This window comes from Nesterenkonia sp. PF2B19 (assembly GCF_001758425.2).
GTDB classification, from domain to species: Bacteria; Actinomycetota; Actinomycetes; order Actinomycetales; family Micrococcaceae; genus Nesterenkonia; species Nesterenkonia aethiopica.
Map to the genome: position 1 here is coordinate 1 of NZ_MDSS02000030.1, position 41,765 is coordinate 41,765.

At 69.7% G+C, this 41,765-nt stretch carries 44 protein-coding genes and 4 pseudogenes; 23 read left to right on the forward strand and 25 right to left on the reverse strand.

The window, feature by feature from the left end; translation table 11 throughout:
• The 4 genes and pseudogenes from BCY76_RS10115 to BCY76_RS10130 all read right to left on the reverse strand — a co-directional run.
• Positions 1–1,360, reverse strand: a pseudogene (locus BCY76_RS10115) (dihydroxyacetone kinase family protein); the annotation flags it as partial.
• Positions 1,361–1,383: 23 nt separating this feature from the next.
• The gene (locus BCY76_RS10120; protein ID WP_070158800.1) at positions 1,384–2,787 is read right to left on the reverse strand and encodes a GntP family permease; all 1,404 of its coding nucleotides are present in this window, start codon (positions 2,785–2,787) and stop codon (positions 1,384–1,386) included.
• A 5-nt stretch (positions 2,788–2,792) separates the two neighbouring features.
• Positions 2,793–3,773: a 3-hydroxyacyl-CoA dehydrogenase family protein gene (locus BCY76_RS10125; protein ID WP_070158801.1), complete on the reverse strand. Its 981-nt coding sequence runs from the start codon at positions 3,771–3,773 to the stop codon at positions 2,793–2,795.
• A 30-nt stretch (positions 3,774–3,803) separates the two neighbouring features.
• Positions 3,804–4,757, reverse strand: a complete 954-nt coding sequence (locus BCY76_RS10130) for a sugar phosphate isomerase/epimerase family protein (RefSeq protein ID WP_070158802.1) — start codon at positions 4,755–4,757, stop codon at positions 3,804–3,806.
• A 146-nt stretch (positions 4,758–4,903) separates the two neighbouring features.
• Here BCY76_RS10130 and BCY76_RS10135 point away from each other — a divergent pair, with 146 nt between their 5' ends.
• Together BCY76_RS10135 and BCY76_RS10140 are read left to right on the forward strand one after the other, a co-directional pair.
• The gene (locus BCY76_RS10135; protein ID WP_085437612.1) at positions 4,904–5,446 is read left to right on the forward strand and encodes a GntR family transcriptional regulator; all 543 of its coding nucleotides are present in this window, start codon (positions 4,904–4,906) and stop codon (positions 5,444–5,446) included.
• On the forward strand, positions 5,346–5,696 hold the full coding sequence (locus BCY76_RS10140; RefSeq protein WP_085437614.1) for an FCD domain-containing protein: 351 nt from the start codon (positions 5,346–5,348) through the stop codon (positions 5,694–5,696). The genes BCY76_RS10135 and BCY76_RS10140 overlap by 101 nt, the downstream gene beginning before the upstream one ends.
• Positions 5,697–5,712: 16 nt before the next feature.
• On the opposite strand, the gene BCY76_RS19325 is transcribed toward BCY76_RS10140, so the two are convergent.
• From BCY76_RS19325 to BCY76_RS20725, 4 genes and pseudogenes are all read right to left on the reverse strand, one after another.
• A complete protein-coding gene (locus tag BCY76_RS19325; RefSeq protein ID WP_237090088.1) occupies positions 5,713–5,868 on the reverse strand; it encodes a hypothetical protein in 156 nt (51 codons plus the stop codon).
• A 1-nt stretch (position 5,869) separates the two neighbouring features.
• Positions 5,870–6,997 (reverse strand): ABC transporter substrate-binding protein, encoded by a 1,128-nt coding sequence (locus BCY76_RS10145; protein ID WP_237090089.1) that lies wholly within the window; start codon positions 6,995–6,997, stop codon positions 5,870–5,872.
• A gap of 100 nt (positions 6,998–7,097) precedes the next feature.
• Positions 7,098–7,733, reverse strand: coding sequence for an ROK family protein (locus BCY76_RS19330; protein WP_237090090.1), 636 nt, complete (start codon positions 7,731–7,733; stop codon positions 7,098–7,100).
• Between the two features lie 419 nt (positions 7,734–8,152).
• Positions 8,153–8,392 (reverse strand): annotated as a pseudogene (locus BCY76_RS20725) (hypothetical protein); the annotation flags it as partial.
• A 50-nt stretch (positions 8,393–8,442) separates the two neighbouring features.
• Here BCY76_RS20725 and BCY76_RS10155 point away from each other — a divergent pair.
• The 4 genes and pseudogenes from BCY76_RS10155 (at position 8,443) to BCY76_RS10170 (ending at position 13,343) form a co-directional block, all read left to right on the forward strand.
• A complete protein-coding gene (locus BCY76_RS10155) occupies positions 8,443–9,711 on the forward strand; it encodes an ABC transporter substrate-binding protein (protein WP_085437617.1) in 1,269 nt (422 codons plus the stop codon).
• Between the two features lie 24 nt (positions 9,712–9,735).
• Complete coding sequence (locus BCY76_RS10160; RefSeq protein ID WP_070159736.1) at positions 9,736–10,695, forward strand: carbohydrate ABC transporter permease; 960 nt, start codon at positions 9,736–9,738, stop codon at positions 10,693–10,695.
• A 2-nt stretch (positions 10,696–10,697) separates the two neighbouring features.
• Positions 10,698–11,561, forward strand: a complete 864-nt coding sequence (locus tag BCY76_RS10165; RefSeq protein ID WP_070159734.1) for a carbohydrate ABC transporter permease — start codon at positions 10,698–10,700, stop codon at positions 11,559–11,561.
• Positions 11,562–11,631: 70 nt separating this feature from the next.
• Positions 11,632–13,343: pseudogene (locus BCY76_RS10170) on the forward strand (glycoside hydrolase family 13 protein).
• 130 nt (positions 13,344–13,473) lie between these two features.
• On the opposite strand, the gene serS reads toward BCY76_RS10170, so the two are convergent.
• A complete protein-coding gene (gene serS / locus BCY76_RS10175; RefSeq protein WP_070159732.1) occupies positions 13,474–14,763 on the reverse strand; it encodes a serine--tRNA ligase in 1,290 nt (429 codons plus the stop codon).
• 67 nt (positions 14,764–14,830) lie between these two features.
• Here serS and BCY76_RS10180 point away from each other — a divergent pair, with 67 nt between their 5' ends.
• Complete coding sequence (locus tag BCY76_RS10180) at positions 14,831–15,991, forward strand: diacylglycerol/lipid kinase family protein (protein WP_070159730.1); 1,161 nt, start codon at positions 14,831–14,833, stop codon at positions 15,989–15,991.
• 17 nt (positions 15,992–16,008) lie between these two features.
• Here BCY76_RS10180 and pheA read toward each other — a convergent pair whose 3' ends face one another.
• The 3 genes from pheA to BCY76_RS18115 all read right to left on the reverse strand — a co-directional run bounded on the left by pheA (position 16,009) and on the right by BCY76_RS18115 (position 17,639).
• Positions 16,009–16,956: a prephenate dehydratase gene (pheA, locus tag BCY76_RS10185; protein WP_272896834.1), complete on the reverse strand. Its 948-nt coding sequence runs from the start codon at positions 16,954–16,956 to the stop codon at positions 16,009–16,011.
• Entirely contained in the window at positions 16,953–17,282 is a 330-nt protein-coding gene (locus BCY76_RS10190; RefSeq protein WP_070159728.1) for a rhodanese-like domain-containing protein, read from the reverse strand. Before BCY76_RS10190 ends, pheA begins: the two co-directional genes overlap by 4 nt.
• A gap of 198 nt (positions 17,283–17,480) precedes the next feature.
• Positions 17,481–17,639 carry a hypothetical protein gene (locus BCY76_RS18115; protein WP_170922655.1) on the reverse strand — a complete coding sequence of 53 codons (159 nt, stop codon included), beginning with the start codon at positions 17,637–17,639 and terminating at the stop codon, positions 17,481–17,483.
• On the opposite strand from BCY76_RS18115, the gene BCY76_RS19940 reads away from it, so the two are divergent.
• Together BCY76_RS19940 and BCY76_RS10200 are read left to right on the forward strand one after the other, a co-directional pair.
• On the forward strand, positions 17,640–18,083 hold the full coding sequence (locus tag BCY76_RS19940) for an amidase family protein (protein WP_170922656.1): 444 nt from the start codon (positions 17,640–17,642) through the stop codon (positions 18,081–18,083).
• Positions 17,993–19,024, forward strand: coding sequence for an amidase family protein (locus BCY76_RS10200; RefSeq protein WP_272896837.1), 1,032 nt, complete (start codon positions 17,993–17,995; stop codon positions 19,022–19,024). The genes BCY76_RS19940 and BCY76_RS10200 overlap by 91 nt, the downstream gene beginning before the upstream one ends.
• A 117-nt stretch (positions 19,025–19,141) precedes the next feature.
• On the opposite strand, the gene BCY76_RS18120 is transcribed toward BCY76_RS10200, so the two are convergent.
• From BCY76_RS18120 to BCY76_RS10210, 3 genes are all read right to left on the reverse strand, one after another.
• Positions 19,142–19,363: a hypothetical protein gene (locus BCY76_RS18120; RefSeq protein ID WP_170922657.1), complete on the reverse strand. Its 222-nt coding sequence runs from the start codon at positions 19,361–19,363 to the stop codon at positions 19,142–19,144.
• Positions 19,364–19,723: 360 nt separating this feature from the next.
• Positions 19,724–19,855 carry a hypothetical protein gene (locus BCY76_RS19945; RefSeq protein ID WP_272896835.1) on the reverse strand — a complete coding sequence of 44 codons (132 nt, stop codon included), beginning with the start codon at positions 19,853–19,855 and terminating at the stop codon, positions 19,724–19,726.
• A gap of 223 nt (positions 19,856–20,078) precedes the next feature.
• Positions 20,079–20,294, reverse strand: coding sequence for a CsbD family protein (locus BCY76_RS10210; RefSeq protein ID WP_070159724.1), 216 nt, complete (start codon positions 20,292–20,294; stop codon positions 20,079–20,081).
• A gap of 223 nt (positions 20,295–20,517) precedes the next feature.
• Here BCY76_RS10210 and BCY76_RS10215 point away from each other — a divergent pair, with 223 nt between their 5' ends.
• Positions 20,518–21,081, forward strand: coding sequence for a TIGR03086 family metal-binding protein (locus BCY76_RS10215; protein WP_070159722.1), 564 nt, complete (start codon positions 20,518–20,520; stop codon positions 21,079–21,081).
• Positions 21,082–21,183: 102 nt separating this feature from the next.
• On the opposite strand, the gene BCY76_RS10220 is transcribed toward BCY76_RS10215, so the two are convergent.
• Positions 21,184–21,705 carry a GNAT family N-acetyltransferase gene (locus tag BCY76_RS10220; RefSeq protein WP_070159720.1) on the reverse strand — a complete coding sequence of 174 codons (522 nt, stop codon included), beginning with the start codon at positions 21,703–21,705 and terminating at the stop codon, positions 21,184–21,186.
• Between the two features lie 54 nt (positions 21,706–21,759).
• Between BCY76_RS10220 and BCY76_RS10225 the strand changes: the two genes are divergently transcribed.
• Positions 21,760–22,053: an antibiotic biosynthesis monooxygenase family protein gene (locus tag BCY76_RS10225; protein WP_070159718.1), complete on the forward strand. Its 294-nt coding sequence runs from the start codon at positions 21,760–21,762 to the stop codon at positions 22,051–22,053.
• Entirely contained in the window at positions 22,050–22,739 is a 690-nt protein-coding gene (locus BCY76_RS10230) for a DJ-1/PfpI family protein (RefSeq protein WP_070159717.1), read from the forward strand. The genes BCY76_RS10225 and BCY76_RS10230 overlap by 4 nt, the downstream gene beginning before the upstream one ends.
• A 24-nt stretch (positions 22,740–22,763) precedes the next feature.
• Here BCY76_RS10230 and BCY76_RS10235 read toward each other — a convergent pair whose 3' ends face one another.
• Positions 22,764–24,104: a uracil-xanthine permease family protein gene (locus BCY76_RS10235; RefSeq protein WP_070159715.1), complete on the reverse strand. Its 1,341-nt coding sequence runs from the start codon at positions 24,102–24,104 to the stop codon at positions 22,764–22,766.
• Between the two features lie 49 nt (positions 24,105–24,153).
• Here BCY76_RS10235 and BCY76_RS10240 point away from each other — a divergent pair, with 49 nt between their 5' ends.
• From BCY76_RS10240 to BCY76_RS10255, 4 genes are all read left to right on the forward strand, one after another.
• A complete protein-coding gene (locus tag BCY76_RS10240; RefSeq protein ID WP_070159713.1) occupies positions 24,154–24,870 on the forward strand; it encodes a copper homeostasis protein CutC in 717 nt (238 codons plus the stop codon).
• Between the two features lie 248 nt (positions 24,871–25,118).
• Positions 25,119–25,655, forward strand: coding sequence for a diaminobutyrate acetyltransferase (gene ectA, locus BCY76_RS10245; protein ID WP_070159711.1), 537 nt, complete (start codon positions 25,119–25,121; stop codon positions 25,653–25,655).
• Between the two features lie 91 nt (positions 25,656–25,746).
• A complete protein-coding gene (gene ectB, locus BCY76_RS10250; RefSeq protein ID WP_070159709.1) occupies positions 25,747–27,033 on the forward strand; it encodes a diaminobutyrate--2-oxoglutarate transaminase in 1,287 nt (428 codons plus the stop codon).
• Between the two features lie 115 nt (positions 27,034–27,148).
• On the forward strand, positions 27,149–27,538 hold the full coding sequence (locus BCY76_RS10255; RefSeq protein WP_070159707.1) for an ectoine synthase: 390 nt from the start codon (positions 27,149–27,151) through the stop codon (positions 27,536–27,538).
• A gap of 82 nt (positions 27,539–27,620) precedes the next feature.
• Here the strand turns inward: BCY76_RS10255 and BCY76_RS10260 are convergent, their stop codons facing one another.
• Both BCY76_RS10260 and BCY76_RS10265 read right to left on the reverse strand, forming a co-directional pair.
• On the reverse strand, positions 27,621–28,562 hold the full coding sequence (locus BCY76_RS10260) for an ROK family protein (protein ID WP_336582077.1): 942 nt from the start codon (positions 28,560–28,562) through the stop codon (positions 27,621–27,623).
• Entirely contained in the window at positions 28,559–29,716 is a 1,158-nt protein-coding gene (locus BCY76_RS10265; RefSeq protein WP_070159705.1) for an ROK family transcriptional regulator, read from the reverse strand. The genes BCY76_RS10260 and BCY76_RS10265 overlap by 4 nt, the downstream gene beginning before the upstream one ends.
• Before the next feature lie 229 nt (positions 29,717–29,945).
• Here BCY76_RS10265 and BCY76_RS10270 point away from each other — a divergent pair, with 229 nt between their 5' ends.
• From BCY76_RS10270 to BCY76_RS18125, 7 genes are all read left to right on the forward strand, one after another.
• A complete protein-coding gene (locus BCY76_RS10270) occupies positions 29,946–30,776 on the forward strand; it encodes an extracellular solute-binding protein (protein ID WP_201791113.1) in 831 nt (276 codons plus the stop codon).
• Between the two features lie 50 nt (positions 30,777–30,826).
• A complete protein-coding gene (locus BCY76_RS18610; protein WP_201791114.1) occupies positions 30,827–31,216 on the forward strand; it encodes a hypothetical protein in 390 nt (129 codons plus the stop codon).
• Complete coding sequence (locus BCY76_RS10275; RefSeq protein ID WP_083277448.1) at positions 31,216–32,199, forward strand: carbohydrate ABC transporter permease; 984 nt, start codon at positions 31,216–31,218, stop codon at positions 32,197–32,199. The genes BCY76_RS18610 and BCY76_RS10275 overlap by 1 nt, the downstream gene beginning before the upstream one ends.
• Positions 32,196–33,050, forward strand: coding sequence for a carbohydrate ABC transporter permease (locus BCY76_RS10280; protein WP_070159704.1), 855 nt, complete (start codon positions 32,196–32,198; stop codon positions 33,048–33,050). Before BCY76_RS10275 ends, BCY76_RS10280 begins: the two co-directional genes overlap by 4 nt.
• Positions 33,051–33,137: 87 nt before the next feature.
• Positions 33,138–35,060 carry a beta-N-acetylhexosaminidase gene (locus BCY76_RS10285; RefSeq protein WP_139827729.1) on the forward strand — a complete coding sequence of 641 codons (1,923 nt, stop codon included), beginning with the start codon at positions 33,138–33,140 and terminating at the stop codon, positions 35,058–35,060.
• Positions 35,061–35,116: 56 nt separating this feature from the next.
• Positions 35,117–36,265: an ABC transporter ATP-binding protein gene (locus BCY76_RS10290; RefSeq protein ID WP_070159702.1), complete on the forward strand. Its 1,149-nt coding sequence runs from the start codon at positions 35,117–35,119 to the stop codon at positions 36,263–36,265.
• Between the two features lie 110 nt (positions 36,266–36,375).
• The gene (locus tag BCY76_RS18125; RefSeq protein ID WP_170922658.1) at positions 36,376–36,546 is read left to right on the forward strand and encodes a hypothetical protein; all 171 of its coding nucleotides are present in this window, start codon (positions 36,376–36,378) and stop codon (positions 36,544–36,546) included.
• 13 nt (positions 36,547–36,559) lie between these two features.
• Here the strand turns inward: BCY76_RS18125 and BCY76_RS10295 are convergent, their stop codons facing one another.
• The 6 genes and pseudogenes from BCY76_RS10295 to BCY76_RS10310 form a co-directional block, all read right to left on the reverse strand.
• On the reverse strand, positions 36,560–38,068 hold the full coding sequence (locus tag BCY76_RS10295; RefSeq protein WP_070159700.1) for a mannitol dehydrogenase family protein: 1,509 nt from the start codon (positions 38,066–38,068) through the stop codon (positions 36,560–36,562).
• 532 nt (positions 38,069–38,600) lie between these two features.
• Complete coding sequence (locus BCY76_RS19340; RefSeq protein ID WP_070159698.1) at positions 38,601–39,098, reverse strand: ATP-binding cassette domain-containing protein; 498 nt, start codon at positions 39,096–39,098, stop codon at positions 38,601–38,603.
• Entirely contained in the window at positions 39,047–39,424 is a 378-nt protein-coding gene (locus tag BCY76_RS19345) for an ATP-binding cassette domain-containing protein (RefSeq protein WP_237090092.1), read from the reverse strand. Before BCY76_RS19345 ends, BCY76_RS19340 begins: the two co-directional genes overlap by 52 nt.
• Positions 39,354–40,352: an ABC transporter transmembrane domain-containing protein gene (locus BCY76_RS19350; protein ID WP_237090093.1), complete on the reverse strand. Its 999-nt coding sequence runs from the start codon at positions 40,350–40,352 to the stop codon at positions 39,354–39,356. The genes BCY76_RS19345 and BCY76_RS19350 overlap by 71 nt, the downstream gene beginning before the upstream one ends.
• A 166-nt stretch (positions 40,353–40,518) precedes the next feature.
• Positions 40,519–40,965 (reverse strand): annotated as a pseudogene (locus tag BCY76_RS20730) (ATP-binding cassette domain-containing protein); the annotation flags it as partial.
• A partial coding sequence (locus BCY76_RS10310) for an ABC transporter transmembrane domain-containing protein (RefSeq protein ID WP_272896836.1) occupies positions 40,952–41,765 on the reverse strand: 814 nt, incomplete at its 5' end. The pseudogene BCY76_RS20730 and the gene BCY76_RS10310, both read right to left, overlap by 14 nt.

Here is a 41,765-nt window from a genome sequence, read left to right on the forward strand (position 1 = left end):
CCCACAGGGCTCCGGAGGTGCCGCCGGCGGATCGGCCCAGGCGGAGCCGGCCCGCTCCAGCAGCGCGCGCACCCCGGAGCCGCCGTCGAGGGCTTCCTGGGCGGCGGCCACGGCACCCCGGGTGCCCAGGCGCATGCCCTGACCGTGGTCGCCGTCTCCGGCGATCGCGTCGATGCGGCCCAGCTCCTCCTCGTGCGCCGCGCAGGTGGCCTCGAAGCGCTCCACCAGCCGCAGCACCTGGGCGGCGCAGGCCCGGGAGGCCTCGGCGGCCTCCGGAATCGCCTCGGCGCCGGGAGCGTAGATCTCATCGCGGGCAGGGGCCTCAGCACTGGGTCCGACGACGGCGCCGCCGCGCCGGAGCGCGGGTGTGTCCACGGGGGCGAGCCAGTGGCGCTCCAGCTCCTCGTCGAGGACCACGAGGGTCAGCGAGAGACCGGCCATGTCGAGGCTGGTGACGAACTCACCGACCTCGGGACGCACCACGGTGAGCCCGGCGTCGGCAAGACGTTCCGCCACCCGCCGGTGGACCACGAAGAGCTCCTCGTATTTGACCGTGCCCAGCCCGTTGAGCAGCATCGCCACCCGGCCGGAGTGTCCGGCGGGAGCGACCGCGGCCTGCACGGCGGGGAGCTCGGCGAGCAGGCCGTCCACCAGCAGGTCCGCGACCTCGTCGGCGGTGCCGAGGGCACGGTCCTCCACTCCCGGTTCGCCGTGGATGCCCAGGCCGACCCCCATGGTGCCGGGTTCCACGTGGAACAGGGGCTCCTGGGCCCCGGGCAGGGTGCAGCCGTCGAAGGCCACGCCCAGGGAGATCGTCGCGCTGTCGGCCCGGCGGGCGATCCGCTCGGCCTCGTCCAGGTCGGCGCCCGCCTCGATGGCCGCACCGGTGATCTTGAAGACCGGCAGGTCCCCGGCGATGCCGCGCCGGGTGCGCCGCTGGTCGGCGGGCCCGGAGCGACGTCGTCGGTGACGGCCACGATACGGGTATCGATGCCCTCGGCGCGCAGCTTCTCGGCGGCCGCCCCGAAGTGGAGCACATCGCCGGCGTAGTTGCCGAAGCCGAGGATGACCCCTCCCCCGTTGTCGGCGTTGCGGGCCACCGCATGCACCTGGGAGGCCGAGGGGGAGGCGAAGATGTTGCCGCAGGGGGCGCCGTGGCCATCCCTGGGCCGACCCAGCCGGCGAAGGCCGGGTAGTGGCCGGAGCCGCCGCCGATCACCAGGGCGGGCTGGCCGGGCGGGGTCTGCCGCGCCCGGACCACCCCTCCGTGGACGGCGGTCACGTGCTCAGGGTGGGCGGCGACGAAGCCGGCCACCGCCTCGGCGGCGAAGTCGGAGGAGTCGTTGATCAGGTAGGTCATCAGGTGTCCTCGGTTCTGTTCTCTCAGACGACCAGCGCGTAGGCCGCCCAGCTCAGCAGGAAGGCCATGACGCCGATCGCGGTGCCGATGACGCTCCAGGTCTTCAGCGTGGTCATGGTGTCGAAGCCGCAGAAGCGGCCCACCAGCCAGAAGCCGGAGTCGTTGAAGTGGGAGCAGGTGATGGAGCCCGCCACGATGGCCACCACCACGGTGGCCAGCGCGAAGCCGTCCAGGCCGAGCCCGGCCACAGCGGGGGCCATGATGGAGCCGGCCGTGGTGGCCGCGACGGTGGCCGAGCCCTGGGCGACGCGGATGACCACCGCCACCAGGAACCCGGCGAGGATGACCGGCAGCCCCATGGCGTCGAGGCCGTCGGCGATGGACTCCCCGATGCCGGTGGCGGTCAGCACGGCGCCGAAGGCACCGCCGGCTCCGGTGATCAGGATGATCGAGCAGACCGGGGCCAGGGCGTTGTCGGTGAGGTCGGACAGCGCCGAGCCCACCGTGGCGCCGCGGGCCCGGCGGGGGCGGATGTACAGCAGGTACATGGCTACCAGAGAGGAGATCAGCAGCGCCACCGGGGTGGGGCCGATCAGCTGGGACAGCGCGTAGACGGGACTCTCGGTGGGCAGCGTGCCGTCGGCCTCCAGCGTGGAGGACAGCGTGTTGAAGAAGATCAGCACCAGCGGAAGCACCAGGCAGCCGATCACCGTGCCGAAAGCCGGCAGCTCGTCCTCCTCCTTGACTTCGGGTTCACCAAACAGCGTCGGCACCGGGTAGCCGGGGTATCGCCTGGCCAGCACGAGGCCGAGTCGGTAGCCGGCCAGGTACCAGGTGGGCAGACCCACCAGCAGGGCCACCAGCAGCACGGTGCCGACGTCGGCGCCCATCACGGTGGCCGCCGCCGTCGGGCCCGGATGCGGCGGGGTGAGCGCATGCATCATCAGGAACGCCCCGATGGAGGGCAGCACGTAGAGCATGAAGCTGCCGCCCAGTCGGCGGGCCACCGTGTAGATGATCGGCAGCATCACGATGAACCCGGCGTCCAGGAAGATCGGGAAGGCGTAGAACAGGGAGGCCACGGCGAGCGCGAGCGGCGCCTTGCGCTCGCCGAAGGTGCGCAGCATGCGGTCCGCCAGCACCTGGGCGCCGCCGGAGGCCTCCACGAGGCGGCCCAGCACCGCGCCGAAGCCGATGAGCAGCGCCACGTTGCCCACGGTGGTGGAGAATCCGCTCACGACGACGTCGAGGACGTCGCCGATGCCGATCCCGGCGACCAGTGCGGTGAGCAGGGAGACGATGATCAGGGCGAAGAAGGCGTGGAGCTTGACCTTGACGATGAGCACCAGCAGGGCCGCGATGGCGGCGACCGCGATGAGCATGAGCGCCCAGGTGGGGTGCTCCACGGCGAGGGTGATGCCGTCCATGGGACTCAGTCCGTCCCCTCGGGGCGGGTGCCCGTCGGCGCCGGGCCGAGCTCGCGCAGCAGGTCACCCATCCGCGCGTAGGCCTTGTTGCGGTAGGCGATGAGCTCGGCGGCGGTCTGCTCGTCGAAGTCGCCGGTCCAGCCCTTGCCGTTCTTCACCCCGTGACGGCCGGACTCCACCTGGTCGAGCAGCATCTGCGGGGTGGCCATGCGCTCTCCGAAGGCCTCTTCGACGATGCGGAAGCACTTGGCGTAGACGTCCAGGCCGGCCTGGTCGGCGATGGCGAAGGGCCCGAAGAAGCCCAGCCGGAAGCCGAAGGTGGTGCGGACGATGATGTCCACCGCCTCCGGGGTGGCCACGCCCTCCTCCACGACGGTGACGGCCTCTTTGAGCAGAGCGTACTGGAGGCGGTTGAGCACCATGCCGGGCACGTCGGCGACCTCAGCGCCCTCCTTGCCGATCCGCGGCAGCAGCTCTTTGACCGCCTCGACGGCCCAGGCCTCGGTGGCCTCTCCGGAGACGAGTTCGACGCCCGGGATGAAGGGGGCGGGGTTGGAGAAGTGGACCGTGAGGAACCGCCCGGGGTTGGTCACATGCGGGGCGAGCACGTGGACGGGAATGGTGGAGGTGTTGGTCCCGATGATGGCGTCCTCACGGGCGTGCTCGGAGATGCGCCCGAGGACCTCCTGCTTGACCTCGGGGGACTCGAAGACGGCCTCCTCGATGAGGTCGGCCCGGGCGACGGCGGCCTCGAAGCTGGTGCCGGCGCTCAGGTGGGTGCGGATGGTCTCCGTGGAGCCGGCCGGGTAGAGGCCCTGGTCTTCGAACTGCTGGGCCTCGGCGAGCAGGCGCTCCAGGCCGCGGGCGGTGGTCTCGGAGTCGACGTCGACGATCTGGACGTCCAGGCCAGCCAGGGCCATGGACTGGGCGATGCCGCCGCCCATGTAGCCGGCGCCGACGACGGTGACGGTGCTGATGGTGGTCATGCGGGTGTTCTCCTTGGGTCAGGGACGGGATCAGCCGGTGGGCAGCGCGGAGCGGAGCACCTGGCGAATGTAGTCACGGTTCTCGGCGCAGACGCCGATGGAGTCGGAGCCGTAGTGCTCGCAGCAGAACGGCCCGGTGAAGCCGAGCTCCAGGGCCCGGCGGATGATGCGCCGGTAGTTGATGTAGCCGTGCTTCAGCGGCAGCGGCGCGGTGGCATAGGCCCCGGTGGCGGGGTCGAAGTCCCTCGAGTAGTTCTTGATGTGCCAGAAGTTGGTGTGCGGCAGGACCTTCTCGAACATCGCGTCGGGGTCCTCCACGGGGCGGTGGAGCCGCACCAGGTTGCCGAGGTCGGGGTTGAGCCCGACGGCCGGGTGGTCGACGTCGCGGAGGAAGGCCACGGCCTCATCCGGAGTGCCGACGAACGTGTCCTCGTACATCTCCAGACTCAGTTCGACGCCGTTGGCCTGCGCGTGGTCGCCGAGCTCGCGGATGCGCTCGATCGCCAGGGGCCGCAGGGCAGGGTCGTCCACGTGGCCGTCGGCCAGCCAGAACCACAGGGCGTCGGCCTGAGCGGGGGTGAAGGCCTGCATGAATCCGGTGTTGACGATGGTGGCGCCGAACTCCGGAGCCAGGTCGAGGAGCCGGTGGGCGTCGGCGAGGTTCCGTTCCCCGTGCTGGACGTCCACCACGGAGTTCCGCGTCATGGAGATCGAGGGGATCTGCAGGCCGTGGTCGGCCAGGACCGCTTTGAACTCGGCGATCCGGGCGTCGCTGAGCCGGTGCAGCGGCAGCCAGGCGTCGGTGGGGTCGATGTGGGTGAAGCCGAGGTCGCGCATCTGGGCCAGGCAGTCGGCCCAGGCGGAGGCGGGCTCGTCCCACCAGGGGCGCCCGCTGGGGCCGGTGGGGCCGAAGGCGAGCATGTTGCCGGCGATGGGCCAGGTCTCCGCCGCGTGCGGGACAGGTCTCGGGGTCTGGACGGGCATGGGCGGGTCCTCTCTGCCGGGGCATCGGACGACCATCCCCGGAATGTGACGCAGGTCCTGTGGCTCGGACCACATGCTCGCATATCCTATAGGAAATAGGAAGATGCAGGACCGTGTCGCCGTCGACCCGCTAGGATCACCAGACGATGAACCGCTCGCTCAGCCCTCGCTCCGGCCGCCGCTCCGACCTCCGCGCCGGCGACTCCGATGCCACCGACCCCGGCGCCCGGGTGGCCCGGCGCGCGTTGCGCGATGAGGTCTACTCCGCCCTGTTCGACCGCATCCTGGACGGCTCGGCGCCTGCGGGCAGCTCGATGAGCATCGACGCCCTGGCCCGGGAGCTGGACGTCTCCCCCACCCCGGTGCGGGAGGCTCTGGTGCAGCTGGAGCACACCGGGCTGGTGACCCGGGTGGCGCTGAAGGGATACCGGGTGGCGCCCCAACTGAGCGGCCAGCAGCTGCGCGAACTGTTCGAGATGCGCATGATCGTGGAGATGGCCGCCGTGGAGCGCGCCGCCGAGCGGGCCGCCGCCCTGACCCCCGTGCTGCGTGCCGCCCACGATCGGCACGGTCCGCGCCGCCCAACGGGTGCGCGCCCTGCGGACCCAGGAGGACCACGCCGAGAGCCACACGGCAGGCGACGCCGCCCCGCAGGACTTCGAGGACCTGCGGGAGTACTTCGAGGCTGACCGTGACTTCCACCGGGTCATCCTCGAGGCGGCCGGGAACCGCTATCTGCTGCAGACCAGTGAGTCACTCAGCGCCCATGTGCAGCGCCTCCGCCAGACGGTGGACCACGGGGAGCTGGATCTGGACGAAGCCCTGGCCGAGCATGAAGCGGTGCTGGAGGCCTTCGAGTCCGGAGACCCGGAGCTGATGCGTCGTACGCTGCGCACGCACCTGCAGGCCGTGGCCTCCCGCGTGCGCAGCGACGACTGATCACTGACTCCGGCCCTCACTCCGGCTGAGTGGCATTCATGTTCTCGGCGAACTCCTCCGGGGTGATCTGCCCCAGGAAGACGCTCTCCAGGTTCTCCAGCAGCGGCTGCTCCTGGCTCGGGTCCACCGCCTGGTCCCAGGACAGCTGGAAGCTCGGGGCGTCCCGCACCATGTCATAGGCGAAGCCAGGAACTCCTCGTCCTCCGTGTCGGCGATCTTCTCCTCGAGCCCTTCCAGCGGCGGGATGTTGCCCGTCTCCAGCATGGCGTCCACGGACTCGTCGTTGAACAGGTGCTCGCTGAGGTAGTCGATCCCCGCCTGCTGGTCCTCCTCGGAGCGTCCCCGGACACGGACCAGAAGTTCGCCGGGTTGCCCACGATGTTGGCCGGGTCCCCCGCCCCGCCCGGGATCTCCGGGAAAGTGGTGAACGCCAGGTCCCCGGAGGCGGCGAAGTCGGGGACGTCCTCGAGCATGCGCGAGTACACCCAGGATCCCTGCAGCACCATGGCGGCCCGCCCGTCGGCGAGCATCTGAGCATCCTCGTTCTGGTCGGCCACCACGGAGGAGAAGTTCGGGTCGAAGGCCTCGGCGTCGAGCAGCTCCTGGACCCGCTCGAGCGCCTCGAGGATCGCCGGATGGGACCAGGCGTCGGGCTCGCCGGCGACGACGGCGTCGAAGGCCTCCGGACCGCCGATCCTGTCGGTCAGGTACGAGGCCCACATCAGCATCGGCCATCGGGAGCCGCCCGCGAGTGCGAAGGGGACGATGTCGGCGTCGTTGAAGGCCTCCACGGCCTCGAGCATCTCGTCCCAGTCGGCGGGGACGTCGACGCCGACCTCGTCGAAGACGGCCTGGTTGACGTACATGACCACCGGCTGGACGTTGTTCATCGGCACCGCGTAGGTGCTGCCGTCCACCTCCCCGTTGGCGACCACGGAGTCGATGAGCCGCTCGCGCAGGTCTTCGGTGGACTCGGTGAGGTCGACGACGTAATCGTGCTCCACATACTCCAGCAGTGTGCCGCCGGTCCAGCCGACGATCAGCGTGGGCGCCTCGCCCGAGCCGACGGCGGTGCGGATGCGCTCCTTGTAGACGTCATTGGCGAAGGAGTCCACGGTGATCGCCTGATCCGGATTCTCCTCGTTCCAGGCCTCGAAGTCCTCCTCGACGACGGGCCAGACCCCTCCGTTGAGCACCCAGGCATTGGCCTCCCCTCCCCCGCCGCCCCCGCCGCAGGCCGTGAGGCCGAGCAGCAGAGTCGTCGTCGTGGCGCCGATGGTGGTGATCCGTGATGCCTGCATGGCGATGCCTTCCCTGGGTGATGTGACTCACAGGGATTATGGCCTCTTCGAGAGACAAAAGAAAGGGCCCCGTCTGGACGGCCCTGCGACGCGCCGATGGTCAGTCCAGCAGCGCCCGCTCCCTGACGACGTCGACCGCCCGCGAAACGGCACCGCGCAGGATCACGTCACCGCCGGCAGTGGAGGCCACGAGCTCCGGGCAGCGGAAGACGACCGAGGCCTCCAGGATCTCCCGGGTGCGACTGAGCAGCGGTTCGGCCGAAGCGGCGAAGGGGCCGGCCAGCACAACGCGATCCAGGTCCAACAGGCCGGTGAGCAGCGTGACCACGGGCGCCAGGCGTCGCGCCAGACGGTCCACGATCTCCAGGGCGACGGGATCGCCCCGCGTCGCCGCCTCGAGCAACGCCTCCGCGCCCCAGTCCTCCGGCGGAAGGTCCGCCAGCTCGCCGGCCAGCAGGCCGGCGTCGGCCATCCGCTGGATCTCCCATCGCGTGCGGCGCCCCAGGCCGTGCGGCGCATCGACGCCGGAGACATCTCCGCACGCGCAGCTCGCCCACGCGGCCGCGCGTGCCGCGCAGCAGCGCGCCGTCGACCACGATGCCGGCGCCGAACCGCTCGGCCGCCAGCAGCACGGCGAAGGAGCGCGCCCCCACCCCGCCCCGTCGGCGGCCTCGTAGAGCGCTCCGAGGTTGGCGTCGTTGTCCAGTCGGACGATCCAGCCCCGGTCCTGGAACATGTCGCGTAGCCGGGGTTGGCGATGCTCCAGTAGTGGGCGTCGTCGTCGGGCGGGGGCGAGGCGCCCTGCAGGTCCACCGGTGCGGGCACACCGATGACGACGGCGGCCACGCGCTCCCCGGCCACACCCGCCGCCGCGAGCGCGGCATCGACGAGCGCCTCGAGCTCCTCCCTCCGCAGACCAGGATCCCGGAGGGCGCGCACCTCCCGGCGGACGCGCGCCAATTCCTCTCCGTGCAGATCCGCGACGACGGCGGTGAAGACGTCCTCATCGGCGTCGCAGCCGACCACATAGGCGGCCTCCGGGCAGAAGGCATGCCGCAGCGCCGGCCGCCCCTTCACATACCGGCCCGCAGCACGGGCGTCGGCCACCTTCCGCAACCATCCGGCCTCGACCAGGTCACGGCACAACGAAAGCACGGTGGCGCGCGTCAGTCCCGTGCCCTCCATGAGCTCGGTGGCCGTCATCGGCTCGCCCGACCAGGCGTACTCGAGCAGACGTCGGCCGTTGAGCACGCGCTGGGACACACCGTTCACGGCCAGTCCGCCCGTCTGCCTCGATTCCTGATCATCCACGCCGCCATCATAGACAGCCTTAAATATAGATGCTAAATTTACGCACCACAGGATGTGGCGGAGATCACCAGGCTTCTCCCGCATGGATTCCCTGCTCGCACCACAGGTTCGATTCGCACCTCAGGAGGACAAGCATGGGCGCACCCCCACCGTCGGTGTCCCGGCGGAGTCTCATCGCCGGAGCGGCAGGCCTCGCCGCACTCTCCCTGGCCGGCTGCGGCGGCGGCCGCAGCGACGCCACGGAGCTCCGCTTCTACCAGACCAAGCGTGAGGTCATCCCCTACATCCGCGACCTCCTCGGCGACTTCCGCGAGGAGTTCCCCGGGATCCGCCCCATCCATGACACCGCCGAAGGCACGCTCAACGGCATGTTCGTCCGCAACTCGCCGCCGGACATCGCGCTGCAGCTCTACAACTTCGAGATGGCCCGCTTCGTGGAGCGCGGCGAGCTCAGCGATCTCTCCGACCTGCCCGAGACTCAGGCCATCGCCGCACCGGTGATGGAGCAGGTCCAGCTCTATCCGCAGTACAAGGACCACGTCTCCGTGCTGCCGTATTCGATGATGGCCGCCTCGGTCATCTACAACCGGGAGATCTTCGCCGAGCACGGCGTCGAGGTCCCCACCACCTACAGCGAGTTCATCGCCGCCTGCGAGACCTTCCAGGACGCCGGCGTCACTCCCGTCTACGGCACCTACGCCGACGCCTGGACCGTGAAGCAGGGCCTGGTGGACTACGCGGTGGGCGGGATGGTCGACGTCATCGACTTCTTCCAGCAGCTCCGCGCCCAGGGCCCCGACGTCACGCCCGACTCCCCGGTCTCCTTCAGCCAGGTGCTGCACGAGCCGCTGGAGAAGATGCTGGAGATCTCCGAGTACACCCAGCATGATGCGCTGAGCCGCAACTACGGCGACGGCAACAACGCCTTCGCCAACGGCGAGGCGGCCATGTACTTCCAGGGCCCCTGGGCGCTCATCGAGATCGGACAGATCAACCCGGACCTGGAGGTCGGCACCTTCCCGCTGCCCATGACCGAGGACCCGGCGGACAACAAGGTCCGAGTCAACCTGGACCTGGCCCTGTGGATCCCCGAGGGAGCCCGGCACCCCCAGGAGGCCCGCCAGCTGCTGCAGTATCTGGCCCGCCCGGAGATCCAGGACGCCTACAACGAACACGCCCTGGGGTTCGGAGTCCGCGAGGACGCCCCGGACGTCACCGACGAACGCATCGCCGAGATGCAGCCCTACGTGGACAGCGGCGCCATCTACCAAGGCGTCTCCCAGGGCATCCCGCTGACCATCCCCTTCGAGAGCTACTGCCAGGACCTCGTCTTCGGAGCCGACCTCGAGCAGATGCTGCGCACGCTCGACGCCGACTGGGCACGCCTGGCCCAGCGCACCTGACCGGCCGCTCGACCAAGGAGCATCATGTCTCACAGCACCGCTGACACTCGGACACCCGCAGACACCCCCGCCCCAGCCTCGGGACCCTCCGGCACCCGCCGAGCGCCCCAGCCCTCCACGTCGGGGCCCCGGCGGGGCCCGGACCTCACCCATTGGCTGTTCCTTCTGCCCACGCTCATCGCCTTCACCCTGGCCATCGCCCTGCCGGCGGTGATGGGCATCTTCTTCAGCTTCACGAACTCGGTGGGCTACGGCGACTGGGACTTCGTGGGTCTGGCCAACTACCGGCTCATGCTGACCGACCCGGCCATCCTGTGGTCCTTCGGCTTCACGCTGGGCTTCGCCGCGGTGACCGTGGTGGTCACCAACATCATCGCTTTCCTCCTGGCGGTGGGGCTGACGTCCCAGATCCGCGCCCGCATCACCATGCGGACCATCTTCGTCATCCCCATGGTCGTCTCGCCGATCATCATCGCCTTCGTCTTCCAGTTCCTGTTCGCCCGCTCCCTGCCGGCGGCCGCCCAGACCGTCGGGTTCGGTCCGCTGGAGTCGAGCATCCTGGCCGACGCGGACCTGGCCTGGGTCTCGATCGTGATCGTCACCGCCTGGCAGGCCATCCCCGGCACCATGCTCATCTACATCGCCGGACTCGTGGCCATCCCCGACGACGTCTACGAGGCCTCCGCCCTCGACGGCGCCAGCCCGTGGAAGCAGCTGCTGAAGATCACCGTGCCGCTGATGAGCGGGTACATCCTCATCAACGTCATCCTCACCTTCAAGAACTTCCTCAACGCCTACGACATCATCGTGGGCCTCACCGACGGAGGACCCGGCACGGCCACCCGCTCGGTCGCGATGACCATCTTCTCCGGGTTCACCGACGGCGACTACGCCTACCAGATGGCCACCGCCACCATCTTCTTCCTCATCACCCTCGCCATCGCCCTCATCCAGCTGCGCCTGATGCGCCGAAAGGAGAAGTGATCATGTCCACCCAGGAGATCACCTCGATCAAGGCGTCACGCACCAGGCGCCGGTACAACCTCCCGCTGACCGTCGTTCTGGCCCTGTGCACGCTGACGGTGCTGGTCCCGCTGTTCGTGACGGTGTCCATGGCGTTCAAATCCGGGGCCCAGGCCGTCCAGGGTGAGGCGTTCACCCTGCCCAACCCGCTGAGCATCGAAGGCTTCATCGAGGCTTGGCGGCTGACGGACTTCCCGGTCAGCTTCGGCATCTCGGTGTTCGTCTCCGCGATCGCCGTGGCCGGTGCGGTGCTGATCAGCAGCATGGCCGCCTACGCGATCCACGCCAACTGGGAGCGACGGTTCTTCAAGTTCGCGTTCTTCTACATCCTGGCCGCCATGTTCCTGCCCTTCCCGGTGCTCGCCCTCTCGCAGATCAAGCTCACCGGGATGGTCGGGCTGGACACCCCACTGGGTGTGGGCATCCTGCACATCATGTTCCATCTGGGATTCAACGTGCTGCTGCTGACCACCTTCCTGCGCAACATGCCCCATGAGCTGGAGGAGGCGGCCAGGATCGATGGCGCGAGCACCTGGCAGACGTTCTGGCGGGTCATCTTCCCCGTGCTGGCCCCGATGAGCGCCACGGTGGGCATCTTCGCCTTCCTGTTCTCCTGGAACGACTTCATGATGCCCTCGATGATCATCTCCGACCCGTCCCTGCAGACGCTGCCCGTGGTGAACCAGCTCTTCCAGAGCCAGTTCAGCAGCAACTACCACGTCTCCTTCGCCTCCTACCTGATGGCGCTGGCCCCCTCGATCCTGGTCTTCGTCTTCACGCAGCGCTGGGTGCTCTCCGGAGTCACCCAGGGCGCGGTGAAGTCCTGAGGCCCCCGCAGTCCGTATCGTGACCATCTGACACCCACATCTGACACCCGCTGAGAAAGGAACCCGCCCTGTGACTTCCACCCCGCAGACCGACGTCGTCGGTTCGCCGCAGCACCTTGCCGCCGAGGACCCCACCTGGTGGCGGCAGGCCGCTGTGTATCAGATCTACCCGCGCAGCTTCGCCGATGCCAACGGCGACGGCATCGGCGACCTGCAGGGCATCATCTCCCGCGTCCCCTACCTCTCAGGCTGGGGATCGACGCGGTCTGGCTGAGCCCGTTCTACCCCTCCGCCCTGGCCGACGGCGGGTACGACGTCGCCGACTATCGCGACGTCGACCCCCGGATCGGCACGCTCGAGGAGTTCGACCAGATGGTGGCCGCCCTGCACGCCGAGGGCATCAAGGTGGTGGTGGACATCGTCCCCAACCACTCCTCGGACGATCACGTGTGGTTCCGCCAGGCACTGGCCGCCGGGCCGGGCAGCCCGGAGCGGGAGCGCTACATCTTCCGCGACGGCGCCGGAGACGACGGCTCGGAGCCGCCCACCGACTGGACCAGCATCTTCGGCGGCCCCGCCTGGACCCGAGTCACCGAGCCGGACGGCACGCCGGGCCAGTGGTACCTGCACCTCTTCGCCCCGGAGCAGCCCGACTTCAACTGGGCCAACCCCGAAGTCCGTGCTGACTTCCTGAAGACTCTGCGCTTCTGGTCCGACCGCGGCGTCGACGGCTTCCGCATCGACGTCGCCCACGCGCTGACCAAGGACCTCACCGACCCACTGCCCTCAGAGGCGGAGCTGGACGCGATCCCGCGCGGCGAGGGCCAGCACCCGATCTGGGACCGCGACGAGGTCCACGAGATCTACGCGGAGTGGCGCAAGGTCTTCGACTCCTACGACCCGCCGCGCACCGCCGTGGCCGAGGCCTGGGTGGAGCGCCACCGGCGCCCGCGCTACGCCAGCGCCGAGGGCCTGGGGCAGGCCTTCGAGTTCGACCTGCTCACCCAGGAGTTCGACGCCGCCGCGTTCAAGGAGGTCGTCGTCGACAGCCTCACCCTCGCCGCGGAGTCCGGCTCCTCCTCCACCTGGGTGCTCTCCAATCACGACGTGGTCCGGCACGCCACCCGCTACGGGCTGCCCCCGCTGGCCGACCAGGTCGGCAGCACGGAGCAGGACCAGAAGCAGGGCGCCGCCTGGGTGCTCGCCGGCGGGCCGGAGGATCAGCTGGACCGGGAGCAGGGTGAGCGGCGTGCGCGTGCCGCGACGCTCTTCGAGCTCGCCCTGCCCGGGTCGGCCTACCTGTACCAGGGTGAGGAGCTGGGCCTGCACGAAGTCGGCGACATCGCCGACGACGCCCGGCAGGACCCGACGTTCTTCCGGAACCCGGGCGTGGACAAGGGCCGTGACGGCTGCCGCGTCCCGCTGCCGTGGGCCCGTACGGGCTCCTCCTTCGGCTTCGGCCCCGGCCCGGCCCACCTGCCGCAGCCGCAGTGGTTCGCCGAGTACTCCGTGGAGGCCCAGGACGGTCAGCAGGACTCTACTCTGGAGCTCTACCGGTCCGCGCTGCGGCTGCGCCGCCAGCTGCAGACCGCGGAGACTCTCGAGTGGGTCGACACCGGGCGCGACGACGTCCTCGCCTTCCGCCGTCCGGGCGGCTGGGTGACCGTCACGAACTTCGGCACCGCCGAGACTCCGCTGCCGGCAGGCGAGGTGCTGCTGGCCAGCGCCCCGCTGCGGGACGGCCAGCTGCCCGGCGAGGCCACCGCCTGGATCCGCCAGTAGCTCCCTTCTACGCAGTGACGCAGCGCTGACGCAGCAGACGGCGGCGGACCCTGACCGGGTCCGCCGCCGTCTGCTGTGCTGCGATGTGCTGCGGTGCGGGGCGCTCCACTGTGCGGGGCGCTCCGCCCGGTCAGCGGACCGGCTCGAGCACCTCCAGGCCGCCCAGGTAGGGACGCAGCGCCTCGGGCACGCGCACTGAGCCGTCGGCCTGCTGGTGGTTCTCCAGGATGGCGACCAGCCACCGAGTGGTGGCCAGCGTGCCGTTCAGGGTGGCCACCGGGCGGGTGGGCCCCTTGGAGCCGTCCGGGGTGACGGTGCGCTCCCGGATGTTCAGCCGCCGTGCCTGGAAGGTGGTGCAGTCCGAGGTGGAGGTCAGCTCGCGGTAGGTGCCCTGGGTGGGGACCCAGGCCTCGCAGTCGAACTTCCGGGCCGCGGAGAGGCCGAGGTCCCCGGCGGCGATGTCCACCACCCGGTAGGGCAGCTCGAGCGCGGAGAGCATCTCCTCCTCCCAGCCGAGCATGCGGCGGTGCTCGGCCGCCGCGTCCTCCTGGGAGCAGTAGATGAACATCTCCAGCTTGTTGAACTGGTGCACGCGCAGGATCCCGCGGGTGTCCTTGCCGTGCGAGCCGGCCTCCCGGCGGTAGCAGGAGGACCATCCGGCGTAGCGGATCGGGCCGCCGGTGAGGTCCATGATCTCGTCGGCGTGGTACCCGGCGATCGCCACCTCAGAGGTGCCCACCAGGTAGAGGTCGTCCCGCTCGAGCCGGTAGATCTCCTCGTCGTGCTCGACGTCGAAACCGGTGCCCTGCATGGTCTCCGGACGCACCAGGGTGGGGGTGATCATCGGAGTGAAGCCTGCGCCGAGCGCCTTGTCCAGGCCCATCTGCAGGATGGCCAGCTCCAGGCGGGCTCCGAAGCCCTTGAGGAAGTAGAACCGCGCACCGGAGACCTTCGCCCCGCGCTCCATGTCGACGGCATCCAGCCCTTCTGCCAGGGCCAGGTGGTCCTTCGGCTCGAAGCCCTCGCCGGCGAAGTCCCGCGGCGTGCCTTCCTCGCGCAGGACCACGAAGTCCTCCTCCCCGCCGGCGGGGACGCCGTCGTGGATGAGGTTCGGAACCCGGCGCTGCAGGTCGCGCAGCTGATCCTCGGCCTCCCCGGAGGCCGCCTCAGCGGCCTTCACCTGGGCGGCCAGGTCCTTCACCTCGGCGAGCAGCCGCTGCTTCTCCTCGCCCTGGGCCTGAGCCACCTTCTTGCCGAAGGCCTTCTGCTCCGCGCGCAGGGACTCGAACCGGGAGATCGCCTCGTTCCGGGCCTGCTGCGCGGAGATCAGCTGATCCACCACGGACTCGTCGGCCTGCCGCGCGCGCTGGCTGGCCCTGTAGGCGTCGGGGTTCTCGATGAGGTCCTTGATGTCGATCACGGGCCCCAGCCTATCGGGTCACGCCGGTTTCAGGCGCTCCCCAGGTCAGCCTGGATAGACTGGCCCGGTGAGCCTGGAGCTGCTGACCACCCTGCTGATCGTCTCCGCCGTCGTGCACGTCATCGCGCTGGCGGTGATCGTCCGCGCCCTGGTCACCACCCGGCGCCTGCAGGGGGAGATCGCGGAGATCGGTCGCCTCCGTGATCAGCAGGAGGCCGCACCGACCGCCCCGGCCCGTGCCGGCCGCCAGGTGGCCCTGGTGGTCAACCCCACCAAGGCAGAAGCCGACGAGGTCGTCCGGCTGGTGCACTCGGCATGCTCCCGGGCCGGAATGCCCGCCCCGCTGCTGCTGGCCACCACCGCGGAGGACCCCGGCCAGCGGATGGCCGCCGAGGCCCTGGAGAAGGGCGCCGACATCGTCGTCGCCGCCGGCGGCGACGGCACCGTCCGGGCGGTGGCCAAGGAGCTGACCGGCACCGACGCCGCTCTGGGCATCATCCCCATGGGCACCGGGAACCTCTTCGCCCGCAACATCGGGCTCCCCCACCATGACCTGTCCGCCTGCGTGGACGAGGCCCTGCACGGGCTCGCCCACCGTGTGGACACCCTCGACCTGGCCCTGCATCGCGAGGACGGCTCCACGGAGAAGGAGAACTCGCTGGTGATCGCTGGCGGCGGGCTCGACGCCGAAGTCATGAGCGACACCCGCGAGGCGCTGAAGGCCCGGGCGGGGTGGCTCGCCTACGGCGAGGCCGGCATGCGACACGTGATGGGGCGCCGTCGTGCCATCACCGTGGCCGTGGACGACGCCGAGCCGGAGACCCACCGGGTCCGTTCGGTGCTGCTGGCCAACTGCGGGATGCTCCAGGCCGGGATGGTGCTGGTCCCCTCGGCCCGCTTCGACGACGGCATGCTCGACGCGGTGCTGTTCACCCCGCGGCACGCCTGGGACTGGGCGAAGATCATCGCCAAGACCGTCACCCGGTTCTCCGCCGAGATCCCGGTCATGACCGTGCGTCAGGCCCGGGTGAGCACCTTGACCATGGCCGAGCCGCTGCCCTTCCAGATCGACGGCGACGCCGTCGGGGAGGTGGTCGCGGTCGAAGCCCGGGTGCGGCCGGCGTCGTTGACCGTCAACGGGGTGGCGGCGGTGCCGTGGCTGGAGTCCGGACGTTTCACCGTGGACCCCGCCGAGGACTGGGAGCCCACGCACGAGACGCGCGCCTGATCACCGCGAGCGACTGATCACCGGCGGCGCAGCGCCTCGATCCAGGTGCGCGCCGCGGAGAAGGCGGCTTCGCTGACGTCGGCGGTCACCTGCTGGGGACGCTGATCCGCCCGGGGGTAGGAGCCCAGGAAGCGGATCTTCGGCGAGATCCGGTGGACCCCGGCGAGCGCGTCAGCCACCCGGGCCTCGTCGATGTGACCCTCTAGGTCTATGGAGAAGAAGTACTTCCCCAAGCCGTCTCCGGTGGGGCGGGACTCGATGCGGCACAGGTTCACCCCGCGGGTGGAGAAATGCTCCAGCAGCTCCATCAGCGCGCCGGCGCGGTCCTCCGGCAGCGGGATCATGATCGTGGTCTTGTCGGCCCCGGTGGCCTCCGGCACGGGTCCGGGCTTGGAGACCAGCACGAAGCGGGTGACCGCCCCGGCGACGTCCTCCACACCGTGGGCGACGACGTGCAGCCCGAGCTGCTCCGCCACCAAGGGAGCACAGATGGCCGCGTCGGCGGCGTGGTCCTCCTGGAGCAGGGCCCGCGCCCCCGCCGCGGTGGAGGAGGCCGGGATGAACTCGGCATGCGGCACGGACACCTCGGCCCAGCGGCGCACCTGCGCCCACGCGTGGGTGTGGGTGGTCAACGAGCGGATGCGGCTCAGTGTGGTGGGCTCGCGGGAGGCGACCACGAAGGTGATGGGCACCAGCGCCTCGGCGACGATGTGCAGCTGGTGCGCCACCGAGACGGCGTCGAGGGTGGCGGTCACCCCGCCCTCGACCGAGTTCTCGATCGGCACCATGGCGGCGTCGACGGTGCCGTCCTCCACCATGGTCAGCGCGGAGAGCACCGAGGCGGCGGGGACCCGTTCGGCCTCGTGCGCTCCGGGCATCTGCAGCAGGGCGGCCTCGGTGAAGGTCCCGGCGGGCCCCAGGTAGGAGTAGCGGGCGAAGGGCAGGTTCTCAGGCGGCTGGCTCACAGGACCCGGGGCTCCTCTCCGCCGTCGGTCTCCAAGGGCCGGCCGGCCTCCACCCAGCCGTCCATGCCGTCGGCCACGAAGACCGCCGAATACCCCTGGGCGGTGAGCCACTGGGTGATCTGCACCGACCGCCCCCCGGTGCGGCAGATGACGTGGTAGTCCTCATCCGGGTCCAGCTCCGCGTCAAAACGCGCCGGGATCTGGTCCACGGGGATGTGCAGCGCGCCCGGCGCATGGCCGGCGGCGAACTCGTAGTCCTCACGGACGTCCAGCAGGTGGGCGCCCGCGGGCACATCAGCGGCGCGCACGGTCTCGAAGTCCGACATGACTGCCTCCCTGGTGACGGGGACGGGGTCCCGGCATGTGACGATCTGCTCCGCGACGAGACTACCGGCTCCGCCTGTGCGGGCGTGGGCGCGACGCCGTCGGCCCAGCATCCGAGACGGGTGCCGCCCCTGCCGTTTCGGGGCCCGTGGTGCATAGGGTGGCGTCATGAGCCATCGCCCCGATCCGCCCGCCCCTGATCAGGCCCACACCACGGACACCTCCATGACGGACTTCCGCGCCGCGACGGCCGCCCACTGGCGGGCGGCGTTCCTGGCCGGAGACGTGACGGCGGTGGAGCTGGCGACCACCGCACTCACCGCTGCGGCGGCGGCTCCCGGCTGGGCGCGTTCCTCCACGTGGACGCTGAGGCGGCGCTGGCCCGCGCCGCTGAGATCGATGCGGTGCGCGGCCTCGTGCTGGGCACCGGTCGGGACAGGACGGCGCGGCTGAGCGAGCTCTCCGCCCATCATCCGTTGCTGGGGCTGCCCACGGCCTTCAAGGATCTGGTGGACGTCGCCGGGATGCCCACCACGATGGGCACCACGGCGCTGCCTCCCCGAGTGCCGGGCCGGGACGACCCGCTGGCCCGCCGGGTCCACTTCGCCGGCGCGGTCTCCGTGGGCAAGACCCAGGTGCCGGAGTTCGGCCTGCCCTGCTATTCGGAGACGCCCTGGCCGCCCCGTCTCGGAACCCGCTGGACCCAGCCCGGATCTCGGGCGGCTCCACCGGCGGTGGGGCCGCCGCAGTGGCGGCCGGAATGCTGCCGCTGGCCCCGGGCAGCGACGGCGGCGGTTCGGTGAGGATCCCTGCGGCGGCCTGCGGGCTGGTGGGGCTGAAGCCGGGGCGGGGTCGCCTCCCCGATGACGCCGCCTCCACCCGGGTGGAGGACCTGGTGGTCTCCGGACCGATCGCCGAGACCGCCGAGGACGCGGCGCTGCTCTTCGACGTCATGGCCGGGCACCGCTTCGAGGTTCCGGACCGGCCGCGCGGTCGGCGGGCCCGACGGCGCGAGGCAGAGGCCGGCGTCGTGCTGGCGCAGGGGCCGGCTGAGCGCCCAGTGCGACAGGCCCTGGACTCGGGGCTGAGCCCCCTGCGGGTGGGCGTCACCACGGAGTCGCCGTTCAGCCCGGACCTGGACATCGTGCTCGACGAGGATGCGGTGCGAGCCCTGGAGGTGGGGCTCGGACGACTCGAGGCTCTCGGGCACGCACTGCAGGGTCGTTCGCGAGGGGGTCAGGCCGGCGGCCTCACGGGCGACCTCCGGGACCGCCTCTGGCCTGCCGACTATCACCGACATTTCCAGGCGCTGTGGACCTCTCGCCTGGGGCAGGCCGGGTTCACCGGAGACCAGCTGGAGCAGCTCGCTCCGCTGACCCGGCATTTCGTGGAGCTCTCCGCCGAGCGTCCGGAGGAGGAGACGGCGCAGGCCAGGGCCGCGCTGCAGCAGGCCTCCGACCACGCGGAGGATGTTCTGGGCGACTGGGATGTGCTGGTCACCCCGATGCTCGCCTTCCGGGCACCGCCGGTGGGCTGGTTCGCCTCCCTCGACCCCGCCGAGGACTACATTCAGCAGTGCCGGTTCACCCCGTACTCCTCCGTGGTGAACGTGCTGGGCCTGCCCGCGGTCACCGTGCCGGTGCACACCGATGCGGACGGAATGAGCTGGTCGGTGCAGATCATCGGCCGGCACGGGCAGGAGGAGCGGCTGCTCGCCCTGGCGGCGACGATGCAGGCCGGCTGAGCGCTGCGCGGTCTGGAGCATGGCCGGTCTGGAGCATGGCCGGTCAGGAACGTGACGACGCCGGGCCGCCCGGTGGGGCGACCCGGCGTGCCGGATGGTGAGGCATCACAGATGCGGTCAGAACTGGCGGGGGAACGTGAGCACGCGCAGGGCGGCCTGCTCACGGCGCTCCTCGGCCTCCTGGCGCACCATGCGACGACGGTGGACCTCCTGCGGACTCAGCCGCGGGACGCGGCGCACCTGCTCACGCTGGGTGCGCGTCGCCCACTCCACCATGGCGGAACCCACGGAGTGGGCGGCCCGGCGCAGAAGAGACTGATGGAAAGAACTGCTGTGCACGACAGACACTGATGAACTCCAGAGAAGAAAAAGGGCATGAGTAGGCCCAGAAAAAGATGTGTGAGAAGAAAAACTGATCCGGACAGGCGGAATTCAGCTCAAAGTGAGTGAAGACGGCCTGGGCGATGAGGCGTGGAAGTCTCCGCGCACTGCTGCGGAAGAGGACCAAGGACCACGGGGATCAGACGAGCGCAGTCCGTGGAAGCACGGACTTCGCGGGACCGACCGACCGCAGAGGATCTGCGGGAGCCTCAGGCTGGCCGTCCCCGCACACGGGGCCGAACGCGGACGCCGGGGCGCCACGATTCGTGCCGGTGCTGCGGGAAGGCGGCGAGCGTCAGCTCTGCCGTCGCGCGAGAATCACGCGGTGCATCCCTGATAGATGCCGCCGAGGACTCCGCGGGGGTGGGCGATCGCTCGATCGGTCCCGACATCACGCCCGGTCATGCCGGTCGCGCCGGTGCTGTGAGCCAGCTTCTGTGTGATCTTCATGGTGATCGCCCCCTCCTCTCGTCGGATCCTGCGGCACAGGAATGATGCGCTCAACAATAACAGCCCATTCGGCGGTTGTGAACATCTTCGCCGATATTTCCTGGAAATTCTTCGGAAGATTCTTGTGGGTCGCGCGGAAACCTTCCGGACATGACGACGCCGGGACCGCATCTGCGATCCCGGCGCCGCTCAGAGTTCGAGGTTCACACCCCGAAGGACGGACTCACTTCTTGAAGTTGTCGGTGAAGCCCTTGGCGGCATCCTTGAGGTCGCCCGCCGTGTCCTTGACGTTCTCGGCGGTCTCCTTGACCTTGCCCTGGAGGTCCTGGGCCTTGCCTTCGCCTTCGGTGCGCTTGTCACCGGTGGCCTTGCCCGCCGCCTCCTTGGCCTGGCCTGACACCTGGTCCTTCGCGGCGTCGAACTTGTCTCCGAGTCCCATAGTGAACTCCTCTCCGTCGGTGACATGTGGACACGCGTCACGTTACCGGTCAGAAGTTTCGGCGTCATCAGGTGCCGGCAGATTCACAGGAAACGCGCAGACAGCTCCCGACGGCGGCGGAGCCGTGACGCACACGTTCCGGGCACAGGGCGGCCGCGACCCCTCGCCGCCCGGGTCGAGGCGTCAGTACACTCGTCGCACCGCCGCAGACCTCAGGAGCGCCATGAGCCTTCCCGCCGCCCCCGCCGCGCGCCACCGCCGCGTCGCCGAGGACTTCACACGAGTGAGTGCTGCCGTCACGGACTGGGACGCGCCCACTCCTGTGCCCGAGTGGCGAGCCCGCGACGTCCCGCGCCACCTGGTGGAGTGGTCCAGTGAGTTCCTTCGGTCCGTGGACGTCATCCTGACCGCCGGCCCCTCCCCGCTCCATGATCCGCACGGCGCCTGGCGCCACCACCGGGAGCAGATCCAGAGCCTGGTGGACGCCGAGGACGCCGACCGGGATGTCACCCACCCGCAGCTGGGCACGCTGCCGCTGCAGGACATGGTGGATCGCTTCTACACCGCCGACGTCTTCATGCACACCTGGGATCTCGCCGTCGCCACAGGCCAGGACCCGGCCCTGGACGAGGAGCACGCCGAGGCCCTGCTGCAGGGGATGCGCCCGATGGAAGAGGCGATGCGCTCCTCGGGACAGTTCGGCCCGCCGGTCCCCGTCGACGACGACGCCCCCGCCTCCGCGCAGCTCATGGGGTTCATCGGACGTGACCCCCACTGGAGGCCCTGACGACGTCCCGCGGCGCCCCCACCAGATTCTCGATCCTCACCGATCTTCGCGGGGTTCGAGAATCTCGGAGGGGCAGCACGCGACGGGGGCGCCGGAGCATCATCAGGGCTGGAGCGACGTCGGTCGGCCCATGACGATGCGGGGCCACCTGCCCAGCCCGTGCTCCGCTTCTGCGCGCACCCGCGCGGCCAGCTCGGCACCCCAGCGCTCGGGGCTCAGCTCCCGGAATCCGAGCCGCCGATAGTAGGGAGCGTTCCAGGGCACATGGACAAACGTGGTCAGCGTCAGGGCGTCCAACCCTTGCTCTGCGGCCCAGGCCGACGCACGGTCCAGCAGCGCGGCCCCGATCCGGCGCCCGGACCATGCCGGGTCCACGGAGACCTGCTCCACGTGGCCGGCGTCGTCGAGCCGTTCGGCCAGCAGATACCCGACGACGATTCCCTCGCAGACATGCACCCAGGCGGCGCCGGTCGCGACGACGGCGGCGAACTCCTCCGCGGTGACGGCCTCGTCGTCGGCGATGTCCTCCATCGGAGTGCCCACGAAGAGCAGCCCGGCACGATGCTCGATCTGCACCACGGCCGGGTGGTCACCGAGCGTGGCCTCTCTGATGCTGCTGTCCATCTCTCCTCCTCAGCGCCTCTTCCACAGGAGCCTCCGCTGTGCCATGCTCGCCCCATGATCACAGAGCACGCCATCCTTCCGGTCTCCCCCGGCCGCGAGTCCGAGTTCGAGGCGGCGTTCGCCCAGGCGCGACCGCTGATCAGCTCGATGCCGGGCTTCCTGGGCCTGGAGCTGCTGCGCTCCCAGGAGACGCCGGAGGAGTATCTGCTGCTCGTGAGGTGGGAGACGGTGGAGCACCACACCGAGGGGTTCCGCGACTCCCCCGAGTATCAGCGCTGGAAGGCGCTGCTGCACCACTTCTATGACCCGTTCCCCCGCGTCGAGCACTTCACCGAGGTGAGATCATGACCGAGCCCCTGCACGTCGTCGCGCTGCTGTTCCCCCACGTCACCCAGCTGGACTTCACCGGCCCGGCTCAGGTCTTCGCGAAGATGCCCGGGGCCGAGCTGCACGTCGCCGCCGATTCCCTGGACCCGGTGCCCACCGATGCCGGGTTCAGCATTCTGCCCACCACCACGCTGGAGGCGGCCCCGCAGGCCGATGTGCTGTTCGTCCCGGGCGGCCGCGGCACCTTCGAACTGCTGGAGGACGAGCCGACGCTGGCGTTCCTCCGCCGCCAGGCCGCCGAGGCCCAATGGGTGACCAGCGTGTGCACCGGCTCATTCCTGCTGGGCGCGGCCGGGCTGCTGCGCGGGCGGCGGGCCACCAGCCACTGGGGCTCCCTGCATCTGCTGGAGCGTCTGGGGGCGATCCCCACCGCGGAGCGGGTGGTCCGCGACGGCCCGGTGATCACGGCTGCGGGCGTCTCGGCCGGCATCGACTTCGCCCTGCGGCTGACCGCGGAGATCCACGGCGACGACGTCGCCAAGCGCCTGCAGCTGCTGCTGGAGTATGACCCCGAGCCGCCGTTCGACGCCGGCGCGCCGTCCCGTCCCGACGCCGATGACGAGCTCGCCCAGGCGCAGATCTCCGCCACCACGGAGCTGCGCGGAGACGTCGTCGAGCGGGCCGCGGCACGGCTGACGGGGGACTGAAGCCCGGAGTTCAGACGAGCGGGATCAGGCGCCTGGCCGCGGGGCTACCTCGTCGGGAACGGGCTCGTCCCGCGCCTCAGGCGGCAGTGCCGTACCGCGCATCCGGGCGACGGCGCTCATCCCATGGTGGATGGCCAGGGCGGCGAAGCTGCCCAGGGCGATGCCTTCGAAGACGATCTGGCCGAACTCCATGGTGAAGTTGGCGATGGCGATGACCAGCGGCACCCCGGCCACGGCCAGGTTGATGGGGTCGGCGAAGTCCACGCGGTTCTGCACCCAGATGCGGACACCGAGGATGCCGATCATCCCGTAGAGAACGGTGCCCGCACCGCCGAGCACCCCGGCGGGGACGGTGGCGATCACGGCCCCGACCTTGGGCAGCAGCCCCAGCGCGATGGCGAAGAGCCCGGCCACCCAGTAGGCGGCGGTCGAGTAGACGCGCGAGGAAGCCATGACGCCGATGTTCTCCGCGTAGGTGGTGGTGCCGGATCCTCCGCCGGAGCCGGCGAGCATGGTGGCCACCCCGTCGGCCATCAGGGCCCGGCCGGTGACCGGGTCCAGGTCACGGCGGGTCATCAGCGCCACGGACTTCACGTGGCCGACGTTCTCGGCCACCAGCACCAGGACCACCGGCAGGAACAGCCCGATGGTGCCCACATGGAAGCTCGGTGCGGTGAAGTCCGGCAGACCGAACCAGGCGGCGTCGCCGACGCCGGAGAAGTCGACCTCCCCGCGCAGCACCGCCACCAGGTAGCCGACGAGCACGCCCACGAGGATGGCCAGCCGGCCCAGCAGCCCACGGAACAGCACCCCGGCGAGCAGCATCGCCACGATCGTCACCGTGGCGGTCACGGGCTCGACGTTGACGTTGTTCCAGGCCGCAGGGGCCAGGTTCAGTCCGATGAGCGCGACGATCGCACCGGTGACCACCGGCGGCATGAGCAGCTGGATCCACCGGGTGCCGGCCACATGGACGATGAGTCCGACCAGGAACAGTCCGGCCCCGGCCATCACGATGCCGCCAAGCGCCCCGGACATTCCGTACTGGCCCATGGAGGCGCCCACCGGGGCCAGGAACGCGAAGGAGGACCCCAGGTAGGAGGGCACGCGTCCAGCGGTGATGATGAGGAAGAGGATGGTGCCCAGCCCGGAGAACAGCAGCGTGGTCGAGGGCGGGAAGCCGGTGATCAGCGGCACCAGGAAGGTGGCGCCGAACATGGCCACCACGTGCTGCATGCCGATGCCGGTGGTGCGGCCCCAGCTGAGCCGCTCGTCGGGGGCGACGACGTCGCCGGGGCGGACGGTGCGCCCGTCGCCGTGCAGGGTCCAGCCGAGGCCAGGGATGAGAGTCTTGGTCACAGACATGCACCTTACCGGGACGGGATGACCCGGAGATCACGGAGGCCGACCCGCCATGCAGCTCGAGATCGCCGTCCAAGACGTGGCAGGAATCCAGGTGGCCCACGACCACGGCGCTGACCGGGCCGAACTGTGCCAGGCGCTGGTCACCGGAGGGCTGACTCCGACGTCGGGCATGATCCGCCAGGCGGTCGAGCTGGGACTGCCGGCCCGCCCGTTGATCCGTCCGCGCGGCGGCGGATACCTCTACTCCTCTGCCGAGGTCGCCGTGATGCGCCAGGATGTGCCGGCGCTGCGGGAAGCTGGTGCGGCAGGAGTGATCGTCGGCGCGTTGGACGATCACGGGCTGGACCATCCCGCCCTGCGCCGGTTGGTCGAGGCGGCCGACGGGCTGCCGGTGGTGGTCCACCGGTGTGTGGATGTGCTGCTCGCCGCCGGGCTCACCACGCCGCCGCAGCTCGTCGAGGAGCTGCTGGACCTCGGCGTCAGCGGGGTGCTCACCTCCGGAGGAGCCGCGACGGCGCCCGAAGGGACCAGCGTCATCGGTCAGCTGGCGGAGGCCGGTGCGGGCCGGCTGGAGATCATCGCCGGCGGCGGGGTCCGCGCCGCGCATGTGGCGGGCCTGGCGGAGGCCGGCGCCGACGTCGTCCATCTCTCGGCCGGCTCCCCGGTCACCCACGGATCCCCGGGGCCGGGAGGAGGGGAAGGATCGTATGTCACCACCGACGCCGCGCTGGTGCAGGCGGCACGGTCCGCCGTCGACGCCGCCTGACAGTTCGATCCGGCATATCGTGCCTCTCCTCACATCCCCTTGACACGGTTTGCCGAAATTCAGATCACAGCACAATCACAGTATTTGATGAGATCTGCGATTCTTGCGTCGTCGTGGCGGATCCCACTCACCGCAAGGATGCCGCGCCACGGGGAAAGCCCGCAGGAAAAGCCAGCAGGGGGTGTTTTCACCCCGATTTCACCGGGGTCAGGGTTGATCTGTCTGTGTGGCTCACTACTGTGGAACCGATGTCGAACTCCGCAGACACCCCTGCCCAGAACGGGGAACGTGTCGAGATCCGCACCCTCGAGGTGACCGACGGCGCCGCCCTGTGGCGGCTGGCCGCCGGCACCGGCGTGCTGGATGTCAACACCCCGTACGCCTACCTCCTGTGGGCCCGCGACTTCGCCGACACCTCCGTGATCGCGCTCGTCGACGGCCAGCCCGCAGGATTCATCTCCGGCTATCACCGGCCGGGGGACCCCGAGACCCTGTTCATCTGGCAGGTCGCGGTGGACTCCGCCTTCCGCGGACGCCGCCTGGCCTCCCGGATGCTCGCCGACGTCGTGGCACGCTCCGGCGCCTCCCGACTGGAGACCACGATCACCGCGGACAACGCCGCATCGATCGCGCTGTTCACCGGGCTCGCCCGCGACCAGGGTGCCGAGATCACCCGATCCGACCTCTTCACGGAGGAGCTGTTCCCGCCGTCCTCCGAGACCGGCGAGGAGCACGCGGCCGAGGACCTCTACACGGTCTCACCGCTGAACACCTCTGACAGCTGAGCCCGGCGCCGTCGACGCACCGACCCCCGACGTCCACCTGACCCCCGAGCGGCGGAGAGACCTCCGCCGCGCCATCAAGGAGACCAGCACCATGGCCACCGACATCTTCGAAACTCGTGAATCCCAGGTCCGCAGCTACTGCAAGAACTGGCCCGCCGTGTTCGAGAAGTCCTCGGGCGCGTACCAGTTCACCGAGGACGGCTCCCGCTACCTGGACTTCTTCTCCGGCGCCGGCGCCCTGAACTACGGGCACAACCACCCGGAGCTGCGGGACCTGGTGGTGGACTACGTCGCCAACGACGGCGTCACCCACTCCCTGGACATGAAGACCCCGGCCAAGCGCCGCTTCCTGGAGACCTTCGAACGGATCATCCTGGAGCCGCGGAACCTCGACTACAAGGTCATGTTCCCCGGCCCCACGGGCACCAACACGGTGGAGGCCGCGCTGAAGCTGGCCCGCAAGGTGACCGGCCGCCAGCACATCCTGTCCTTCACCAACGCGTTCCACGGCATGACGCTGGGTTCGCTGTCGGTGACCGGCAACTCGATGAAGCGCCGCGGCGCCGGCATCCCGCTGACCAACTCCTCGAAGATCCCCTATGACGACTATTTCGACGGCGACATCCCGGACTTCATCTGGCTGGAGAAGGTCCTCGAGGACTCCGGCTCCGGCGTGGACAAGCCCGCCGCCGTCATCGTGGAGACCGTGCAGGGCGAGGGCGGCCTGAACGCCGCCCGCATGGAGTGGCTCAAGGGCCTCTCCGACCTGCTGCGCCGTCACAAGATCCTGCTGATCATCGACGACGTCCAGGCCGGCTGCGGCCGCACCGGCACGTTCTTCTCCTTCGAGAAGGCCGGCATCACCCCGGACATCGTCTGCGTGTCCAAGTCCATCTCCGGCTACGGCCTGCCGATGGCGCTGACCCTGTTCCGCCCGGAGCTCGACGTCTGGGAGGGCGGAGAGCACAACGGCACCTTCCGCGGGAACAACCTCGCCTTCGTCACCGCCGCCCGCGCCCTGGAGCTGTTCTGGGCCGACGACTCCTTCGAGAAGGAGCTGGCCGGCAAGATCGACGAGCTGCGCGAGGGTCTGGAGCAGATCGCCGGGCATGTGAAGGGCGCGACCCTGCGCGGCCGCGGCTTCCTCTCTGGCATCTGCTTCCCGGACCCGGACACCGCCGGCAAGGTGGCCGCCGAGGCCTATAAGCGCAACCTGCTGGTGGAGACCTCCGGTCCGGAGGACGAGGTCGTCAAGGTCATGCCGCCGCTGACCATCGACTCCGAGGACCTGCAGAAGGGCCTGAAGGTCATCGAGGACGCCGTCCTGGCCGCCACCGGCCAGATGGGCGAGCCTTCGCGGGTGCGCCCCCCGCACTGATCGGAGAGCCCGGAGCGGCCCCCGCGGTGCGCGTCCCCGCCGGGGCCGCTCCGGCGCGCTAGACTCCGGGCCAGCACTCGCCCCACCGACCGTCCTCAGCTGACAGGAGACCTGCATGTACACGCTGCACATCGACGACCTCAACGACACCGAGCGCGACATCCGCCACGGCAACTGGCGTTCGCGCCGGATGGTCCTGGGCAAGGAGAAGGTCGGCTTCTCCTTCCACGAGACCACCATCTTCGCCGGCACCACCAGCGAGTTCTGGTACGCCAACCACGTGGAGGCCGTCTACTGCGTCGGCGGCAAGGGCACGCTGACGAACCTGGAGACCGGCGAGAAGCACGACATCACCGACGGCTTCCTGTACCTGCTCGACGGCCACGAGAAGCACCGCGTGGAGGTCGAGGAGGAGCTGCGCATGATCTGCGTGTTCAACCCGCCGGTGACCGGCAAGGAAGTCCACGACGAGAACGGCGTGTACCCGCTGATCATCGAGGACTGACCTCCTCCTTCAGCGCTCTGACCTCGCACGTCTGAGCACCACGACGGCGCCCGTCCCGGCACTTCCGGGGCGGGCGCCGTCCTCAGTGGGGTCGCTGCCCTACCAGGGCGGCGCCGAACGCGGCGGCCAGCGAGCCGGCAGGCAGGGTCTCCACGCGGTCAGCGAGCCGCAGAGAGGCCAGGAAGTGCGAGGCCGTCGCCTCCTGCTCGAGGACCTCAGCAACTGGATCGAGAAGGCGGCCCCCCAAGGCGGCCACGCCTCCCCCCAGGACCACAGTGGAGACATCCAGGGACAGTGTGAGCACCCGCACCGCCGAAGCCACGGCCCAGGCGATCTCTCCACGCATGCGCTGCGCCCAGCGATCGCCGGCCTCTGCCGCGTCAAAGACCTCATGCACGGCCCCTGCGCCAGGACGGCCCCACCGCCTCGCCACGGCTCCACCGCCGGCGTAGGCCTCGATGCAGCCCCGCTGGCCACAGGCACACAGAGGTCCCGTGGGGTCGATGGACAGGTGGCCGATCTCGCCCGCCACGCCGGCAGATCCACGCCACAGCTCACCGTTCAGCACAGCACCCGCGGCCACGCCGGTGCCCAGGTTCAGATACCCCAAGGCCTCATCCACGCCGCCCCGGAGGGCATACGCCCCCAGAGCCGCCGCCTTGACGTCGTTCTCCACACTGACGGGCACCGCGGTCACCCGCTCAAGGAGCTCCCGGAGATCCAAGTCCTGCAGCCCCAGATTGACCGCGTGCCGTACGACTGACCCTCCAGGATCGACCTGCCCGGGCATGCCGATACCGATCGACCGAACGTCGCCGGCCGTACACTGGTCCGTCAGTCCGCGAAGAGCTGTCCGGATCGTCTCCAGCACACCTGCGGCCCCGGGCTGAGTGGGCAGCCGGATACGCGCGACGAGGGAGTCGTGAGCATCGAGCGCGACGGCGTCAGTCTTCGTCCCGCCCACATCGAGTCCGACTCGCACCGTGGAGGCTCGGTCAGTCTGCGGCACTGACAGGGGCGTCATGAGACGCCCAGCTCAGATTCCAGGACCATGACGAGCCCGCCCCGCAGAACGATGTCATCACTGTCGGCCGGCAGGCGCATCCTCACCTGCGTGTGGAATCGACCCAGGATCCGACTGCGCAGCGCCTCCTGCGCGGCGTCGAGGAACGTCCCCTCCAGGAGGCTCCGGGGGCCGGCGACGACCACATCGGAGAGGTTCAGCGCGCCGACGATGGGCGCCAGCAGGATCCCGAGCTTGGTTCCGGCGCCGCTGAGCACGTCCTCGATCGGACGGCCCGCTCGTTCCGCCTCCTGCACCAGCTCACCCAGCCGCGGCACCGAGATCCACGACTCCAAGCATCCGCGCTTGCCGCACACGCATTCCGGACCGCCGCCCTCACCCACCGGCACATGGCCGATCTCACCGGCGGCGTTGTATCGACCGACCACGAGTTCGCCACGGATCATGAGCGCCCCGCCGACACCGCGTCCCACACGGACGAGGAACATGTCAGGGTCACCGCCCCCGAGGGTCTGCTCCGCCAGCGCCGCGGCATTGGCATCATTGCGGACCACCACAGGCACGCTCAGCTCCCGGTGCAGCAGGTCCCTCAGCGGGACGCCGTCCCAGCCGATGTTGGGCGCCGTCAGCACCACGCCTTGGTCCGAGACGACTCCGGGTGTGCCGACACCGACGCCCAAGACTCGACGATCCGCCAGGGCCAGCAGGTTGCGCGCCAATGCGAGGACCGTCGCCTGCGCCTGGTCGCTGGTCTCCCGCCCCCGGCGGGGCTCTTCGAGGCGGGCGAGAATCGTGCCGGTCAGGTCCATCACCGCACCGCGGTAGGCCTCGGCGCCCGAGAGATCCAGCGAGATGACCTGCAGACCTTCCCGGTCCAGGTCCACCAGGACTCCCGGCTTCCCCGGTCCGGAACGCGCCCTGGGGCCCTGCTCCACGACGACCTCTCGCGCGATCAGCTCGCCCACGAGTCCGGAGGCGGTCACGCGGGTCAGCCCTGTTGCTCGCGCAAGATCCGCACGGCTCATCGGCCCGGCGTGGAACAGCTCCCGCTGCACGAGGGCCAGGTTATGCACCCTCACGTGCTCCGGCAGAACGGGGCCTGCGGGTCGTGCGCTGCGGGACTGCGGCCCGGAAGGGCGTGCCAGAGAACTCATGTTTGTAAGTATGACTTACAAAGCGGCGCGACCACCAGGGCAGGAGCCAACTCGATTCGAGCACTGTCCCCTGAATCAGAAGGGAGAGTGCCACGTGGCGGACTTCACATGACTTCGGTCCAGCCTCTTCCATTTTGTTAGTAAAGGCTCCATACTTTTTCCTACGACGGCCTGCACCCCTCGACGAGGGGCGCAGCACCCGGCATCTCGCACCGTGAAAGGACCACTCATGCGACGGCTCCCCCACCTGGCACTCGCCTCCACTCTGACGTTGACCCTGGCCGCCTGTGGCGCAGGCGGCGGGAACACCGGCGACGACGCCGAGTCCGCCGACCTCACCATCTGGTTCATGGAGGACTCTGTTCCCGAAACCGCCCAGGAGTGGCTCGTCGACGAGTTCGAGACGAGCTATGAAGGCTCCACACTGACCGTGCAGATGCAGCCGTGGGCAGGCGTCGTGGAGCTCCTGCAGACCTCGCTGCCTGACAGTTCGCAGACCCCGGACCTCGTCGAGATCGGCAACACCCAAGCCTCCACCTTCACCTCCGTCGGGGCCTTCTCCCCGGTCGACGACCTCCTCGAGGAGCTCGGTGGAGACTCGCTGATCGAGTCTGGCCTGGAAGCCGGCACCTGGGAAGGGACGACGTACGCCCCGCCGCTCTACGCAGGCTCGCGCATCATCTTCTACAGGCAGGACCTACTCGACGCCGCCGGAATCGACGTTCCGACCACGTTGGACGAGCTCAACGAAGCGGCGATCGAACTGAACGAGGCCAATCCGGAGGACACCGACGGATTCTCCGGAATCTACCTGGCCTCCTCCGACCCCAAGACGCTGGAGGGCTGGCTGTTCACCTACGGCGGCGACTATGCGACTCAGCACGACGACGGCACCTGGGAAGGCACGCTCTCCTCCCCAGAGTCTCAGGAGGGCCTCCAGGCCGCGCAGGACCTCATGGAGCGCGGATCCGAGTATGTTTCGGATCCGAATGAAGCCGTGCCGGTGGCCTACGAGCTGTTCAACTCCGGGAAGATCGGCTTCTACTCGGGCTCGCCCTGAAGGAGTACGACATCGACGAGGAGCTCTGGGAGAGCGGTGACGCCCAGGTGATGGCCCTGCCCGGCACCGACGCCGACACTCCCGGCACCACGTTCGCAGGAGGGTCCAATGTCGCCATCTCGGCCGCGTCGGCACACCAGGAGCTCTCCCGCGAGGTACTCAGGCTCATCTACTCCGATGACTTCCAGACGATGCTCGCCGCAGACGCGGGCTGGGTGCCCGGCAACCTGGACCACGCCTCTGCACTGGAGGGGCACAGCGCCGAGGCGTTCCAGGAGGCCGTGGCACATTCCCAGCTGACCCCCAACACACCGTCGTGGGGTGTGGCTGACAGCGCCCAGCTCCCCCTGGAGATCTGGACACGCATCGCAGACGGGGAGGACGTCGAGGACATCGCCGCCGACGTGGACGCTCAGCTCGAAGAGATCCTCAACGACTGATGGCGACCCTGACCCCCACCACCTCTCCCCCCGGGACCGTCCCCCGGGACTCGTCCCCAGGGCGGGGTGACGTCTCCAGAAGAGCGCGCCGTCGGCAGGCCTTCCTCCCTTTCCTGCTGCTCGCGCTCCCCACAGGCCTGGTCATGCTGGCCCTCGGGTACCCCATGGCGCGGCAGCTGGTGATGTCCTTCCAGGAGTTCGGCATCGCCCAACAGTTCGGGCAGCCTGCCGAATGGGTCGGGTTCGCCAACTATCAGGCGATTCTGACAGACACCTACTTCTGGGTCGTCACGGTGCGCACACTCGCGTTCACCGCCGTGGCCGCGGGGCTGACCATGGTGGTCGGCGTCGGCCTGGCCGTGCTGATGCAGCGCGTCGCCACCGGAGTGCGCGTGGCACTGCAGCTGGCGCTGCTCTTCGCCTGGGCCACGCCGGTGATCGCCGCCGTCGCCATCTGGAAGCTCATGGCAGATCACCGGCATGGTGTGGTGAATGCCGTGCTCTCCGGAGCCGGCCTGACCGGCTTCGACGGATTTCATTGGCTGCAGGCTGGAACGACGCCTTTCCTCATCGTCGCAGCGACGGTGGTCATCTGGGCGAGCACGCCGCTGGTCACACTGGCCACCTACGCCGCACTGAGTCAGGTGGACGAGTCCGCGGTGGAGGCCGCCCAGATCGACGGCGCGAGCACGCCACGGATCCTGTGGCACATCGTGCTGCCGATCATCCGCCCCGTGCTGATCCTGATGGCCATCCTCCAGGTGATCTGGGACCTGCGGGTGTTCGCACAGATCTACTCCCTGCAGCAGACGGCGGGGAACACCACGGACACCAACCTGCTGGGGACCTACATCTACCAGACAGGCATCGCCGGCGGCGACTACGGCATGGCCTCCGCTCTGGCCATGGTGATGCTCCTGCTCCTGCTGGCGCTGACCTGGCGCTATGTGAGAATCCTCGGCCGACAAGGAGATCTCCGATGACGTCGACCACACCGCTGCGTCCGCGCCGGACCGCGAGTCGGCAGGCACTGAACATCACAGCACTCGCCGTCGCCCTGCTCTGGATCTTCCCCATCTACTGGATGGTGAACGTGTCCTTGCAGCCGAATGCGCAGATGCGTCTCGAAGGCCCCACCTGGGTGCCGCTCGACTTCACTCCGGACGCCTACCTGGGAGTCTTGTCCGACAGCTCCTTCTGGACGGCGATGCGGATGAGCATGCAGGTCAGCCTGCTCGCCGTGGCTGTCGCGCTGTTCTCCGCCACGTTGGCCGCGGTCGCGCTCAGCCGATTCCGGTTCCGGAGTCGCACCGCAATCATCATCACTGTGCTGGTCGTCCAGATGATTCCCGCCGAGGCCCTGTTCATCTCCCAGTTCCGCATGCTCTCCGGCTGGGGGCTGGTGAACACGACCCTTGGGCTCTCGCTGCTCTACGTCGGCACCGTGATGCCGTTCATCGTCTGGATGCTGAAGGGCTTCGTCGACGGCGTCCCGGTGGACCTGGAGGAGGCTGCCATGATCGACGGCTGCACCAAGGTGGGGGCCTTCTTCCGCGTCACGTTTCCGCTCCTGGGCCCGGGCCTGGTGGCCACAGGAGTCTTCGGCTTCCTGGTCTCGTGGAATGAGTTCACACTGGCCCTCGTGATGCTCTCATCCGGCGGGAGGGTGACTCTGCCGGTCTGGCTGCAAGGGTTCCAGGAAGGGATGAGCGGCACGGACTGGGCCGGCATCATGGCCGGTTCAGCACTCATCGCGATCCCGGTGCTGATCCTGTTCAGCATCGTCCAACGACGCATGGCCTCCGGAATGGTCTCCGGTGCAGTCAAGGGCTGACACGGCCCCGCAGTGCTCCCCATCCCCCCACTCACCCGTCCTCACTCGACACCCGGCCCTCGCCACCTCAAGAACCCAGGAGCCCCCGTGACGCACACTTCAGTCTTCCCCCAGCCTCGCCAGCTCACTGAGCTCTCCGGTCCGGCCCCTGGCCCTCACGCGGAGGTCCTCGTCACCCGTGACGCCGACCTGCCGCCCCAGGGCTTCCGCCTGGAATACGCTGAGACGGTCCGCATCGCCTATTCCGACGCCGCCGGACTGCGCTATGCCCAACGGGCCCTCGACCAGCTGCGCGGCACCCCGGCGGAGCAGCAGCAGGCCGTGCTGATCGAGGACTGGCCCGACATCCGCCGCCGCGGATTCATGCTCGACGTCAGTCGGGACCGTGTCCCGGAACGCTCGACGCTGCTGCGCCTGATCCACATCCTCTCCCTGGCCCGGTACAACCAGCTGGAGCTCTACACCGAGCACAGCTTCACGTACTCGGGGCACGAGGAGGTCTGGCAGGACGCCTCACCGCTGACTCCTGAGGATCTCCGCTGGCTCGACGACCTCTGCGCCGCACACGGCATCGAGCTGGTGCCCAACCAGAACACCTTCGGGCACTGGGAGCGTTGGCTGGCCCACGAGCGCTACCTCCCGCGGGCCGAGAACCAGGAACCCCAGGAGTTCGCCGGGCGCCTGCGCCCGCCGTCCACCCTGGCGCCCACAGAGGAGAACGCGGAGTTCGTCACCGAGCTGCTGGAGGAGCTGACGCCTCACTTCAGGTCGGATCGGCTCAACATCGGCGCTGACGAGACCTGGGAACTGGGCACCGGGGTCAGCCGCGAGCGGGTCTCACAGCAGGGGCTGGGCCAGGTCTTCCTGGACTACGTCGCCAGAGTCGCGGCCCCGTGGACCTCGCGGGGCCATCAGGTGGAGTTCTGGTCCGACATCCTGGGCAGCTACCCGGAGCTGATGGACCGGGTTCCGGAGGGCACCGTGCCTGTCGTCTGGCTCTATGACTCTCCGGATCACATCGCCACCGTGATCGACCACATGAGCGAGGCGGAGAGGGAGTTCAACGAGGCGCACGGCGTCGACACGGAGCAGCTGAGGAACTTCACCGCCCGCGCGCAGGCGCTCATCGACGCGGGCGTGCCGTTCTGGGTCGCGCCGGGCACGGGCAGCTGGCTGTCCTTCATCGGGCGCCTGGACAACGCGGTGGGCAACATCATCGACGCCGTCGAGACCGCAGGGCGGAACATGGCACCCGGATTCCTCCTCACCAGCTGGGGAGACTGTGGACACTTCGATCCTCTGGTCGTGTCCTATGCGCCCATCCTGTTCGGCGGGGCGGCCAGCTGGCATCTGGAGAGCAACCGCGAGACCTCTGAGCTCCTGGGAGACATTCTGGATCGGCACGTCTTCCAGGACCAGCAGGGCGTGCTGGGGCCGACCGTGGTCCGACTGGGCCGGGTCGCCGGTGAGCTCGACGCCGCCGTCGCCAATTCCAGCCCCCTGTTCCGTGCGGTGCAGCAACCGGAGGCGCTGGAGGCGCACCAGGTGCCCTCCGTGGAGTGCCTGGATGCCGCGGCAGAGACGATCCACTCGGCGTTGGCCACCCTGGGCTCCTCACGTCCGGCGAGCTCGAAGGCCCCGTGGTCCTCGAGGAGATCGCCCAGGCAGCTCGTTGGGCGCAGTTCGGCGTCGACGTGCTGCGCAGTGATCTCTTCCGCGGCGGGGCACTCCAGGACTCGGAGGACACCTCTGCGACCGCTCGCGACGAAGCTCGCAGACTTCTGGATCGCCTGGAGAAGCTCCTCGCGGAGCAGCGCAGAGTCTGGATGCTGTCCTCCCGACCGGGCGGTCTGGACGACAGCATCGACCGGTTCTCTTCTCTGCGGCGCCGGCTCGTCCGTCTCGCTCAGCTGCCGCAGCCGGCCCGTCAGGCGCGGACACTGTGACTCACGTAACGTGATACGATTCACAGCGGCGGGCTCCTCCTGGGAGTGGCCGGCCACTTCATAACACTTTTCACAACGGATCGTCGGGCACGTACCTGCCCGTGAAAGGGAAATATCACCATGGCCTCTGTGACCTATGACGCCGCGAGCCGGATCTACACCCCCGGTGCTCGCCCCGCCATCAATCAGCTCCAGCTGGACATCGCCGACGGCGAGTTCCTCGTCCTCGTGGGACCCTCCGGCTGCGGAAAGTCCACCGCACTCCGCATGCTCGCCGGCCTCGAGGAGGTCAACGAGGGCCGCATCCTGATCGGCGGTGAGGACGTCTCCCACGTCTCCCCCAAGGACCGCGACATCGCCATGGTCTTCCAGAACTACGCGCTGTACCCGCACATGTCGGTCGCAGAGAACATGGGCTTCGCTCTGAAGATCGCGGGCGTGTCCAAGGATGAGCGCGCCAAGCGCGTCAAGGATGCCGCGAAGCTGCTGGACCTCGAGCCCTACCTGGACCGCAAGCCGAAGGCCCTCTCCGGTGGTCAGCGTCAGCGTGTGGCCATGGGCCGCGCGATCGTCCGCTCCCCCAAGGTCTTCCTGATGGACGAGCCGCTGTCCAACCTGGACGCCAAGCTCCGCGTGCAGACCCGCACCCAGATCGCTGCCCTGACCCGCAAGCTCGCCGTCACCACCGTCTACGTGACTCACGACCAGGTCGAGGCCATGACCATGGGTGACCGCGTCTGCGTGCTCAAGGACGGCGTGCTCCAGCAGGTCGACTCCCCGCGCAACCTGTATGACACTCCCGCCAACGTGTTCGTCGCCGGGTTCATCGGCTCTCCGGCCATGAACCTCTTCCAGGTGGAGCACGACGGCGAGGCCCTCATCCTCGGCGGTGAGCGCTACGTGATCCCGGACGGGTCGCTGAAGAAGACCAGCAGCAACAAGGTCACCCTGGGTGTGCGCCCCGAGGACATCCACATCGACCCCGAGCACGGCATCGAGATGGTCGTGGACCTCACCGAGGAGCTCGGCGCAGACGCCCACATCTTCGGCTCGCCGGAGGGCCTCGAGTCCTTCCAGCCGCTGGTGGTCCGCGTGGACGGCCGTCGTCCTCCGCTCAAGGGCGACCACGTCAAGGTGGTCCCGCAGATGGACCACATCCACCTCTTCGACGCCGAGACGGGCCTGCGCCTCAACGGCGAGATCCCGGAGAACACCCCGCACGCGCAGCTGGCGGACGTCGAGGCACTCCAGGACGAAGAGGGCGAGTGAGCCCAGGCCGCTCCTGACCTGAACCACCGCTGAGGGCGGGTCCCGGATGATCCGGGGCCCGCCCTCAGCGCAGCTCACGGCCTGGTGGCGTCATCCCCTAGGCTGAGGCCATGAAACAGCTGCTCTCCGTGATCGTGACCATCATCCTGGTCATCGTCGCCATCCGTGTGGTCCTCTGGATCCTGGGTGCGGCGATGAGTCTGGCCGCCAACCTCATCTTCATCGCACTGATCGTCGCCGCCGTGATCTGGCTGATCCAAGCGGTGACATCCAAGCGCTGACAGACCCTGACCCTCAGCCCACCAGCTTCTCCAGCAGCGCCCTGGCCCCCTGCTCCCGCAGGATGGTCAGGGCTTCTGCATACGGGCGCGTGAAGGCATCGTGCGCCACCAGGTCCCCGAAGAGCTCCTCGTCGCGCAGGAAGGCGAGGAGGTCGTCGTCGTGCTGGGCGGCGGCGGCCATGACCCGCTCCCGCAGCCGGTCCACCACGGGCCATTCCTCCCCGTTCTCGCCCACCCCTTCGGCATAGCGGGCCCAGGAGGCGACGACGGCGGCGCAGGCGGTCACGTCCCGCCCGGCGGCGAGGTTCTCCCGGATCACCGGCACCATCCAGGTGGGGATGCGGTCCGAGGATTCGGCGGCCAGCCGGGCCAGGGTGTCCCGGACGTGTTCGTTGTCGAAGCGGGCGATCAGCTGGTCCTTGTACTGATCCAGGTCGATCCCGGGCACGTCGGGGACGGTCGGCGTCCCTTCGCCGTCCATGTAGTTCTCCCGCGTGAAGCGGACGAGCAGCTCGTCGCGGCAGGCCTCGTGGGCGTAGGTGTGGCCCAGCAGGAGCCCGAAGTAGGCGATCACCTGGTGGCTGCAGTTCAGCAGGCGCAGCTTCATCAGCTCATAGGGTTCGACGTCGTCGACCATCTGCACCCCTGCCTCCTCGAAGGCGGGGCGTCCGGCGGGGAAGCGGTCCTCCAGCACCCACTGCAGGAAGTCCTCGCTGACCACGGGCCAGGCGTCGTCGACGCCGAAGTCTTCCGCGACCATGGCGCGGTCCGCCTCGGTGGTCACCGGGGTGATCCGGTCCACCATGCAGTTGGGGAAGGCGACGTGCGCCTCGATCCAGGCGGCCAGGTCGGCGTCGCGCAGCCGGGCGAAGGCCAGGATCATGCGTTGCGCGAGGTCGCCGTTGCCGCGGATGTTGTCACAGCTGAGCACAGTGAACGGCTCCGCTCCTGCCTCCCGACGACGGCGCAGGGCCTCGACGATGAAGCCGAAGAGCGTCTCCGGGGCGTCACTGGCACCGCGGGCGAGATCCCGGGCCACCGCCGGGGTGTCGGCCAGGAACTCCCCGGTGCTGGGGTTGTAGTTGTATCCGCCCTCCGTGACGGTCAGCGAGACGATGCGGATGTCCCTGTCGGTCATCCGCGCCAGGACCGCCTCGGGGTCGTCGGGGGCGTAGAGGTACTCGGCGAGGGCGCCGATGACCCTGGCGTCGCGGGAGCCGTCAGGCGCGGTGGAGACCAGGGTGTAGAGCCCATCCTGGGAGGTCAACGCATCACGCATCCGCACGTCGCCGGGCAGCAGCCCCACCCCGCAGATCGCCCAGTCGGCGGCGTGCCCGGCAGTGAAGAGCCGATCCAGGTACAGGGCCTGGTGTGCGCGATGGAATCCCCCGACGCCGAAGTGGACGATCCCGACCCGACGGTCCTGCAGCGGATATCCGGGAGTGTGGAGCACTTCCCCGGAGGGAGTCTCGCGACCCAGGTCGGCGACAGTGCGGGCGGACAGAGGCGTGGCATCGGTCATGACGTTCCTTCAGAGACGGGAGGTCGATGTGACCGCCACCATATCAAATGAGTGATACTGACTGCTCATGTGAGCGCAGGAGCGCACTCACCAGGGGGGGGCAGCGGGCCGGCAGTTTCATGCACACCCCTTGGATGTGCCGAGGAAGCGACACGACACTGAGTCTCACAGGAATGGAGAGAAGATCCATGCACAAGCGCACGGCCTTTGCAGCGAGAGTGGGCATTGCATCTCTCGTACTGACCTCCCCTGCTCACGCGACTGACGCAGATTTCGGCCCTCTTCACCAGCCCACCAGCACATGGAGCTCCGAGATCGAACAGCCCGTTCGATGAACCAGAATCCTCGTGTCGTCGCTGCCGCCCTCAACGCTGTCGGCTCGGCGCACCGCTTCTGGCATGGACCTCCTTCGGTCCCACCCAGTATCAGCTCCCCGCTATAGCCTACGGCGCGGTCTGACTGAGCATTCTCGTCATCGCCGGACTGGCTGCGTGGATCTCTCGCCGACCTGAGGATCCGATTCACCCGCCCATCACACCTCTGCCGAAGGCAGCGCGCTCCTCAGCCCCACGTGGTGATCCACGAGCCCCTGTGGCACCGGCACATGAGACATCAGGATCACGCTGCGGGAGCCGTCACTCATCCCCGATCCTGCCGCCGCCCCGAGCAGATCCCGGATGAGCTGGTCCCCCAGCTCGGGGTCCACGTGTGCGGTGGGCTCGTCCAGCACCAGCACCTCCGCCCGGGAGAGCAGCCCGCGGGCCACCGCGATGCGCTGCGCCTGACCGCCGGAGACCAGCGCTCCCTCGCGGCCCACCCGGGTGTCCAGACCGTCACGGGCTCGTGCCCACTCCCCCAGGCCGACGGCCTCCAGAACCTCCCAGAGCTGGCTGTCAGCACACCCCTCCGGCCCCTCGGGATGGGCGAAGCTCAGATTGGCCCGCACCGTCGCGTCGAACAGGTGCGCCCTCTGCTCGATCAGACACACCCGACGCCGCACCGCGGCCGGAGACAGCTCACGGATCTCCACACCGTCCAGCCGGCATGAGCCTCATGCTCCAGCAGCCGCACCAGCGCCTGCGCGAGCGCCGACTTCCCTGACCCGCTGGGGCCGGTGACCAGCGCCCGCTCCCCGGGCGCCAGCCGCAGATCCACCGGCCCCGCCGTCGCCACCTGCTGGCCCGGCCAGCGGACCGTCACCCCCTCGAGCTCCAGCAGGACGCCGACGGCGGGGGGCGCACCAGCCACAGCCACCGCGCCGGCGTCGTCGCCATCGTCGTCGCCGTCATCGGCCGGGATCTCCTCCGGCCGGGACTGCTCGGTGAGCTCCGCGATGCGCGCCGCCGAGGCGCGCACCCGCCGTCGGGCGGACCAGGCGGCCGGCACCGCGGCCGCGACCTCGAAGACCGCCACGGCACAGAGCCAGCACCGCCAGCACCGGGCCGTCCACCGATCCGGGACTGAGCACGAACTCCGGCCCCAAAGGGGCGCTGGGCTGCACCCCCGGGACGGCCAGCAGCAGCATCGCCAGTACGGCGGCGCCGGTCAGCCCCGTCAGCACCGCGGAGACGACGCCGGCACCGGCGGAGGCGCGCAGCTCGGCGGTCCGCAGCCGCGCGTCGGCCCGCTCCACCCGCCGAATATGCTCGTCGGCGGCACCGTAGGCCAGCAGCACCTCAACATCGGTGGCCAGGTCCGCGACCTCATCGGCCAGCTGCCCCCGCAACGCGGCGGTGCGCCGCTCCGCGGACCCGCTGATCCGGGCGTTGAGCCAGGTCCCAGCCACCAGGGCGAGCGCCAGCAGCACTGCGAGCGCCGCCGCGGCCGACGGGGAGAACCACGCCAGCCCGGCCAGGGTCGCCAGGACCACCACGGCGGAGGAGGCCAGCGGCTGGATGACACGGGTGGGCAGGTCCAGCAGCTGGTCCACATCGCGGACCAGCCGGGAGAGCAGGTCCCCACGCCCGCGGTCGGCCAGACCGGCCGGGGCCAGCGGCATCAGCCGCTCCACCAGGCCTACCCGCAGCGTGCTCAGCGCGCGGAAGGCGGCGTCGTGGGAGCTCAGCCGCTCCAGGTAGCGGAAGAACGCCCGGGACAGGGCGAAGGCCCGGACGCCCACCACCAGCAGACCCAAGTAGAGGATGGGCGGCTGCTCCGCGGCACGCGTGATCAAGTACGCCGAGAGCCCCAGCAGCAGCACCGCGCTGAGTCCGGACAGCGCCCCCAGCGCCACACCGGGAGCCAGGCTGCGCCACCTGGGACGGGCCAGGGCGAGAATGCTCATCGCAGCGCCTCCTGCCGCGCGTCGGTGAGCCGATGCACGGCATCGGCGGCCTCCAGCACAGCGGCCGATGGCTGATCACCAGGACGATGTGTCCGGCGTCGGCCTCGGCCCGCAGCAGGTCGATCAGCAGCCGCTCCGCATCCTCGTCCAGGGCGGCGGTGGGCTCGTCCAACAGCAGCACCGGGCAGCGTCGGACCCGGGCCCGGTGGACCGCCCGGGCCACCGCCACGCGGTGCGCCTGTCCGCCCGAGAGCCCGCTGCCGTGGACTCCGAGGCGATGGTCCAGGGACAGGCCGTCCAGCCCGAGCATGTCGAGGATCTCTCGAGCCTGGTCACGGTCCGGGCCCCGCTCACCGAGGGCGATGTTCTCCCCCACCGTGCCGGCACGCAGGCCGTGCCGCTGACCGGTCCAGGCGACGTCGTCACGGCTGGGCCGCCGCTCGGTGCCGTCCACCGCGCGCAGGGTGATCTCCCCGGTGTGGTCCACCAGCCCGACGACGGCGGCTGCCAGCGTGGACTTCCCCACCCCCGACGGTCCGGCGAGCGCGGTGATCCGGCCCGACTCGGCGGCGAGGCTCACGCGGTCGAGGCGGAGAGTCTCACCGTGCCCCACCTGGACGTCCCGGCATACCAGCGCCGCAGCAGGCGGCGGCCCCTCGCCCGAGACTGGCTCGGCATCGACCCCCGGCTCGGCCCGCCGCTTCGGCCTCCAGCAGTGCGAAGACCTCCTCGGCGGCGGCGATGCCGTCGGCGGCCGCGTGATACTGGGCGCCGACCTGCCGCAGCGGCGCGTAGGCCTCCGGGACGATGAGCAGCACGAACAGACCCACGAAGAGCCCCAGCTCGCCGTCGATCAGCCGCACACCCACCGAGACCGCCACCAGCGCCACCGAGAGGCTGGCGGCCAGCTCCAGCACGAACCCGGAGAGGAAGCTGACCCGCAGCACCCGCATCGTGGCGCCGCGATGCTGGTCGGTGAGCCGACGCAGGTTCTGCCGCTGCCGGTGCTGCCGGTTGAAGATCTTCAGCGTGGCGAGCCCCTCCACCAGGTCCAGATAGGCGGTGCCCAGGCGGTCCAGTCGGCGGCGCTGCTGCTGCTGCGCGGACTGGGTGGACCAGCCCACCAGCACCATGAACACCGGCACCAGCGGCATGGTCAGCGCCACGATCACCGCCGTGGTCAGATCCTGGGTGGCCAGCACGCCCAGCAGGATCGGCACCGCCAGGACGGTGAGCACCAGCTGCGGCAGGTACCGCGAGAAGTAGGCGTCCAGGGCGTCCAGCCCGGAGCCCAGCACGGTGACCGCCTGAGCCGGGCCAGCTGAGCCGCCGCCAGCAGAGCCGCCGCCGTCGTGGCACCCGTGCACCAGCGCCTCTGCGGCCTGACGGCGCAGCTGGGACTTCACCCGTGCC

What these genes read in the sequence shown, in the direction of transcription:
- BCY76_RS10120 (WP_070158800.1), bottom strand. Translation starts at nt 2,787, where the DNA reads ATGGACGGCATCACCCTCGCCGTGGAGCACCCCACCTGGGCGCTCATG.
- BCY76_RS10125 (WP_070158801.1), bottom strand. Translation starts at nt 3,773, where the DNA reads ATGACCACCATCAGCACCGTCACCGTCGTCGGCGCCGGCTACATGGGC.
- BCY76_RS10130 (WP_070158802.1), bottom strand. Translation starts at nt 4,757, where the DNA reads ATGCCCGTCCAGACCCCGAGACCTGTCCCGCACGCGGCGGAGACCTGG.
- BCY76_RS10135 (WP_085437612.1), top strand. Translation starts at nt 4,904, where the DNA reads ATGAACCGCTCGCTCAGCCCTCGCTCCGGCCGCCGCTCCGACCTCCGC.
- BCY76_RS19325 (WP_237090088.1), bottom strand. Translation starts at nt 5,868, where the DNA reads ATGGTGCGGGACGCCCCGAGCTTCCAGCTGTCCTGGGACCAGGCGGTG.
- BCY76_RS10145 (WP_237090089.1), bottom strand. Translation starts at nt 6,997, where the DNA reads ATGCAGGCATCACGGATCACCACCATCGGCGCCACGACGACGACTCTG.
- BCY76_RS19330 (WP_237090090.1), bottom strand. Translation starts at nt 7,733, where the DNA reads ATGTTCCAGGACCGGGGCTGGATCGTCCGACTGGACAACGACGCCAAC.
- BCY76_RS10155 (WP_085437617.1), top strand. Translation starts at nt 8,443, where the DNA reads ATGGGCGCACCCCCACCGTCGGTGTCCCGGCGGAGTCTCATCGCCGGA.
- BCY76_RS10160 (WP_070159736.1), top strand. Translation starts at nt 9,736, where the DNA reads ATGTCTCACAGCACCGCTGACACTCGGACACCCGCAGACACCCCCGCC.
- BCY76_RS10165 (WP_070159734.1), top strand. Translation starts at nt 10,698, where the DNA reads ATGTCCACCCAGGAGATCACCTCGATCAAGGCGTCACGCACCAGGCGC.
- BCY76_RS10190 (WP_070159728.1), bottom strand. Translation starts at nt 17,282, where the DNA reads ATGTCGGACTTCGAGACCGTGCGCGCCGCTGATGTGCCCGCGGGCGCC.
- BCY76_RS19945 (WP_272896835.1), bottom strand. Translation starts at nt 19,855, where the DNA reads ATGAAGATCACACAGAAGCTGGCTCACAGCACCGGCGCGACCGGCATG.
- BCY76_RS10210 (WP_070159724.1), bottom strand. Translation starts at nt 20,294, where the DNA reads ATGGGACTCGGAGACAAGTTCGACGCCGCGAAGGACCAGGTGTCAGGC.
- BCY76_RS10215 (WP_070159722.1), top strand. Translation starts at nt 20,518, where the DNA reads ATGAGCCTTCCCGCCGCCCCCGCCGCGCGCCACCGCCGCGTCGCCGAG.
- BCY76_RS10220 (WP_070159720.1), bottom strand. Translation starts at nt 21,705, where the DNA reads ATGGACAGCAGCATCAGAGAGGCCACGCTCGGTGACCACCCGGCCGTG.
- BCY76_RS10225 (WP_070159718.1), top strand. Translation starts at nt 21,760, where the DNA reads ATGATCACAGAGCACGCCATCCTTCCGGTCTCCCCCGGCCGCGAGTCC.
- BCY76_RS10230 (WP_070159717.1), top strand. Translation starts at nt 22,050, where the DNA reads ATGACCGAGCCCCTGCACGTCGTCGCGCTGCTGTTCCCCCACGTCACC.
- BCY76_RS10235 (WP_070159715.1), bottom strand. Translation starts at nt 24,104, where the DNA reads ATGTCTGTGACCAAGACTCTCATCCCTGGCCTCGGCTGGACCCTGCAC.
- BCY76_RS10240 (WP_070159713.1), top strand. Translation starts at nt 24,154, where the DNA reads ATGCAGCTCGAGATCGCCGTCCAAGACGTGGCAGGAATCCAGGTGGCC.
- ectA (WP_070159711.1), top strand. Translation starts at nt 25,119, where the DNA reads ATGTCGAACTCCGCAGACACCCCTGCCCAGAACGGGGAACGTGTCGAG.
- ectB (WP_070159709.1), top strand. Translation starts at nt 25,747, where the DNA reads ATGGCCACCGACATCTTCGAAACTCGTGAATCCCAGGTCCGCAGCTAC.
- BCY76_RS10255 (WP_070159707.1), top strand. Translation starts at nt 27,149, where the DNA reads ATGTACACGCTGCACATCGACGACCTCAACGACACCGAGCGCGACATC.
- BCY76_RS10260 (WP_336582077.1), bottom strand. Translation starts at nt 28,562, where the DNA reads ATGACGCCCCTGTCAGTGCCGCAGACTGACCGAGCCTCCACGGTGCGA.
- BCY76_RS10265 (WP_070159705.1), bottom strand. Translation starts at nt 29,716, where the DNA reads ATGAGTTCTCTGGCACGCCCTTCCGGGCCGCAGTCCCGCAGCGCACGA.
- BCY76_RS10270 (WP_201791113.1), top strand. Translation starts at nt 29,946, where the DNA reads ATGCGACGGCTCCCCCACCTGGCACTCGCCTCCACTCTGACGTTGACC.
- BCY76_RS18610 (WP_201791114.1), top strand. Translation starts at nt 30,827, where the DNA reads ATGGCCCTGCCCGGCACCGACGCCGACACTCCCGGCACCACGTTCGCA.
- BCY76_RS10275 (WP_083277448.1), top strand. Translation starts at nt 31,216, where the DNA reads ATGGCGACCCTGACCCCCACCACCTCTCCCCCCGGGACCGTCCCCCGG.
- BCY76_RS10280 (WP_070159704.1), top strand. Translation starts at nt 32,196, where the DNA reads ATGACGTCGACCACACCGCTGCGTCCGCGCCGGACCGCGAGTCGGCAG.
- BCY76_RS10290 (WP_070159702.1), top strand. Translation starts at nt 35,117, where the DNA reads ATGGCCTCTGTGACCTATGACGCCGCGAGCCGGATCTACACCCCCGGT.
- BCY76_RS18125 (WP_170922658.1), top strand. Translation starts at nt 36,376, where the DNA reads ATGAAACAGCTGCTCTCCGTGATCGTGACCATCATCCTGGTCATCGTC.
- BCY76_RS10295 (WP_070159700.1), bottom strand. Translation starts at nt 38,068, where the DNA reads ATGACCGATGCCACGCCTCTGTCCGCCCGCACTGTCGCCGACCTGGGT.
- BCY76_RS19350 (WP_237090093.1), bottom strand. Translation starts at nt 40,352, where the DNA reads ATGAGCATTCTCGCCCTGGCCCGTCCCAGGTGGCGCAGCCTGGCTCCC.